Here is a 56869-nt window from a genome sequence, read left to right as displayed (position 1 = left end):
TGTCCGATGACTCGGTGATCGACGCCGATGCGGTGGTGCTGGGGGTGCCGGCCTAAAACCTTCGGTCGTTGTTGGTCGACGTGCCGAGTTCGCAAGACATTCGGCTGGCGGCCAAGAAGCTCGAGCCGATCCCGATCATGAACGCCTACGTGTTGCTCGAACGTCCGCTCGGCACCGTGGCGCCGTGGAAATTGTTGCTGGACAACGATATCGACTGGGTGTTCGACCGCGACCGCATGCACGGTCCGTGCGAAGACGGTAACCACCTCTACGCGCTCACCAGCTGCGCTGTCTACGACCTGATGACGTTGAAGAACACCGACGTCGCCGACCGCCTCGTCGCGGCGCTGCGCGACAGTTACCCGGCTGCCCGCGACGCTGAGGTACTCGACGTCACCGTGGTGCCGTGGCCGAAAGCCACCTTCTCGTCCAGGGTGGGGATGTCCACGATCCGTCCGGGCAATCGGACCTCGCTGCCCAACCTCGCGCTGGCCGGTGACCGGACCCACAACGACTGGCCGACGACGATGGAGGGGGCGCGCAAAGTGCCGCCCGCGCGGTCGATCTCATCCACGGGCACTCGCCGCAGGCGACGGGCCGATATCCGTCGACGGCGCGACGAGCGGGTGAGAGGACAACAGAGCCGGTGACCCGTTGGGGCACCGGCTCTGGAAACGAGATCGTCGCGTCAGCGCTGGGCGTCCTCGTGGCGCCGCGCGATGGCGATGAGTTCAGTGCGGACCGTTGAGTCCGGCAGTGCATTGATCCGCGCATTCATGCGTCGCCGATTCACGGCGCGCTTCACGTCTGTACGAAACTGCGTGAACGACATTCCTCTTCAACTCCTTTATGGGTGCCCCGGATTGCGGGACACGTTGCTGTGACGTCCACTTCGTCGAGGATCGCCCGGTGAGTGGAACGCTCTGATGGTCCTTGTTAATTCTGGGTAAATCAAATTTGCGGGTGTGAGTTTGGCGACAGTCGGTGCCGATGCAGGTCAGTGGTTCACAGCCGACCTTGGCCGCTGGTGAGCGCCGTCTCCTCGGTGCCTAGGGGGTGGGTCAGGTCACACCGGCCACGGCATCCCGGTCGTTTGCTGAGGCTCGCCGGCGGCCGGGTGCCGCGTCCCGTGCGAGGGGGCGGTGTCCACCAGGTCCGTGGGTCACGCCGTAGCGCAGACGTTGCTCGGCCAGCACCCGGGCGTGATTGTCAAGGGCCCGGTACGTGCGCAGGGTGTTGAGGCCGGGGAGCGCGGCGATGATCCGGTTGGCCCCGCCCACCACCGGGCTCATCAACCCGGGCAGGTGCTTGAAGGCGTTATCCGGCACACCGAGTTTCGTTGCCGCCTCATCGCCCCCCGAGGTCAGCGATGCCGCGCCGAGCAGTGCGTGTGTGCGCATTCGGGACCGGCGGGACGAACTGCTATCGGGTGCCCCCGGGCACCCCCCGTATCTGAGCGCGCAATTCGGTACGGAGTGCACCCAGGGTGTTGTAACCTCACGCCATGGAGGTACTACGCTCTGTAGTTGTTCTGCTGCACATCGTCGGCTTCGCGGTCACCTTCGGGGCATGGGTGGCCGAGGCGGCCGCCGGCCGGTTCCGCACCACCCGGGTGATGGACTACGGCCTGCTGGTGGCGCTGCTCACCGGGCTTGCCCTCGCCGCGCCGTGGCCGGCCGGAATCGAGTTGAACTATCCCAAGATCGGCATCAAGCTCGTCATCCTGGTGATCCTCGGCGCACTTCTGGGCATGGGCAGCGCCCGGCAGAAGCGCACCGGGGAGGCGGTGCCACGCCCACTGTTCGTCGGGGTCGGGGTGCTCGCATTCTCAGCGGCCGCCATCGCCGTCGTGTGGTGAGCTGTCGAGGCTATTGCTCGCCGAGGCCGATCAACTCGGTGACGTGATGGTCGCGTCCGGCGGTGTAGCCGCCGTCGACCGCGATGGCCTGGCCGCTCACGAAGCTGGCGTCACCCGAGAGCAGGAAGGTCGCCACCGCGGCGACCTCGTCGGGCCGGCCGAACCGCCGCAGCTTGTGCTCATGGCGTAGGACCTCGCGGGGGGTGTCCATGCCGGGAAGGCCCATGACCGATTCGAACAACGGGGTCTCGATGAAGCCCGGGCAGATCGCGTTGACACGGATTCCGCTGGGCCCGTAGTCGATCGCGGCGTTCTTGCTGAGCAGCACCACCCCGCCCTTGGAGGCGTTGTACGCGCTGCCGCCCGCGGTCCCCTCGAGACCCTCAACGCTCGACAACGTGACGATCGACCCGCGCTCACCGTCGATCCGGTCCTGGACCATCATCTGGGCCAGCGCTGCGCGCATCACCACGAAGGTGCCCTTGAGGTTGATGTCGACGACGCGGTCCCATTCCTCGTCGGGCAGCATGTGGATCGGGCCCCCGCCACCCACGCCCGCCGAGTGGACCACGCCATCGAGCCGACCGGCCTTCTGCACGACGGCCGCGACCGCGCGGCCGACGGCGGCGGTGTCGAGCACGTCGGCGCAGTGGTACTCGAAGCGGGCCGCAAGGCCAGGCGGTGCCTCGACGGCGAGGTCGACACCGACCACCGAGGCACCCTCCTCGAGCACCCTCCTGACAGTGGCCGCCCCGATGCCCGACGCCGCACCGGTCACCAGAACGCCCTTGCCCGCGAGACTGCTCATCGGCACAGTATTGCCGACCTCGCCCTCGGCGAGGGCGCGCTGTTGTCCGCGACTCGCCGCGCGTAGGCGCGAAACCCGGGCGCTCGCGGGGCACGCCACGACCTAACATCCGATGATGACGTCAGCACCACAACAGTTCCTCACGGCGGGGCACGGTGGTGTCCGCATCGCCGCCGACCGCCACGGCGACCCCGACGCGCGGGCGGTGGTGTTCCTCCACGGCGGCGGTCAGACCCGTCGGTCCTGGGGCAGGGCGGCCGCGGCGGTGGCGCACCGCGGCTGGCAGGCCGTCACCGTCGACATGCGGGGGCACGGGGAATCGGACTGGTCGCCCGACGGCGACTACCGGGTGTCGAGCTTCGCCGCCGACGTCCGCGAGATCCTCGACCAGCTGCCGCCGCGACCGGTGCTGGTCGGCGCCTCACTGGGCGGCCTGACGTCGATGCTGCTGGCCGGCGAGCTCGCCCGCGGCATCGCCGCCGCCGTCGTGCTCGTCGACATCGTGCCCGACATGGACCCGTCGGGTGCGGAGCGGATCCACGCCTTCATGGCCGACAGGATGGTGGAGGGTTTCGGTTCGCTCGACGAGGTCGCCGACATGATCGCCGAGTTCAACCCACACCGGCCGCGCCCCGCCGATCTCGACGGCCTGCGAAACAACCTGCGCCGCAGGGGAGATCGCTGGTACTGGCACTGGGACCCGCAGTTCATCGACGGCACCGCCGCGCGGCCACCGCTCGAGGTGGCTGACACCGATCGATTGCATGCGGCCGTGGCCACGATTCTCGCCGACGGGGTACCCGTGCTGCTGGTGCGTGGGCAGGTCAGCGACCTGGTGAGCCGCGACCGGGCCACGGAGTTTCTCGCCCGCTTCCCGCAGATCGAGTTCGTCGACGTCGAGGGCGCCGGGCACATGGTGGCCGGCGACCGCAACGATGTGTTCGCCGATGCGGTGCTCGACTTCCTGGTCCGCCACGGCGACCGCGAATCCTGATCATCCACAGAATGCCAAATGTATGGTGTGGTGCATGCCACATGTCACCGGCGCTGCGGTGTGCGATCTGGAACTCGCGCGGCTGACGGGCCTGCCATTCGACGACTCCGACGACGTGATCCGCGCGGCCATCGACGAGGCCAGCGTGCCCGCGCTGCTGATGTCGATGGTGCACATGACCGGCGATCTCGGCATCCTCGACGAACTGCCCGGTCCGTTCATGCTCATCGCGATGGACCTGCAGGGCGGGATGAGCGAACCGGACAAGCAGGCAGTCCGTGAGCGGGCGTTCGACGTCGTCCGCGACTACCGCGACTGGGGCTGCCCGGCACCGTTCGTTCCCGACGAGCACCAGCTGCGGGTCATGCTCGACGTGATGTCCGCCGGGCAGGTGACCGACGAATTCGTCGACTACATCGCCGCGGACCTGCGGTTCACCGACGCCGATCAGGCCGGGCCGGTGCTCGCCTCGACCGCCGACCAACGCGCCGGTTTCCCGGTGGTGGTCATCGGCTGCGGCGAGTCCGGGCTGCTGGCGGGCATCAAACTCAAACAAGCAGGCATCCCGTTCACGATCGTCGACAAGCAGTCCGGGGTGGGCGGCACCTGGCTGGCCAACCGCTACCCGGGTTGCCGGGTCGACATCGCCAGCCAGTACTACACCTATTCATTCGAGCCCACCGACCACTGGGAGCACCACTACGCCACCCAGCCCGAGATCCTGCAGCACCTCAACGACGTGATGGCGCGCTACGACATCGCCGAGCACGTCCGGTTCGACACCGAGGTGACCGGTGCGGCGTGGGACGAGGCGAGCGCCACCTGGCGGGTGCAGATCCGAGACTCCTCCGGTGTTTCCGAGACGCTGACCGCCCGCGGGCTGATCTGTGCGGTCGGCCAGTTCAGCAACCCGGTGATCCCCGACATCAAGGGCGCCGGGGACTTCGCGGGCCCGGCGTTCCATACCGCCGACTGGGACGACACCGTCGATCTGGCCGGGAAGCGCGTCGCCGTCATCGGGGCAGGCGCCAGCGGGTTCCAGCTCGTCCCGGCGATCGCCGACACCGCCGCGCATGTCGATGTCTATCAGCGCACCGCGCAGTGGATGGCGCCCAACGTCAACTACCACGCACCGGTGGGGGAGGGTGCCCGGTGGGCCACCCGGCACCTGCCGTACTACGGGCGGTGGCTGAGGTTCGTGACGTGGTGGCCCATCGCCGACGCGCTCAACGAGCAGATCACGATCGACCCGGACTGGGACACCGGCGGATTATCGGTCAGCGCAGGCAATCACGCGATCCGTGAGATGTTCGTCGCGTGGATGCAGGCGTTCACCTCCGATGACGAACTGCTGGCCAAGGTCACACCGAGGTACCCACCGATGGGCAAGCGCACCTTGCAGGACAACGGAACCTGGCTGACCACCTTGCAGCGCGACGACGTCGACCTGATCACCGACGGCATCGCCGAGATCACCGCGGACGGTGTCACCGATGCCCACGGCGTGCACCGGCAGGCCGATGTGTTGTTGTGGGCCACCGGTTTCGACGTCAACCATCAGCTCGGGCCCATCGACATCCGTGGTGTGGGCGGCATCGGGCTGAACGACGCCTGGAGTGACGCCGCCTACGCCTACCTGGGGGTGACCGTCACAGATTTTCCGAACTTCTACTGCATGTTCGGACCGGGCACCAACGCCGTCAACGGCGCCAGCCTCATCTACAACTCCGAATGCCAGATGCGCTACGTCCTTGGATGTATCGACATGGTGCTCACGTCCGGTGCCGCCTCGGCGACACCGAAGGCCGCCGTGTGCGCCGACTACGACAGGCGCAGCCAGGAACGGCTGAAGACCATGGTCTACTCCCACCCGGCGGTCACGAGCAGTTACTACAAGAACTCCAAGGGTGAGCTGCCCACGCTGTTCGCGTGGCGCATCGTCGACTACTGGAAGTGGACCCATCGTCCGAACCGGGACGACTACGAGCTCAAAGCGCAATGACAACAGGAGGATTGATGACAGGACGGTTGGCCGGCAAGGTCGCCCTCGTCAGCGGAGGTGCCCGCGGCATGGGTGCGTCACACGCGCGCGAGATGGTCGCCCACGGCGCGAAGGTGGTGTGCGGCGACATCCTGGACGCCGAAGGCGAGACGGTGGCCGAGGAACTCGGTGATGACGTCCGCTACGTCCATCTCGACGTCACCCGCGCCGAAAACTGGGACACCGCGGTGGCCACCGCCGTCGCCGAGTTCGGCGGGGTCGACGTCCTGGTGAACAACGCCGGGATCCTCAACATCGGCACCGTCGAGGATTTCGACATGGCCGAATGGCACCGCATCCTCGACATCAATCTCACCGGGGTATTCCTCGGCATCCGTGCGGTGGTGCCGACGATGAAGCAGGCGGGCCGCGGGTCGATCATCAACATCTCCTCGATCGAAGGCATGGCGGGCACAGTCGCCTGCCACGGCTACACGGCGACGAAGTTCGCGGTCCGCGGGCTCACGAAGTCCACTGCTCTGGAGTTGGGGCAGTTCGGGATTCGGGTGAACTCGATCCATCCCGGCCTGGTGAAGACGCCGATGGCGGACTGGGTTCCCGAGGACATCTTCCAGAGCGCTCTCGGCCGCATCGCCCAGCCGAAGGAGGTCAGCAACCTGGTGGTCTACCTGGCCGGCGATGAGTCGAGTTACTCGACCGGTTCGGAGTTCGTGGTGGACGGGGGCACATTGGCCGGCCTGGCGCACAAGGACTTCTCCGCGGTGAATGTGGAGCAGCAGCCTGAGTGGATCAGCTAAATTTCTGTGCGGCCCTGGTCCATCCGGCGGCCCAACTCCGCTCGAGAGCCGATACCCAGCTTGCGGTAGATCTTCGTCAGGTTGTGCTCGACGGTCTTGGCGCTGATGAACATCGCCGCCGCGATGTCCTTGTTGGTGGCTCCCGATGCCGCCATCTCGGCGACGCGCTGTTCTGAGGGTGTCAGGCGGCTGAGGTCGTCGTTGGGCGTCACCACGGTGCGGGACAACTCGGACTGTGCGCGCCGCGCCCACAGCGGCGTTCCCAGCCGCTCGAACACCTGCAGCGCTTCGGTCAGATTGGCTGCCGCCGTGTTCTTCTGACGCAGCCGCCGCTGGAGCTGACCGAGAATGAGCTGAGTTCGCGCGCGCTCGAACGGCATCGGCAGCGCGTCGTGCTCGGCCATCGCCAGGTGCGCTGTCTGCTCGGCTGAGGTGACGTCGCCGCGTGCGGCCAGCAGCATCGCCCGGCAGCGCGCTCCCACCGCCTTCATCCAGACCCGACCGTGCTCGACGCCGTTGTGCTCGAGCGTGGCGGTGAGTGTCTCGGCCTCGTCGAGGCGCCCGACGCCGACCATCGCTTCGATCACGTCGGGCAGGTGCCAGGCATACATCAGCTCGGTGGCCGGTGCCCGCCCGGGCGCCAGAAACGCGGAGTCCAGCGCCTCCAGGGCCTCCCGGTGATTGCCGAGTGACTCCTCGAGGAAGCACAGCGTCATCCCCGGCCAGTCCGCGATGTGCGACGCGGTGCGGTTCTTCGTCGCGGCCAGGACCCACTGCGCATCGGTACGAGCGTCGGCCTCCCGGCCGGCGTACGCGGCGACCGCGGCGCGCACCGTCATCGGGATGATGAGGACGTCGTCGCCGCCGAGTTGCTGGGCGCGCTCCACGGCTTCGGCGGCCTCGGCGGCGGCCTCGGTGAGCTGTCCGCGCCAGACGTGGTTGATCGCCAGAAACCCGGCGATGGCCATCATGTCGCTCTCGGCGCCCCGTTCGACGCAGATGTCGCGCACCGCGATCAGCTCCCGGTGCGCCTGTTCCAGCCGGCCGGTCCACGACAGCGCGAGTGCGTGCACGAACGGCGCACGGAAGATGATCGGCACATCGAGGGTGCTGTCGTAGAGGTCGAGCGCCCGTTGCAGCGCGGCCTCGTCGAGGCCGCGGCCACACTGGAAATTCACGTGCACCGCCCAGGACAGCGCGGCGCTGGTGAGCCCTGGAACTCCCAGCTCCTCGGCGAGCTTGACGGCGTCGCGGACGTGCCTGCGGGCATCGTCGAGCTCACCGATGCTGTTCAGCGCGAAGGACAGTCGCAGCAGCACCGTCACCGTGATGGGCACGTTGCCGGCGGCGTCGTCGAGCGCCCCACGCAGCAGTTCGACGGCCTCGCTGTGCTCGTTCTGGTACCCGCGTACCGTCGCGAGCTGGCTCGCGGCCAGTGCGCGCAGGATGCCCGGCTCCATCTCGTCGGTCGCACCGAGCACCGTGCCCGCCTGTGCGGTGTCGCCGGCCAGGAAGTGGTTCTCCGCCGATTTGATCCGTCGCCACGGGGTGTCGCCGCCGAGATCGATCGCCAGGTCGACCAGTTCGGCGGCGGCGGCCGGGGCGCCCCGCGCCCGCGCGGTTTCGGCGGCCTGGTCGAGCGCGGTGAGAATCTCGTCGTCCGCGCTGACCGAGGCCAAGGCCAAATGCCTTGCTTTGAGCTCGGGTTGGGTTTCCAAGGCGCCCAACGTCCGGTGCATCGCGCGGCGCACGGTCGGCCCGGCGTCGGTGTAGACGCCGCTGGCCAGCAGGGGATGGCTGAAACGCACCCGGTTTCCCTCGAGCGTGACGATGCCCTCCGACTCGACCTGCTCGAGCCGCCGAAGCACCTCCTCGGTGTCGACATCGTTTGCGGCGGAAAGTAGTTCGACGGTAGGGTCGGCCACACACGCCGCCGTCAACAGCAGGGTGCGGACATGATCGTCGAGCCGACCGACGCGCCTGCGGACGAGTTCGGCGAGACCGGCGGGCAATGGCTGGTCGGCGCTGGACGGGCCGTCGCCGGTCGCCCGGGCCAGCTCGAGAGCGAAGAACGGGTTGCCGCCGGAGATCTCGGCGATGCGTAGCAGTGCCGGTCGCGACAGCGTCCGTCCGAGGCGCTGGGAGATCACCGCGTGCAGCTGCCGGGTTCCCAGCGGGCGCACCGCCGTCCGGTCCACCCCGTCGGGGCGGTCCAGATGCAGCCAGCCGGCTGTTTTTCCCTCCCCGGGTTCGCAGGTCTCGGTGATCAGGACGCCGAACGGGCCCTTCAGGCGGCGTGCGGCGAATTCGACGGCGGCGCGGCTCGAGTTGTCCAGCCACTGGGCGGCGTCGATGGCGATGATCACCGGCGAGTCCTCGGCCAGCGCGTGCAGGGCTGTCACGAAACCGGCGGCGACGACTCGCTGGTCGGTCGCGGGTCCGTCCGTGCCCGCGCGCAGCAGGACGCGGTCCAACGCGAGCCGCTGGAGGTCCGGGAGCTTCGCGAAGAGGTCGGGTTCGAGGCCACCCAGCAGGTCGGCCAGCGCCGCGAAAGCCATCACCGACTCCGTCTGCCCGACGCGCGCGGACAGCACCCGGTACCCGCGGTCGCGCGCCTGGCGCACCAGGTCCGACCACAGCGTCGACTTGCCGATCCCGGCCTGCCCCTCGATGATCAGTCCGGTCGGTCGCAGCGCCGCAGAAGCCAGGAAGCCAGCAACCTGCGGGTCTTCGGCCGATGACCTGTCAGCGGTGGACATATGGCCCATCATCGCAGTGGGCAAAGATCACCGCACTACTTCCGCACGTTCGACACGGTGGATTCGGCAAAGTTCGGTCGGAGTCAACTACCTGAGCCCGTCAGCGCAGCGCGACGACGATCTTGCCCTTGGCGGTCCGATCCTCCAGTGAGGCGATCGCCTCTGCTGCCTGCTCGAGGGGATACACCACCGGCTCGGGTGGCGGCACCGCGCCGGACGCCAGCATCGGGCCCAGTTCGGCCCACTGTTCCTGCAGGTAGCCGGGGTGGCTCAGGGTCCAGGCCCCCCAGCCGACACCGACGGCGTCGACGTTGTTGAGCAGCAGCCGATTCACCTTGATCGTCGGGATCTCGCCGCCGGTGAACCCGACGACGAGCAGCCGGCCGCCGGGTGCCAGCGAACGCAGCGAATCGGTGAACCGGTCGCCACCGACCGGGTCGACGACGATGTCCACGCCGCGGCCGTCGGTGAGCGTCTTCACCGCGTCCTTGAATCCGTAGGCGAGCACCACGTCGGTGGCCCCGGCCCTGCGCGCGATGTCGGCCTTGTCCTCGCTGCTGACGACGGCGATCACCCGGGAAGCCCCGAACGGGCCGGCCAACCGCAGCGTGGAGGTGCCGATCCCACCGGCGGCCCCGTGCACCAGCACCGTCTCCCCGTCACGCAGCCTGCCGCGGGTGCGCAGTGCGAAGTGCACCGTCAGGTCGTTGAACAGCAGCCCGGCCCCCGCCTCGAACGACACCGAATCCGGCAGCTTGAAGAGCCGTTCCGGTTGCAGCGCAACGACTTCGGCCATGGCGCCGCACAGCATCGTCAGTCCGGCCACCCGGTCACCGGGCTGCACGTGCGCGTCGTCGGGTGCGCTGCGGACCACGCCGGCGATCTCCGCCCCCGGGGTGTAGGGCATGGCCGGTTTGTACTGATACAGGCCGCGGGACTGCAGCGCGTCGGGGAAGGCCACCCCGGCGGCGTGGACGTCGACGACGACCTCGCCGTCACCGGCGGTGGGTTCGTCGATCTCGACGACCTTCGCGGCCTGCGGACCCTCGAGCTCGGCAATCTGTATCGCACGCATCCGACCATTTAACTGCACCGATTTCCGTGCTGTCCGGCGGTACAGTCAGGTACCCGGCAAAGCCGCCGGGACCAGGGCAGTGAGCAGGAGCGCGGATGGCACGAGGTGGGACGCGGCTGCGGGGCGCAGGATTCGCACCGGCACAGACACTGCCCCGGGGACAGATCGTGGACGTGCGATCCAAGGATGGCGTGCGATTGCACGCCGAGGTGTTCGGTCCGGAAGACGGATATCCGATCGTGCTCGCGCACGGCATCACGTGTGCGATTCCGGTCTGGGCGTATCAGATCGCCGATCTCGCCGAGCACTACCGGGTGATCGCCTACGACCACCGCGGCCACGGCCGCAGCTCGGTGCCGCCGCGCCGGGGCGGCTACAGCCTGGACTATCTGGCCGCAGACCTCGACGCGGTGCTCGACGCGACGCTGGCACCGGGTGAACGCGCCGTCATCGCCGGACACTCCATGGGTGGGATCGCGATCACGTCGTGGGCGGAGCGGCACCCGCACCGGGTCGCGCAGCGCGCCGACGCCGTCGCGCTGATCAACACCACCACCGGTGACCTGTTGCGCAACATCAACCTGCTGCCGGTGCCTGCGACGTTCGCCGAGGCGCGGGTGCGGGCGGGCGGCACCCTGGTGAAGACGTTCGGAGGAGCGCCGCTGGTGCGTGCCGTCGACCTTCCCGGTCGCCGCCTCATCTCCATGATCGCGGTGGGTCGAGGCGCCGACCCCGCGATCGCGAGGTTCGTGCACGAGCTGTTCACCGGCACTCCGCCTGCCGGTCGCGCAGGGTGGTCGCGGGTTCTGGTCAATCATCTCGGCCCGCAGCACATCGGGATGAAGAACCTCACCGTGCCGACGTTGGTGATCGGCAGCCGCCACGATCGCCTGCTGCCCATGGCCAGTGCACGCCGCATCGCGGCGACCGCGCCGAACCTGGCCCGTTTCGTGGAGCTCTCCGGTGGGCACTGCGCGATCCTGGAGTGTCCCACCGACGTCAACGAACACCTGAGGTGGTTGGTCGACACGGTTCACGCCGGGGCGAGCGAAGCGACGGGAGAAGATCAGGAGCGGCGCGTCAGCTCCTGATGCGCCTCGCCCGCGGCCCGCACACCGGAGCGCACCGCTCCGTCGAGGAAGCCGGTCCACTGGTCGGCGGTCTCCGTGCCCGCCCAGAAGATGGCCTCCACCGGGGTGCGCAACCACCGTCCGTGCGTCGTCCACGAACCGGGCGGTACCGCCGCGGTCGGTCCGCCGGGGGCGAATTGTTCCGCACCCCAACAATGATCGAGGTAGTCGATCGGGCGTGCCGCGGCTTCGCCGAACAGCGCGGCGAAACCGGCCAGGGCGACCTCCCGGCGCTTGTCGCTCGGGAGCGGGTCGAACATGCGCGAATCGGTGAACCCCAACAGGATCCCCGGTCCGGTGTCGCCGGGGCTGACGTCGAACGTGATGAACACCGGGCCCTCGTCGGAGAGGGCTTCACCCGAGCACCCGTTGTCCCGCCAGAACGGCTTGTCGTAGGCCGCGTACGCCTTGCTCAGGTGGCCCTGGGGCCAGTGCCGCGTCAGCTCCTGATGCTCGGGCGGCAACGGCGGGTCGAACTCGATGCCGGCGCGGTGCGCGGGCGGGATCGCGACGACGACCGCGCGGGCGGTGAACTCCCCGCGTGGCCAGGCGACGGTCATCGTGCCGTCCCGGTGTCTGCGGATGCCCGTCACCGCAGCGCCGAGGACCACCCGGTCGCCGAGTTCGTCGGCCATCCGCACCGCGATCTGCTGGGTGCCCGCGGGGAAGCGGTCCTGCTGGGCGCCGCCCTCGACGTCGAGCATGCGCCCGAGGCCGCCCGCGGCCTTGACGTAGCGGACCGCGTGCAGCATCGAGACGGCGTCGGGTTCACACCCCCATGTCACGCGCGCCATGATCGCCATCAGATCGCGCGTCGACGCGCCGGCGTGCACTGAGCGCAGCCACTGATCCAGCGAGATTGCGTCCAGGTCCGCGGCGATCGGCGAGGTCCACGGTTCGGCCACCGGGACCTTCCTGCTGATGCGGTCGAACCGCCACTGGATGCGCGACACGTCGACCAACTCCAGAATCGACAACCGCGGGATCGTGCTGCGGTACGAGCGCACGCGCCCACGCCAGCGGATCAGGTTCTTGCCGCGTCCGTAGGTGGGTACCCTCTCGCACCCCAGTTCGGCGGCCAACGCCAGCACCGCGTCCTGGGTCGGCCCGACGAAGGTGGCGCCCAGATCCACCGGAGTTCCGGCCAGTTCCCCGGTGTAGGACCTGCCGCCCACCCGGTCGCGACCTTCGACGACGACGACGTCGTGCCCGAGTCGGACCAGTTCGCGTGCCGCGGCCAGCCCCGCGAAACCGGCTCCCACGACAACGACGTCGACCATGGCCCCCATCCTCGCCGATTCTGGCGTGAAAACCTGCGCGTAGCGACTATTGGCCAGCCGAACCGACCCTGAGCAGGGCCGATCGGCGACGACGTGCCGCGTGAACGGGGTGTCGGACCGGTCTGTCGGAACCAGCCGGGTCCGACCGCGGGGGATTCACTGAGCGAGATCGTCGACGCGCTGAGGGGTTGACCCATATCGTGGTACGTGACCGGACCAAAGGAGGTTGCGGATGCACGAGCACTATTCAGATGATGCCGAGTTCTCCGACGTCTTGATCATCGGCGCGGGGATCTCCGGGATCGGGGCCGCCTACCGCATCAAGGAACGCAATCCGCAGCTGAGCTACCGGATCCTCGAGCGCCGTTCCCGCATCGGCGGCACCTGGGACCTGTTCCGGTATCCGGGCATCCGGTCGGACAGCGACATCTTCACGCTGTCGTTCCCGTGGGAGCCGTGGACACGCCCCGAGAACGTCGCCGACGGCGAGTACATTCGCGAGTACCTGACGACGACGGCGCACAAGCACGGCATCGACGAGCACATGCGGTTCGACACCTACGTGAAGACCGCAGAGTGGGACTCCGCGACGGACACGTGGACGGTGCGCGCCGAGCATGACGGGCAGGAGCGGCTTCACCGCGCCCGCTTCCTGTTCTTCGGCACCGGCTACTACAGCTACGACGATCCCTACACGCCCGAGTTCCCCGGCATCGAACGGTTCCGCGGTGAGGTGGTGCATCCCCAGTTCTGGCCCGAGGACCTGGACTACACGGGCAAGCGCGTCGTGGTGATCGGCAGCGGTGCCACCGCGATCAGCCTGATCCCGGCATTGACCGAGAAGGCCGCCCACGTCACGATGCTCCAGCGGTCGCCGACGTACATGATGTCGATGGCACGCGTCGACCCGATGGTGGACTTCATCCGTAGGGTCCTGCCGCGCAAGCTGTCTCACTCGGTGGTGCGGGTCCGCAACGCGGCGTTCCACATACTGACCTATTTCATGTTCCGCAAGGCGCCGAAATTCGGGCGCAAGCTCATCCGCAACCGCACCAAAGCCGCGCTGCCCGTGGGTTATGACGTCGACCTGCATTTCAGACCGAAGTACGACCCGTGGGACCAGCGGATGTGCCTGATCCTCGATCACGATCTGTTCGAGCGGATCAAGCAGGGCCGTGCCGAGGTGGTCACCGACACCATCGACCACGTCGACGAGACGGGCATCGTGCTGGCCTCGGGCGCCCGCCTGGACGCCGATGTGATCGTCACCGCGACGGGGCTGCAACTGCAGGCCCTCGGCGGCATCCGACTGTTCATCGACGACACCGAGGTCGATCCCACCGACCGCTTCGTCTACAAGGAGTATCTCCTCGAGGATGTGCCGAACATGGCGTGGTGCATCGGCTACACCAACGCGTCGTGGACGTTGCGCGCGGACATGACGGCCAAGGCCGTCGCGAAGTTGTTGGCCTACATGGATGCTCGCGGCTACACGCACGCCTACCCGCATCGTGGCGACGGGCCGATCACCGAGAAGCCGGCGTTCGATCTGCAGGCCGGTTACATCAAGCGGTCGCCGCACGCGCTGCCGAAGTCAGGGACGCACCGGCCGTGGAACGTGCGGCACAATTACGTGCTCGACGTCATCGATCACCGGTTCGACCGGATCGAGGAGTCGATGGTGTTCGGCCGCGCCGCGGTCCGCGAACCCCGCCCCGCCTGATCTGCGCCGGAATTGCATTCCGGCAGCGAAAGTTCGAGAGAAGGCCTGCTGGAATGCAATTCCGGCGAGGGGTTTACGGGGCGACGGTGAGCCAGTCGGCGAATCCCGACGGGTCGTGGCGGCCGAGCGCACCATGCTCGAACAGACCCCAGCCCTCACGTTCGGTTCCGTCGGCGTCACGGCACACCGCTCGGCCGACATGGTCGATGACGCCGAAGCCGGCACGCCCGACGATGGCCGGGTCGTTCATGTCGTAGGTGAGCCGCTCGGTGAAGTTCTCGCCCTTCCACATACCGTGGATCCAGTCGGAGTCGCCGCCGTAGCCGCCGCCGACGTGGATCGGTGCCGCCAGCTTGGACTCGACATCGAAATGGACCGGGCTGCCGTCGGATGCGGTGGCGTCGATCGTCGCCCCGGTGGGGATGCGGGTGCCGGACCGGTAGTTGATCTTGACGCGCGGCCACCCCAGTTGCTCGACGCGGCCGTCCTTCCAGATGCGCGTGCAGTCGTTGAGCGACCGGAACCCGCTGGGTTCCTCCTGGATGATCACGACGATGCCGAAGTCGTCGAACGCCATCGGCACGTACAGCCACCACATGCCCTCGAACGGCGGGTCCGCCGGCCGCCCTGCCGGTTCGGCCTCGCCGATGGGCCTGATGCCCCACGACCGGTCGCGGGTGCCGATCCAGCGGGACGGGTCGACGTCGATCGTCTGGCCGTCGACCTGCAGTTGGCCGCTCCACGTGCCTACCTGCGCGAACCGCTGGGCATCGAGGGTGACGCGGTTGCCCGCCCGCAGCACGTGTCGCTGCTCCTGCACGACGTCGAACAGTCCCTCCCAGGTGAGATCGGCTGCGACTCCCTCGGTTTCGTCGAGCACGATGCGCAGCTTGCGCAGCGGCTCGACGACCTCGACGCGGTAGGCGCCGACATGCTGGTTGAGCCGATCCTGGTCCATGGCGTCGGACAGGTGGACCGCGGTCTGGGTGTCGCCGCTCCCGCCGAATCTGCCGCCTCCGCGGCGGGACACGAGCAGGAACGCGTCCTTGACCCCCAGGTTCGGGTAGTAGCCGATCCCGGTGATGACGAATATGTCGCCGGTGCGGTCGTGGGCGTTGTAGTAGGCCCGGTCGTAGAAGTTGCGGTCGGAGGATCCGGGCCACGCGATCGGCTGGGGTACCTGGTGTACCGGGAATTCGTCCATCGGCCCGAGCATCAGTTGGCCTCTCCGATCAGTCTTTTCAGCAGTGACGCGTGGTAGAACAGCGTCTCGACGTCGTCGGGCTTCTCGATCTCCCCGAAGTGCACCCGGCGGGCCCCGGTACGCATGAACACGCAGCACCAGATGACGCCCGAGAACACGTAGAACCATTGGAGGTCGCCGACCTCGACGCCGGTCAGGTCGTGATAGGTCGCGCGGACATCCTCTTCGCGCAGGAAGTCCGGCATGCCGGGAAGCCCGGCGAGGTTGGTCAGCTCCTGGAAGACCATGTGCGCGAAGCTGATCCACGCGACGTCGAATTCGCGTGGGCCGACGGTGGCCATCTCCCAATCCAGGACCGCGACGGGCGTGAAGTCCCGGTAGATGACATTGCCGATGCGCGCGTCACCCCACACCAACACCGGTTCGGCCGCGGCGACGTCGGCGGGGAAGCGGTCCTCCAGCCAGGTCAGCGCCCGATCCACCAGCGGGGAGCGGCCGATGTCGGGCACGCTGAACTCATACCAGCTCTTCAGCCATCCGAAGTGCCGGTGCAGCGCGGTCTCGCCCGGCGGATCGGCGTCCTGGAGGAAGCCGAATGTCTGCTGCGCGTTGGGTATCGAGTGCAACCTGGCCAGCACCTCGATCGTGCTATCCTGCAGGTGCCGCTGCTGGTCGGCGGTGGCGTCGAAGAGCCAGTTGTCGCCGAAGGTGTAGGGCATGACGTCGGGCGGGACCATCCCGTCGACACGATCCATCAGGAAGAACGGCCGTCCCAGCACGTCGCCACTGGTCTCGAGCCAGCGCACCCGCGGCACCGCGATGTCGGTCAGCTCGGCGACCAGTCTAATCACCTCGTGTTGGTGGTCGAGGCGGTAGTGCTCGAAGACCGGAACGTCGGTCTCGGTGGGCGCGACCCGAGCCACCCATTTCTGTTCGACGACGTTGTGGGCCTGCAGCCAGCGCCCGGACAGCAGGATCGTCTCCGACGACATGCCGTTGGAATCGACGCCACTCTCCACGGTGATCTCGGGGGTGGTGTCTCCCAGGATGGTGGAAAGCCACCGGGACAGGGCCGCAGGGACGTTCGTCATGTCACGGCTGGACCGCTGAAGCCGTCCCACGTCCTCGACGGCTGGTTCATTTGTCACGAACTGGTCCTTCCCGCCACAGTTACGCTACCGTTGGTAGCGTTATGAAAGCAGAGCCGTCGCCGGTTGACAAGGGCCCGGGTGCTGGACGCCCACGGGACCCGCGTATCGACGCTGCCATACTGCGGGCCACCGCGGATCTGCTTGTCGAAATCGGCTATTCGAACCTGACGATGGCGGTGGTTGCCCAGCGTGCCGGGACCACCAAGACCGCGCTGTACCGTCGGTGGTCGAGCAAGGCCGAACTCGTCCACGAGGCTGCTTTCCCGGCCACACCCGCGTCGCCGCTGACCTCGCCGGCGGACATCGACACCGATCTGCGTGCCATGATCGAGGCGGCACGCGACATCTTCCTGAGCCCCGTGGTGCGCGCCGCGCTGCCCGGCGTCATCGCCGACATGTCCGCCGACACCGAGCTCAGGGAGCGGGTCGCCGCCCGGTTCACCGACCTGTTCGGCGCGGTGCGCACCTGGCTGCACGGCGCGATCGAGCGGGGGGAGGTGCGCGGCGGCGTCGACCCCGACCGGCTCGTCGACCTCATCGGCGGCGCCACGCTGCTGACGCTCCTGCAGGCGCCGGAGGACCTCGCCGGCTCGGCCTGGGTCGACAATATCGCCGCGATCCTGCAGCACGGGGTGGTGCCGTAGCGAGTTGTCCAGTGCCGCCTTCAGTCGGGCCGGATCTGTTCCTTGTTCCGCTGCGTCACCGCTTGGAACTGGACATCGAGGGTGTCGAAGTCCCGGAGCTGGGTGAGGGCGATCTTCTCCTCAGCGGCCAGCGCAGGCCCGGTCACCGCAGCCGCACCCGTCGTGTAGATCTCCTTGAGGCTGCGCATCGTCGGCCGCGGCACGTCGGCGATCTGCGCGGCGAGTTCGACGGCACGATCGAGCAGCCGCTCGTGGGCCACCACCTCGGTCACCAGCCCGATCCGCTCGGCCCGCGCGGCGTCGACGACCTCTCCGGTCATGGACAGCCGCCGGGCCATCGCCGCGCCGACGAGCTGGGGGAGCCGCGCGGTCATGCCACCGCCGGGCAGGATGCCCACCCGGGCATGGGTGTCGGCGAACACGGCGCGCTCGGAGGCCACGAGGAAGTCGCAGCCCAGCGCCATCTCCAGGCCGCCGGTGAAGGTGGCGCCGTTGATCGCGCCGACGATCGGGGTGCGCATCTTCGCCACGGCGGCGATGCAGCTCTGCGAGCGGAACTCCTCGAAGTACGACAGCCCGTCGCGCGGCCTCTTTGAGGTCGACTCCGGCGCAGAACGCGGGATCGGTGCCGGTCAGCACCACAGCCGACACCGACTCGTCGTCGTCGGCGACGGTCAGCGCCGCATAGGCGGCGCGGATCAGGTCCCGGCTCAGCGCGTTGCGGGCCGCGGGACGGTTCAACGTCACGACGCGCACGGCGCCGTGGTCGTCGGTCAGCACGAGCTGCTCTGTCATCACACCTGTGTTCGTATCAGAGGAACCGGTCCGCCGAGTTGACCAGGTCCAGCACGGGCTGCGGAAGTGCGCCGAGGGCGAAGGTGACGGCTGCGGTGACGGTGACGACCGCTGTCGTCAGCGCGCTGGGCACCACCACCACGGGCGCGTCCTCGGGACGGTCGGTGAAGAACATCAACACGATCACCCGGACGTAGAAGTACGCCGCGATGGCGCTGGCGATCACGCCCACCACGACCAGTGGGATGGCCCCGCCTTCGCCCGCCGCCTTGAAGACCGCGAACTTGCTGACGAAGCCGCTCGTGAGCGGGATGCCGGCGAATGCGAGCAGGAACAGCGAGAAGACAATGCCGACAACGGGATATCGTCTGCCGAGCCCGGCCCACCGCGACATCGCGGTGTCCTCCTCGCCGTCGGCGTCGCGGACCAGGCCCACGACGGCGAACGCGCCGACGGTGGAGAAGCCGTAGGCGAACAGATAGAACAGCGTCGAGGACAGGCCGGCCTCGTTGCCCGCGATCACGCCGGTCAGGATGAAACCGCTGTGCGCCACCGCCGAGTAGCCGAGCATCCGCTTCACGTCGGTCTGGGTGACCGCGGTGATCGTCCCGACCACCATCGTCAGGATCGCGATCGCCCACAACACCGGCCGCCAGTCGGCCCGCAGTTCGGGCAGCGCCACGTAGAAGATCCGCAGCATCGCACCGAACGCAGCGATCTTGGTGGCCGCTGCCATGAACGCCGTGATCGGCGTCGGTGCGCCCTGGTACACGTCGGGAATCCACGAATGGAACGGCACCGCACCGACTTTGAAGAGTACGCCGACGAGAAGCAGTCCGGTCCCGACCAGCGCCAGCGACGGCTTGCCGGTGTCCGTCGACACCGCCTCGGCGATGCCCTCGAGCGACAGGGTGCCCGCGTAGCCGTACAGCATGGCCGCGCCGTAGAGGAAGAACGCCGACGAGAACGCCCCGAGCAGAAAGTATTTCAGTGCCGATTCCTGCGAGAGCAACCGTCGCCGTCGCGCCAGCCCGCACAGCAGGTACAGGGGAAGCGACAGCACTTCCAGCGCGATGAACATCGTCAGCAGGTCATTGGCCGCGGGGAACAGCAGCATGCCGCCGATAGCGAACATCGTCAGCGGGAACACCTCGGTCTGGATCACACCCGCCCTGGTCGCCACCTGCTCGGCGACACTTCCCGCGATCGCCGACGCCTGCGGGGTGAACGCGTCCAGACCTTGGGATTCCGCGCGATCCGCTGCATCTGCCTGGCCAACTGGACTTTCGGCGGGCAGCCCGATCCGGCGCTCCCCGATGAGCAGGATCCCCAGCACCCCCATCAACAGGATGGTGCCCTGCAGGAACAGCGCGGGCATGTCGACCGCGACCGCCCCCATCACCGCGCTGAAACCGGTGCCCCCGTGCAGGTCCCGGGCCACCAGGATGACGGCGACGAACGCCGCGACCAGGGCGGTGAGGCTGAGCGCGACCTGCGCCGGGTAGCGGACGCGGCGCGGCAGGAAGGCCTCGACGACGACGCCGAGCACTGCCGCGCCGAGCACGATCAGCATGGGGGAGATCAGGCCGTACTCGACAGATGGTGTGGGGAGGTTCATCGTGCCGGGCCTTCCGCCATCCGGGGTGCCGGGTCGGGCTGGTTGATCGTCGTCAGCGTGTGCGTGACCGCGGGGTTGATGACGTCGAGAGCGGGCTTGGGATAGACGCCGAGCACCACCAGCAGCGCGATCAGCGGTGCGACGACGACGAGCTCACGGGGCCGCAGGTCGTGCAGTCTGCCGTCCCCGGCAGCGAGTTCGGCCGGCACCGGGCCGGTCATCATCCGTTGATACATCCACAGGACGTAGATCGCCGAGAGCACCAGTGCGCTGGCGGCGAGCACGGCGAATGCCGGGTAACGGGTGAAGGTGCCGATGAGGACGAGGAACTCGCTGATGAACGGTGCCAGCCCGGGCAGTGACAGGGTGGCCAGCCCGGACACCAGGAAGGTCCCGGCCAGCACCGGCGCCACCTTCTGCACGCCGCCGTAAGCGCTGATGAGCCGAGACCCTCGCCGGGACACCAGGAAACCGGCGATCAGGAACAGCGCGGCCGTCGAGATGCCGTGGTTGATCATGTACAGCGTCGATCCGGACTGGCCCTGGCTGGTCATCACGAAGATGCCGAGGATGATGAACCCGAAGTGCGAGATCGACGTGTAGGCGATCAACCGCATCACATCGGTCTGACCGATCGCCACGACGGCGCCGTACACGATCCCGATCACCGCGAGCGTGATGATCAGCGGGCTGAAGTAGACGGCGGACTCGGGAAACAGTTGCAGGCAGTAGCGGAGCATCCCGAAGGTGCCGACCTTGTCCATGATCGCCATCATCAGCACCGCGCTGGCGGGCGTGGCCTCGACCGCCGAGTCGGGCAGCCAGCGGTGCAGCGGCCACAGCGGCGCCTTGACGGCGAACGCGAACATGAACCCGCCGAACAGCAGGTGCATCATCATCGGGTTCAGCACGAACTCACCGCCGGCGACCGCGGCGACGATCTCGCGGAAGTCGAAGGTGCCCGCGGCGAAGGCGTCGCTGGTGGACGTCACGACGTACAGGCCGACGACCGCGGCGAGCATGATCAGGCCGCCGAACAGGTTGTACAGCAGGAACTTCACCGCCGCGGCACTGCGGTTCGCTCCGCCGAACCCGCCGATGAGGAAGTACATCGGGATGAGCATGGCCTCGAAGAACACGTAGAACAGCAGGATGTCGAGCGACACCAGCGAGATGAGCACCATGCCCTCGACGGCCAGCGTCAGCGCGAAGTAGATGTTCACCGAACGGCCGCCCCAGCTGAGCCGGTCGCGGGCGTCGTTCCAGCCGGCGACGATCAGCAGCGGCACCAGCACCGCGGTGAGCACCACGAGGGCCAGCGCGATGCCGTCGATGCCGAGGATGTAGCCGGTGCCGAAAGACGGTATCCACGTGTGGGATTCGACGAACTGGAACTGCTCGCCACCCGGGTCGAACCCGACAGTCACCACAGCGGTGACGGCTAGGACCGCCAGCGACACTCCCAGCGCCACCCACTTCGCCAGTGCGCGCTGCGCGGCGGGCAGCAGCATCACCAGGCCCGCCCCGACCATGGGGATGGCCCACAGCACCGTCAGCCACGGAAACGATGTCACCACAGGTTCACCGCCAGGATCGCCGCGACGACCAGCGCCGTGCCGGTCAGCATCGCCAGGGCGTAGGACCGTGCGAAACCGGTCTGCAACTGTCGCAGCCGATCAGAACCGCGTCCGACGAGCGCGGCCAACCCGCTCCCGGCGCCGTCCACCGCCTCGTCGTCGATCTCCACCAGCCCGCGCGTGATCAGCATGCCGGGACGCATCAGTACCTTCTCGTTGAACGCGTCACCGTAGAGGTCCCGGCGCGCCGCGACCGTCAGCACCGACCCGGCGGGTACCTCCTCGGGGACCGACCGCGACCCGTACATGCGGTAGGCGACGGCGATGCCGACGGCGACGACGGACAGGACGATCACCGTCACGACCCACACCGGCAGCACATGGTGGATCTCGTGCGCGCCGACCACCGGTTCCAGCCAGTGCTCGAGGGTGCCGCCGATCGCCAGCGCCCCGCCAGCCGTCACCGATCCGACCGCCAGCAGGATCATCGGCCACGTCATCACCGCCGGAGACTCGTGGGGATGAGCTTGTGAAGCCCAGCGCTTCTCACCGAAGAACGTCATCAGCATCACCCGGGTCATGTAGAACGCGGTGATCCCGGCGCCGAGAATCGTGGCCCCACCGAGGATGACGCCCTTGACTCCGCCCGCGCCGAGGGCCGCCTCGATGATCCCGTCCTTGGAGAAGAACCCGGCCAACGGCGGCACGCCGATGATGGCCAGATAGCCGAGCCCGAACGTCGCGAAGGTGATCGGCAGCGCTTTGCGCAGCCCGCCGTAGCGACGCATGTCCACCTCGTCGTCCATCGCGTGCATCACCGAACCCGCGCCGAGGAACAGGCCTGCCTTGAAGAACCCGTGCGTCAACAGGTGCATGATCGCGAACGCGTACCCGGCCGGACCCAGCCCCGCGGCCAGCACCATGTAGCCGATCTGGCTCATCGTCGACGCGGCCAGCGCCTTCTTGATGTCGTCCTTCGCGCAACCGACGACAGCACCGAACAGCAGTGTCACCGCGCCGACGACCACGACGGCGGTCTGGGCATGCGGCGCCAGGTCGAACACCGGACCCGAGCGCACGATCAGATACACACCCGCGGTCACCATGGTCGCCGCGTGGATCAGCGCCGACACCGGCGTCGGGCCCTCCATCGCGTCCCCGAGCCAGGACTGCAGCGGAACCTGGGCCGACTTGCCGCACGCCGCAAGCAGCAGCATCAGCCCGATCGCGGTCAACGTGCCCTCGGAGAGCTGCGGTGCGGCGCCGAACACCGAGGCGAACGACACGGAGCCGACGGCAGCGAACATCACCATCAGCGCGAGCGCCAGTCCGACGTCACCGACCCTGTTGACGACGAACGCCTTCTTGGCCGCCGTCGCCGCCGACGGCTTGTGCGACCAGAAACCGATCAACAGATACGACGCCAGGCCCACACCCTCCCAACCCATGTACAGGCCGAGGTAGTTGTCGGCGAGCACCAGCAGCAGCATCGCCGCGAGAAACAGGTTGAGATATCCGAAGAAAAGACGACGACTCGGACCTGGGTTATCGGGTCGCTCCGCAAGCTCCGCTCCCGGAGCCATGTAGCCGATCGAGTAGATGTGGATCAGCGAGCCGACGCCGGTGATCAGCAGCACGAAGCACATCGACAGCTGATCGAGTTGCAGACCGAAGTCGACCTGCAACCCGCCGACCGGGACCCAGGTGAACAGCGACTCATGGGTCGACCTGCTCTCGGAGTCGCGGCCGACCATGTCGACGAACAGCGCCGCCGCACAGGCGAACGACGCGAGCGCGGCGAGCGTGCCCAGCAGGTGGCCCCAGCGATCGGAGCGCCTGCCGCTCAGCAGCAGGATCGTCGCACCCGCCAGGGGGAGCGCGATCACCAGCCACACAGGTAATGTCATTTGCTCATCAGTTCTTCAACAGGCTTGCGTCGTCGACGCTTGCCGAGCGCCGCGTCCGGAAGATGGTCATGATGATGGCCAGTCCGATCACCACTTCGCACGCGGCGACCACCATCGTGAAGAACGCCACCACCTGACCGTTGAGGTGACCGTGCATGCGGGAGAACGCGACGAAGGCCAGGTTCGCGGCGTTGAGCATCAACTCGACGCACATGAACATGACGATCGCGTTGCGGCGCAACAGCACTCCTGCCGCACCGATAGTGAACAGCAGCGCGGACAGGTAGAGGTAGTTGTCCGGGTTCACTGGCCCTCCCCGTTTTCCGGAACCGCACGGACCTGCAGGATTCCGCTGACCGACAGTTCGGAGCCCGTTCCGTCGGGCAACATCGCAGGCACGTCGACGGCGTTGTGCCGGGCGTACACACCGGGATTGGGCAGCGTGGTCGGGTGCCCGCCAGGGGCGAAGCGCTCGGCGGCCAGTTCGCGTTGGGTCCTGCGGCGCTCGAAACGTTCGCGGTGCGCCAGCACCATCGCCCCGAGCGTGGCGGTGATGAGCAGCGCTCCCGTCAGTTCGAAGGCCCACAGGTACTGCGTGAAGATCAGCGCCGCCAGCCCTTCGACGTTGCCGTTCTGGTTGGCCTGCGTCAGGCCGGCGAACCCGGTCACCGAGACGTTGCCGATGCCGGCGATCAACAGGACGCCGAAACCGACGCCGACGCCGATCGCGGCGAGGCGTTGACCGCGAATGGTTTCCACCAACGACTCCGAGGAGTCGACGCCGATCAGCATGAGCACGAACAGGAACAACATCATCACCGCGCCGGTGTACACCACCACCTGCACGACCCCGAGAAACGGTGCCTCCTGGGCGATGTAGAGCACCGCCAGCGACAACATCGTGAGCGCGAGCCCGATCGCCGAGTACACCGCTTTCGGCGCGGTGACCACACCGACGGCGCCGATCACCGATATCGCCGCGAGCACCCAGAACAGGACTGCCTCGCTGGTGGTGGTCTGGCCGGCGTCGGTGATCGCGGCGACGAACTCAATTCTCACGGCGCCTCCTTCACCGCGGCGATGTTGCCCAGGTAGTAGTCGTCGTCGGTGCTGCCCGCCGCCATCGGGTGTGGCGGTTGCTCCATGCCCGGCTGCAGCGGGGCCAGCAACTTGTCCTTGCCCAGGATGAGGTCGGCACGGTTGTCGTCGGCCATCTCGTAGTCGTTGGTCATCGTCAGTGCCCGGGTCGGGCACGCCTCGATGCACAGGCCGCAGCCGATGCAGCGCAGGTAGTTGATCTGGTACACGCGGCCGTAGCGTTCGCCGGGCGAATACCGTTCGGACTCGGTGTTGTCGGCGCCTTCGACGTAGATCGCGTCGGCCGGGCAGGCCCAGGCGCACAGCTCGCAGCCGATGCACTTCTCCAGACCGTCGGGATACCGGTTGAGTTGATGACGGCCGTGATAACGCGGGGCGACCGGCCCGGGCGACTCGGGGTACTGCTCGGTGACCGGCTTCTTGAACATGGACCCGAAGGTGACGCCGAAACCGGCGAGGGCATCGAGGAACTTAGGCATCGGCTGACTCCTTGGCCGGCATCGGCGGCACCGGGTAGGCGCCGGCGTCTGCCGATTGGATGGGATCTGCAGGGGTTCGGCGAAGGTTCCTGGCGCGCAGTGTCCGCCACCCGAGCAGCAGCAGCGCGCTCGCTGCCACGATGCCCGTGCTGATCAGCCCGGTGGCCCACGCCTGGTAGCCGTAGTCGCGAAGGATGTGGGTGGTCGCGACGATGATGATCCAGCCCAGCGACACCGGGATCAGGATCTTCCAGCCCAGCGCCATGAACTGGTCGTAGCGCATTCTGGGGAGGGTGGCGCGCAGCCACATGAAGACGAACAGGAACAGCCAGACCTTCGCGGTGAACCACAGCAGCGGCCACCAACCGGTGTTCGCGCCCTCCCAGATGCTGATCGGCCACGGCGCCTGCCAGCCGCCGAGGAACAGCGTGGTGGCCAGTGCCGACACCGTGGTCATGTTGACGTATTCCGCCAGCATGAACATCGCGAACTTCAACGACGAGTACTCGGTGTGGAAGCCGCCGACCAGCTCACCCTCGGCCTCGGGCAGATCAAAAGGAGCACGGTTGGTTTCGCCGACCATGGAGATCAGGTAGACCAGGAACGACGGCAACAGCAGAAACACGAACCAGGTGTCTCGCTGGGCGGCAACGATTCCCGATGTCGACATCGTTCCCGCGTAGATGAACACCGCCACGAACGACAATCCCATCGCGATCTCATAGGAGACCACCTGCGCCGTCGATCTCAGGCCGCCCAGCAGCGGATAGACCGACCCTGACGCCCAGCCCGCCAGCACGAGTCCGTACACGCCGATCGACGTGACCGCAAGGATGTAGAGCACCGCCACGGGAAGGTCGGTCAGTTGCAGCGCGGTCCGGTGCCCGAACACCGACACCTCGCCACCCATCGGGATCACGGCGAACGCCATGAACGCCGGTATCACCGAGATGACCGGCGCGGCGAGATAGATCCACTTGTCCGCCCCGGCGGGGATCAAGCCCTCCTTGAGGGCGAGCTTGATCCCGTCGGCCAGCGATTGCAGCAGACCACCTGGCCCGACCCGGTTGGGTCCGAGTCGCAACTGCATGCGGCCCAGAATCTTTCGCTCGATCAGGATCGCCGAAAGCACCGTCAGCAGCAGGAAGACGAAGATGCCCAGGGCCTTGGCCAGCATCAGCCACCACGGGTCGTGGCCGAACAGCGTCGGATCGGGATAGGTCACCGTGAACCCCGCCCGATCGATACCACGGCGCCGACGCCCACGCCGAGCGTCTCGTGCACCGTGCTGCCCATGGAATTCAACGGGAGCCACACCACGCGGTCGTCCATGTCGGTCACCTCCGCGGGCAGCGTGATCGCGCCGCGATCAGTGCTGACGGTCACCAGTTCGCCGTCGGTGACCCCCATCTCGGCGGCGGTGGTCGCCGACAGCCGTGCCAGCGGCGCTCGTGCGGTCCCGGCGAGGTGCGGTTCACCGTCCTGGAGTCGTCCGGCGTCGAGCAGCATGCGCCAGCCGGCCAAGACGGCCTGCCCGGCGGCCGGGTGCGGTGGCGACGGCTCGGTGCGTGGCGGTTCCGGACGGGCACCCGCCCACAGTCCGATCCGGTCTCGTTCCTCGGCTGCTTCGGCGGCCGTCCGTAGACCGAGATCGGCGCCGATCTCGTCGGCCAGGAAGTTCAGCACCCGCAGATCCGGGACCGCGCTGGTGTGTAGCGACGGTTCGAACGGCCGGATCCGGCCCTCCCAGTTGACGAACGAACCCGCCTTCTCGACCACGGGTGCCACCGGGAACACCACGTCGGCACGTTCGGTGACCGCGCTCTCGAGCAGTTCCAGGCTCACGACGAACGGCGCTGCGTCCACTGCGGCGAGCGCGGCGTCGGGGTCGGGCAGGTCGGCGAGCTCGACACCGCCGATCAGCAGGGCACCCAGCTCACCATCGCGTGCCGCCCGCAGGATCGCGGCGGTGTCGCGGCCGGTGTCGCCGGGAAGCTCGTCGACGCTCCACGCCGCGGCCATCTGCTCGCGCGCCGAGGCATCGGCCACCGGCCGTCCACCGGGCAGCAGGTTGGGCAGCGCCCCCGCCTCCACCGCGCCGCGTTCCCCGGCACGCCGCGGGACCCAGGCCAGCCGGGCTCCGGTGGCTTCGGCCAGACGGGTTGCGGCCGAAAGTGCGCCCGGCGAGCCGGCCAGCCGCTCACCCACCAGGATCAGCGAACCCGGCATGGTCAGCAGCTCGTCGTCGGCCAGGCCGTCCAGTGCTGTCGCCTCGGTGCCCGGCGCCGACCGGACCAACCGGCCCGCCAGCTTGGTGAGACCGCGGGTGGCGAATGGTGCGACCGCCACCACCTGCAGGCCGCGCCGTCGGACCGCCTTGCGCATGCGGAGGAAGACGATCGGCGACTCCTCCTCGGGTTCGAACCCCGCCAGCAGTACGGCAGGAGCGTTCTCCAGGTCGGTGTAGGTCACGGTCATCGGCTGTCCCGCGACGACGGCGGCGAGGAAATCAGCCTCCTCCGTGCTGTGCTGCCTGGCGCGGTAGTCGACGTCGTTGGTGCCCAACACGATTCGGGCGAACTTGGCGTAGGCGTAGGCATCCTCCACGGTCACCCGGCCGCCGACGAGAACGCCGGCGTTGCCGTTGGCCGCCGCCAGTCCGGCGCCGGCCACACCGAGTGCTTCCGACCAGGACGCGGGGCGCATCGTGCCGTCAGGGTCACGTACCAGCGGGGTGGTGATCCGGTCGCCGACCGTCGTGTAGGTGAATGCCCACCGGCCCTTGTCGCAGTTCCATTCCTCGTTGACGGCGGGGTCGTCGCCGGCGAGGCGGCGCATCACCTTGCCGCGCCGGTGATCGGTGCGCTGGGCGCACCCCGAGGCACAGTGCTCGCAGACGCTGGGACTCGACACCAGGTCGAACGGCCGGGCCCGGAATCGGTACGCCGCACCGGTCAACGCACCCACCGGGCAGATCTGCACGGTGTTGCCTGAGAAGTACGACTGGAACGGTTCACCCGGGGCGATACCGACCTGTTGGAGCGCACCGCGTTCCAGCAACTCGATGAACGGGTCACCGGCGATCTGGTCGGAGAAGCGGGTACACCGGGCGCACAGCACGCAGCGTTCGCGGTCCAGCAGAACCTGTGACGAGATGTTGATCGGCTTCGGGAAGGTCCGCTTGACGTCCTCGAAGCGGGTCTCCACGCGACCGTTGGACATCGCCTGGTTCTGCAGCGGACACTCGCCGCCCTTGTCGCAGACGGGGCAGTCGAGCGGATGGTTGATGAGCAGCAGTTCCATCACCCCGTGCTGCGCCTTGTCGGCGGCCTCGGAGGTGATCTGGGTGCGCACCACCATGTCCGGGGTACAGGTGATCGTGCAGGACGCCATCGGCTTGCGCTGTCCCTCGACCTCGACCAGGCACTGACGGCACGCGCCGACCGGGTCCAGCAGCGGGTGATCGCAGAAGCGGGGGATCTGCACGCCCATCAGTTCGGCGGCGCGGATCACCAACGTGCCCTTGGGAACGCTGACCTGGGCGCCGTCGATGGTCAGCGTCACCATCTCGACCGGTGGCGCGTCGTGGCCGTGCTCAGCGAGTGTCATGCGCCCACACTTTCGGGTGCGGCGAGCATCGACGCGTAGGGGTCGAACGGGCAGCCCCCGTCGAGGTGCGCCTCGTACTCGTCACGGAAGTACTTGATCGACGACATGATCGGGGTGGCCGCGCCATCACCCAGCGCGCAGAACGACTTGCCGAAGACGGTGTCCGAGATGTCGAGCAGCTTGTCGATGTCCGCCGGTGTGCCGGCTCCGGTCTCCAGCCGCTCATAGATCTGCGCCAGCCAGTAGGTGCCCTCACGGCACGGGGTGCACTTGCCGCAGGATTCGTGCGCGTAGAACTGTGTCCAGCGCCGCACCGCCCGCACCACGCAGGTGGTCTCGTCGAAGATCTGCAGCGCCTTGGTACCCAGCATCGATCCGACGCCGGCCACACCCTCGTAATCCAGTGGCACATCGAGGTGTTCGGCGGTCAACAGGGGTGTCGACGATCCGCCCGGTGTCCAGAACTTCAGCGAATGCCCGGCCCGGACACCGCCGGCGTAGGTGAGCAGTTCGCGCAGCGTGATCCCCAGCGGCGCCTCGTACTGACCGGGCGTGGTGACGTGCCCGGACAGCGAGTACAGCGTGAAGCCGGGCGATTTCTCGGAGCCCATCGAGCGGAACCAGTCCACGCCGTTGAGCAGGATCGGTGGCACGCTGGCGATCGACTCGACGTTGTTGACCACCGTCGGACACGCGTACAGCCCCGCCACCGCGGGGAACGGCGGCCGCAGCCGCGGCTGGCCCCGCCTACCTTCCAGCGAGTCCAGCAGCGCGGTCTCCTCACCGCAGATGTACGCGCCCGCACCGGCGTGCACGATGAGCTCCAGATCGAATCCGGAGCCGTGGATGTCGGTGCCGAGGTGGCCCGCCGCGTAGGCTTCGGCGACCGCAGCCTGCAGTCGCCGCAGCACCGGCACCACCTCACCCCGTAGGTAGATGAACGCGTGGTGAGCGCGGATCGCGTAGGCGGCGATGATCGCCCCTTCCACCAGGAAGTGAGGCGTGGTGAGCATCAACGGAATGTCTTTGCAGGTACCGGGTTCCGACTCGTCGGCGTTGATCACCAGGTAGTGCGGCTTGGCGGCCGCACCCTGGTCTCCCTGCGGGATGAACGACCACTTCGTCCCGGTCGGGAATCCCGCGCCGCCACGGCCGCGCAGGCCGGAGTCCTTGACTGTGGTGATGACGTCGTCGGGGCTCATGGCCAGCGCACGGTCCAGCGCCTGGTAGCCACCGTGCCTGCGGTAGGTGTCCAGCGACCATGGCTCGGGGTCGTCCCAGAACCGGGTCAACACGGGAGTCAGTGCGGTCATTGCGAGTCCGCCGCCTTCGGGTCGGTCTCGGGCGTCCCGGACTGGACCGGGACGTTCGCCGACGGACCCGGTGCGGGTTCGTCCCTGACGGCTTCGGCGGCTTCGGCCTGCTCGTGTCCGGGCTGCGGGTCGGTCGTGTCGGAGGGCTGCGGATCCGGCGACGGTGCGGTCATATCGTGTTCGCGGGCGAACCGCAGACCGGCCAGCGTCGCCGCACCGGTCGGCGCGCCGTCGGCCGCGACTTCGGTGATCGGCAGGCCCGCAAGGATTCTCGCGGTGTCCCGGAACGTGCACAGCGACGCGCCCCGCGACGGCTTCGGTGACTCACCCGCGCGCAGCGCGTCGACGAGGTCGCGCGCCGACGATGGTGTCTGATTGTCGTAGAACTCCCAGTTGACCATCACGACCGGCGCGTAGTCGCAGGCGGCGTTGCACTCGATGTGCTCGAGGGTGATTCGGCTGTCGGCGGTGGTCTGACCGGCCGCCACCCCCAGGTGCTCCTCGAGCGTGTCGAGGATCGCATCGCCGCCCATGACGGCGCACAACGTGTTGGTGCACACCCCGACGAGATAGTCACCGGTCGGGGTGCGGCGGTACATGGAGTAGAAGGTTGCGACCGCCGTGACCTCGGCATGGGACAGGTTCAATTGGCTTGCGCAGAAAGCGATCCCGGCCGGAGTCAGACACCCGTCCTCGGACTGCACCAGGTGTAGCAGCGGAAGCAGGGCCGAGCGTGCCTGCGGGTAGCGCGCCACGATCACCGCGGCGTCGGCCTCGAGCCGGGACACGACGTCCGCGGGGTAGCTCGCCGGGCCGTTGATCGGGGGACCGGGCTCGTCGGGACGTTGCCCGAGCTCCAGGAAGATCGTCATCGGCGCCTTCTTCTCTTCGCGCAAGCGCTCATCGATTGTCTGTTCTTCGCGCAAGCGCTCATCACCGATCCACCCCGCCCATCACCGGGTCGATCGACGCCACCGCCGCGATCGCGTCGGCGACCATGCCCCCCTCGCACATCGCCGCCACCGCTTGCAGATTCGTGAATGACGGATCCCGGTAGTGCACCCGGTAGGGCCGGGTTCCGCCGTCGGAGACCATGTGCACGCCCAGTTCCCCCCGCGGGGATTCGACCGCGACGTAGACCTGGCCGGCAGGCACCCGGATCCCTTCGGTCACCAACTTGAAATGGTGGATCAGACCCTCCATCGACTGGCCCATGATCTTGGCGATGTGCTCGGGCGAATTGCCCAGCCCGTCGGGTCCGAGCTTCAGATCGGCGGGCCACGCGATCTTCTTGTCCTCGATCATCACGGGCGCACCGGAGAGCCGCTCCAGCCGCTCGACACACTGCTCGACGATCTTGAGCGACTCACGCATCTCCTTCACCCGGATCAGGTAACGACCGTAGGAGTCGCAGCCGTCGTCGGTGATGACGTCGAAATCGTATGTCTCGTAACCGCAGTAGGGCTGGGTCTTGCGCAGGTCGTGCGGGAGCCCGGTGGAGCGCAGAATCGGGCCGGTGATGCCCAGCGCCATGCAGCCGGTGAGGTCCAGATAGCCGATGCCCTGGGTGCGGGCCTTCCAGATGTAGTTCTCGTTGAGCAGATCCTCCAGATCGCAGAACCGCTCGGGCAGCAGTTCCAGCAGATCCCTGACCTGGCTGAGGCCGTCGTCGGGCAGGTCGACCGCGACACCCCCGGGCCGGATGTAGGCGTGGTTCATCCGCAGCCCGGTGATCGACTCGAACACCGACAGGATCAGTTCGCGTTCCCGGAAGCCGAGGAACATCGCCGTCATCGCGCCGAGTTCCATGCCGCCGGTGGCCAACGCGACCAGGTGGCTGGAGATCCGGTTGAGCTCCATCAGCATCACCCGGATCACCGATGCCCGCTCGGGGATCGCCTCGGTGACATCCAGGAGTTTCTCGACCCCGATGCAGTACGCCGTCTCGTTGAAAAACGGTGACAGGTAATCCATCCGGGTCACGAACGTCACGCCCTGGGTCCAGTTGCGGAACTCCAGGTTCTTCTCGATACCGGTGTGCAGGTATCCGATGCCGCACCGGGCTTCGACGATCGTTTCGCCCTCGATCTCCAGGATGAGTCGCAGCACGCCGTGCGTCGACGGGTGCTGCGGGCCCATGTTGACGACGATGCGTTCCCCGGCGTGCTCGCCGGCGTTTCGGCGTGCCGCGGTGACGACCTCGTCCCAGTCCTGGCCGCCAACGACCACCACACGTTCAGCCGGGCCGGGAACACTCTGTGATGTGGCCATCAGCTGTAAGCCCTCCGCTCGTCGGGCGGCGGTATCTCGGCGCCGTGGTACTCCACCGGGATTCCGCCGAGTGGGTAGTCCTTGCGCTGAGGGTGCCCGACCCAGTCGTCCGGCATCTCGATGCGGGTCAGGGACGGGTGGCCGTCGAAGATGATGCCGAAGAAGTCGTATGTCTCGCGCTCGTGCCAGTCGGTGGTGGGATACACCCGGAACAGCGACGGGATGTGCGGGTCGGCATCGGGGACGGCCACCTCGACGCGGATGCGGCGGTTGTGGGTGATCGACATCAGCGGATAGACCGCGTGCAGTTCGCGTCCGGCGTCGTCCGGGTAGTGCACACCGCTGACCCCGAGACACAGTTCGAACCGCAGGCCCGGCTCATCGCGCAGCGCCTGCGCCACCGCTGGGAGTTGGTCACGGCTGACCTCGAGATTCAGCTCCCCGCGAAAAACGACCACGCGCTCGATGGCCGCGGCGTACGCGTCGTCACCGAGTGCGGCGGCCAGCGCGTCGACGACCTCGTCGAAATAGCCACCGTAGGGCCGCGGTGAACTGCCGGGCAGCGCGACCGGGCGGAGGAGTCGGCCGTACCCGGAGGTGTCGCCGCTGCCCTGGGCGCCGAACATGCCCCTGCGCACCCCGATGACCTCGGGCGCCCCGTCGGCGTCGGTGCTCATGGTCGGCTCGTCCTCGCCCGAGCGGCTCACCGTTGTCCTCTGTTCTTCGCGCGAGCGCTCACCGTTGTCCTCTGTTCTTCGCGCGAGCGCTCATCACCGCAGGAGCCCTTTCAGCTCGATCGTCGGCGGCACCGCCAGCGCGGCCTGTTCAGCTGCCAGGATCGCCTCCTCGCGATTGACGCCGAGTGGCATCTCCTGGATCTTGTCGTGCAGTTTCAGGATTGCGTGCAGCAGCATCTCCGGTCGCGGCGGACAACCGGGTAGGTAGATGTCGACGGGAACCACATGATCGACCCCCTGTACGACCGCGTAGTTGTTGAACATCCCACCCGACGACGCGCAGACCCCCATCGCCAGAACCCACTTCGGTTCGGCCATCTGGTCATAGATCTGGCGAAGCACCGGCGCCATCTTCTGGCTGACCCGTCCCGCGACGATCATCAGGTCGGCCTGCCGCGGCGTGGCCGAAAAGCGCTCCATGCCGAAACGGGAGATGTCGAAACGCGGCCCTGCGGTGGCCATCATCTCGATGGCGCAGCACGCCAGCCCGAATGTCGCCGGCCACAGCGAACCCTTGCGTACGTAACCCGCGACCTTCTCGACCGTGGACAGCAGAATGCCGCCCGGCAACCGCTCCTCTAGTCCCATACCATGCCTCCCCGCCGCCATTCGTATGCGTACGCCACCGAGACGTTGAACAAGAACAGGGCCACCGCGATGACCCCGAAGGCGCCGAGACTGTCGAACGCGACCGCCCACGGATACAGGAAGACGATCTCGATGTCGAACACGATGAACATCATCGCCGTGAGGTAGTACTTGACCGGGAATCGCTGTCCCGTCGCCGCCGCGGCGGGGTCGGAGGCGTCCATGGGTTCGATCCCGCACTCGTAGGCCTCGAGCTTGGAGTGGTTGTAGCGCCTCGGCCCGATCAGCACGGCGATCCCCACCGACCCGACGGCGAACACAGCAGCAATCGCACCAAGCACCAGGATCGGTGTGTACAGATTCATGCTGAGCAGGCGCTCCTCGGGGCTGGTCGCTGTGAGCTAGCCCACAGCCTAGCGGTGTTTTGGATGCAAGCCACACATTTTGGTTAGTATCTCTACTGGCGCTCTTCGGCAATGCCCCGTGCCCCGAAAAGGCAAGTGGGACATGCGCATTAGCAGGTGGCCGTCAGGCCGCGGCGCGCAGGATTGACACGACCGCGTCGCCCAACCGGATCGGGTCGATCGGGTGGGGAATCGCCGCCTCCGCTCGCGACCACCTGGCCAGCCACGCGTCATCGGGCCGCCCGGTCAGCACCAGCACCGGTGGACACGGGTCGATCTCGTCCTTGAGCTGTTTGGCGATGCCCATTCCGCCGACAGGAGTGGCCTCACCGTCGAGGATCGCCAGGTCGAACCCGCCCGCGTCCATCTGCCTGATCACCATCGGGCCGGTGGCGACCTCGACGTAGCTCAGCTCCGGCAGCTCGGGATGCACCCGTTTACCCAACGCGAGCCGCACCTGCTCCCGGGTCCGCGGATTGTCGCTGTAGACCAGGATGCGCAGGGGTCCGGGCGGACGCGATGGGCTCGGCGAGGGGGCAGCCATGAGCGCGATGGTAGCCGCGTGTGGATGCAGCGTCCTCGCAACTCGAGAACTGCGCGAATACCGTTCCGTTCGCTGTGATCTGGTGATCACGCAGAAAGCAGTGGAGCGATGTCCGCCGGGTCGAAGTACTCGTCGACGCGGTTGATCAGGCCGTCTGCTCCCACTTTGATGACGATGCAGACCCGCATCGCGATCGTGGCGCCCGCACGGCCGGTGGCGTGCAGTACATGCTGCTGGACGAAGCCGCCGTCGAAGACCTGGCGGTCGAGGATCTCGTAGCGGCGGTCGACGGTCGCGTCGACGAACCAGGCGATGATGCGCACCGACCGCACATGGTCGTTGTCGCGGACGTCGCCGCTCTTCCAGACGGCCACTTCGGGGCTGAACAGCCGCTCCACCACGGCGATGTCGCTGTTCTCGATGGCGTCGAACAAGCGATCGGCGACGTCGGTGACGGCCCGCGTATCGGTTTCGGACATCTGTTGACCTCAACTCCGGTTCAGGTTGAACACTGGGGTGCATGGACCAGACGCCAACGATCTCCCGATTCGACGACTTCTACAAGAACCAGACCCCGCCGTGGGTGATCGGCGAGCCACAGCCGGCCATCGTCGCCCTGGTGGATGCGGGCGCCATCGGCGGGAAGGTGCTCGACGTCGGGTGCGGTACCGGCGAGCACACGATCCTGCTGGCCAGGGCGGGATACGACGTGTTCGGCGTCGACGGCGCGCCCACCGCCGTCGAGCAGGCCAGGCGCAACGCCGTCGACCACGGGGTCGATGCGCGCTTCGAGGTCGCCGACGCACTGCACCTCGGCGAGTCGCCCGGTTACGACACGGTCATCGACAGCGCGCTGTTCCACATCTTCGATGACGCCGATCGCGCGACGTATGTCCGAAGCCTGCACACGGCCACCCGGCCGGGGGCGGTCGTCTACGTCCTCGCGCTGTCCGACGCCGGTCGCGGATTCGGGCCCGAGGTCAGCGAGACGACGATCCGCGACGCGTTCGGCGCGGGCTGGGAGATCGAGGAGTTGACCTCGACCACCTACCGCGGTGTCGTCACCGAGATCCACGCCGAGGAGTTGGGGCTGGCGGTCGGGACGCGTGTCGACGAGCCCGCCTTCCTGGCTCGGGTGCGCAGAACGTGACATCGCGCGTCAACCTGGGCTGATCCGCACCACTGCACCGCTCTCCATCGCCACCCACGCCGCGCCGTCGGGCCCGACGGCGATTCCGTGGGGCTCCGACGTCGACGCCGGCAGCTCGATCTCGTCGATGGCACCCGACCAGCCGATGTGCCCGACCCGGTTGGCCGCCCACTCGGTGAACCAGCAACCGTTCGTGCCCGCGGCGATGGCGTGCGGGCGAGCGGCCGCGTCCGGCAGCGCGAACTCGGTCACGCTCCCGCCTGGGTCGATGCGGCCGATCTGCCCGGCCCCGATTTCGGTGCACCACAACGCCCCGTCGCCGCAGGTGATGCCGACGGGCGCGGCGGCCGGCGTGGCCAGCTGATGGACGGCGACGGCACCGTCGGCGGTGACGCGCGCGACGGCGTCGGTGCGGTTGAGCGTCACCCACACCGCTGCGTCGGGGCCGGCGGTGATGAACGACGGGAACGACTGCTCGGGCAGCGGAAACGACGTCGAGGTGCCGTCGGACGCGATCCGCGCGACGCGGTCGGCGGTCGACTCGGCGACCCACACCGCCCCGTCCGGCCCGACGCAGACGCCGAACGGGCCGCTACCCGAGTCGAGGCCGACAGTCGTCATCGAGCCGTCCGGCGCCACCGACGTCACCCGGTCGTCCTTCGTGCGGGTGAACCACGCCGAACCACCACGGCCCGCGGTCATGGCCGACGGTTGTGACCGCGGACCCACCTGATAACGGGTGTGCGTGCCGTCGGGTGTCAAGCGCACCACTGCGCCGCTGTGCACCATCGTCACCCACACCGCGCCGTCATCGGCGACCGCGATTCCGTACGGATCACTGTCGCCGGTGAGGTCGAACTGAGTGATCTGTGTCTTCATGCCTCTTGGTCGTACCCGGGATGATCGATGGACAACCGGTGCTGCACCAGGATTCTCAGGCACGCCATGACGTCGTCGCCGCGGTCGTCCAACTCGCCTCGACGGATGGTGGTCGACAGCGCAGCCTCGTCGGCGAAGCCGAGTCCCCCCAAGGCCTCACGCACCGCACCCGCCGTCTCGTCGAGCAGTTCGCGCTCGACGATCCGCAGCACGTTGGCGGCGACGCGGGCGTGGAAACCCACCTGCCCGTCGCACGCGGCGCGGACCTCGTTGTCGAGGAAGTCGGCGGCGGCCGCGACGAGTTCGGCCGCGGTGGGGCGTCCGGACAGTTCACTCATCTGGCTCCTCGGCTCTTCGCGCGAGCGCTCATCGCGGCCCCTGGCCGGACAGCAGATCCAATATGTCCCATTCGGTTTCGCTGACACGGCGCCCGATCGCCGCGAGCTCGACCGAGCGCTGCTCACCGGACAGGTGCCGCTCGGCCTGGTGCCGGCAGATGACGCCCCACCGCAGCGTCGCCACCGTCAGCCACCATCGGAACGCGTCGCGGTCGACGGTCACCGCCGCCGCCTCCTCATAGGCGCGCAGGAACGACTCGACGCTGCCGAGCCCACCCGCACCGAGCGCCTCCGCGGCGCCGAACCGCCACGCCCTGATGCAGAACCATGCGAGGTCCTCGTAGACCTCGCCGATGTGGGTCAGCTCCCAGTCCAGCACCGCCGCCAGGCCGGAGTCGTCGACGATCAGGTTTCCCATCCGGAAGTCGCCGTGCACCAGCCCCATCGGTGACGGTGGGGGGCGCCGGTCCTCCAGTCGGCGAAAAGCCCACTCGAAAGTGGCTGTGGTGTCGGCCATCTCGTCGAGGCGGCCACGCCATTCCGCGAGGTCGTCGGGTGCGGTCAGACCGATCCCTTCGGGGTCGGCCCGGTGGATCGCCGCGAGCGCTGCGGCACACTGCTCGAGCAGCCTGGTCCTGCCCGCATCGTCCAGCCCGCGAAGGATCCGCCGCACGATCGTCTCCCCGGCGACGGCGTCACAGATCAGGTACGGGTTGCCCAGCGAAGCGGGGGAGTCGTCGGCGGTGAGGATGTGCGGGACCGGCGCGCCTGCCGCTGCCGCGCGTTGCTGCACCGCGGCTTCCAGCTCCATGCCCGCGTGAATGTCGTCACCGGCGCCGGTGCGCAGGATCAACGCGCGCCGACCGTCGGCCACCGCGTCGAACGCCCACGTGATCCGGCTCGCCCCGCCGGTGAGCGGCTGCAGGTTCTCGACGCTCACCTCGCCGAGGACTGGCCGAAGCACCTCTTCCAACGCGCGGGCCAGCGTGTCGCTCATCGTGTCCCTCTGCTCTTCGCGCAAGCGCTCATCGTGTCCCTCTGCTCTTCGCGCAAGCGCTCATCGTGTCCCTCTGCTCTTCGCGCAAGCGCTCATCGCCGCCCGAACCCGAACAGCCGCTGCGCAACCCGCCGGATCTGGATCTCCTCGGCGCCCTCGGTGATCCGGTAACGACGGTGGTGCCGGTAGATGTGCTCGAACGGTTCGTGACGGCTGTAGCCCACCCCGCCGAACACCTGCATCGCGCGGTCGGCGGCCTCGCACACCAGGCGGTTTGCGCGGTAGTTGGCCATCGACACCTTGTCGGAGACCTCCATGTGGTGGTTGCGATCCAGTTCGGACGCGGCGTACCGCACCAGCAGCCGAACCATCTGAGCCTCGGTCTGCAACTCCACCAGCGGCCACTGCACCGCCTGATTGACCGCGAGCGGCTTGCCGAAGACCGAGCGCTGACCGGCATAGGCGACCGCGCGGTCGATGCAGTACTGAGCTGCTCCCAGGCTGCTCGCCGCCTGACGAATCCTGTTCTCGTGCAGGAAGGTCTGCCCGACCTCGAGGCCCCGGTCCACCTCGCCGAGCACCGCGTCGGCAGGCACCCGGACATTCTCCAGCAGCACCTCCCCGTGATCGGTGGGCATGTTGAACGTCCACCAGTAGAACGGAACCGAGAAGCCCGGGGAATCAGTCGGCACCAGGAACGCGCTGATACCCCGGGCCTGACCGGGTTCCCCCGAGGTCCGCGCGAACACCAGGTCGTGGGTGGCGCGGTGAACCCCGGTGTTGAACCGCTTCGCGCCGTTGATGATCCACTCGTCACCGTCCTGCACTGCTCGGGTCTCCAGCCAGGTGGCGTCCGACCCGTGATCGGGCTCGGTCAGTCCGAACGCCATCGACCGCTCGCCGGTGATCAGGGCGTCGGTCCATTCCTTCTTCTGCGAATCGGTGCCGAACCGGTCCATCATGATGACCTGCGGGAAGTTTCCCACGATCGACGACTCGTCCTGCAGATCGTTGTGCAGGCCGAGTCCCTTGTGCGCCAGGTGCTCCCGGATCACGGCCATGTCGACGTTGCTGCCGTCGCGACCGCCGAACTGCGAGGGCAGGCCGTACCGCAACCAGCCCGCCCGGTCGGCGCGCCTGCGCATCTCGCCGAGCAGATCCTCCCACTCCCGCCGCGGGACACCGCCGTTGTCCCAGTCGGTGCGGGCATGTTCGCGCCGATGGTCGAAGTACTGGATGTGTTCGGTCTCCAGCGGTTTGATCTCCGCCTCGATGAACGCGTCCATCTCGGCGAGTAGCCCGGGAAGGTGGTCGGGAAGGCTGAAATCCACTGTGTCTCCTTTGGACGGTCTCCATTGACAGTCGAGCTAAAACCCGTACAGCGTCTTCTTCCAGATCCGTGACAGCGTGGCGATGGCGTTCTCATCATCGATGTCGATACCGAGGCCGGGAGTCCCCACGAAGACGGTGGTGAAGTTCTCGAAGAGCAACGCGATCGCGGCCGCGGTGTACTCGGGCTCGAGCTCGGCGGCGTAGCCCTGCTCCTGCGCGCGCCGCACCGATGCGGCGACGATGTCCACGCCGAAGCGGCGGAACTCGTTCTGCAGCGCCGCGAACCGTGGCTGGGTCGTCGCAAGCTGGGCCACCGCGATCATGATTCCGATGTTCTGCTTGAACATCGTCCAGTACCCGGTCACCACCGCGGTGAAAAACGCATCGTCGTCGGGCGACTCCGGCAACTGCAGGCTCAGCCCCGACGGTGTCACCACCTCGCGCAGGAACGACTGGGCCAACGCCGCGAGCAGATCCTCCTTGTCGGCGAAATACCGGTAGAACACCGCAGGCGACCTGCCCGCCCCCGAGGTGATGTCGCCGAGGGTGGTCCCGTGAAAACCGCGTTCGGCGAACAGCTTCCGCGCGGCCTGCTCGATTGCCAACCGGGTCTGTTGGCCTTTGGCGCTCAGCGTTCCTGACGGGAGGGCGGGCACGTTCGCTGCTAGCCCAGGATCCGGTCGCCTGCGCGCAGCAGTGCGCTGGGAAGTCCGTGCCCCACCGCGTCCTGCGCGACGCGGGCGGCGTCGATGGCCGCCTGCAGGTCCACGTCGACATGAACTCCGCTGTCCCGCAACAGGTACACCAGATCCTCGACGGCGATGTTGCCGCTCGCGCCTGGCGCGAACGGACATCCGCCGAGTCCGCCGACGGACGCGTCCAGCCGGGTGACACCGGAGGCGACGGCTGCGTAGGCGCTCGCCAGACCCGTCCCGCGGGTGTTGTGGAAGTGCGCGCCCAGCGGAATGTCGCCGATCCTGGGCCGAACGAGGGCGATCAGCTCGCTGACCCGCCTCGGTGTGGCGGTGCCGATGGTGTCGGCGATCGCGAGCCGGTCGACCCCGGCATCGGTGGCGGCGGTGACGATGTCCGAGACCCGCTGCGGGTCGGTCGGTCCGTCGAACGGGCAGTCCCAGGCGGTGGCGACGATGACCTCGACCGTGGCGTCGCAGTCGTGGACGATCGCGACGATCTCGGGGATCTGCGCGGTTGCCTCCGCCGACGTACGGCCGACGTTGGCGCGGCTGTGCCCGTCGGCGGCCGACACCACGTATTCGATCGAGCGCAGGCCCGAGGCGATCGCGCGCTTGGCTCCGTTCGGGCTGGCCACCAGTGCGGAGAACTCGATGTCGCTGAAGTTGTGCAGTTCGGCGGCGAGCTCGGCCGCATCGGCCAGCGCAGGGACCTTCGACGGGGAGACGAAGGCCGTCGCCTCCATCTCCCGCACACCGGTGGCCGCGATGGCCGCGAGCAGTTCAAGCTTGGCGGACAACGGGATCGGGTCTTCGATCTGCAGGCCGTCGCGCAGCGACACGTCGCGGATGTCGACGTGGCCGGGCAGGTCGCTCATAACACCCCCTCCGTCCGTAGCTCCTCGAGTTCGGCATCGCTCTTGCCGAGCAAGCCGCGGTAGACCTCGTCGTTGTGCTGGCCTGGCCGTGCCGAGCCGGCGTAGCGGATGGTTCCTGGCGTCTCGGAGAGCACCGGGACCACTCCCGGGCCCTTCACGTTGCGTCCGATGCGTTCATCCCAGTGGTCGGCGATCATCCCGCGAGCCTGCAGCTGAGGATCCTCGACCACCTCGGCGACGGTGTTGATCGGACCGCTGATCACGCCGGCCTGCGAGAGTGTCGCGATGATGTCGGCGGGTTGCCGTTCGGCGGCCCAGGATCCGATGATCTTGTCGAGCTCGTCCTGGTTACGGCCCCGTGCGACATGGTTGGAGAACCGCTCGTCGGAAGCGAGTTCGGGCTGGCCCATCGCCTCGCACAACCTGCGGAAAACGGTGTCCTGGTTGGCCGCGATCACCACCCAGCTGCCGTCGGCGGTCGGGTAGATGTTCGACGGTGCGATGCCCTCGAGGCGAGTGCCCGACGGGCCTCGCACCACGCCGCCGACGTCGTAATCCGGGATGGCGGATTCCTGCACCGCCAGACATGATTCGGTCAGCGCCGCGTCGACCACCTGGCCCTCGCCGGTCACCGAACGGCGGTACAGTGCGGCCAACGCGCCCTGGGCGGCGAACATCCCGGCGAGGCTGTCGCCGAGCGACAACGCCAGCCGCGGGGGAGGCCCGCCGGGAAACCCGTTCATGTGCCGAAGGCCGCTGGCGGCCTCGGCGACCGACGCGTATCCGGCTTTGTGCGCGTCCGGGCCGGTCTGCCCGTATCCGGACACCCGCACCAGGATGATCCCGCGATTACGTTCGCGCAGAACGTCGTAACCCAGACCCCACTTCTCGAGCGTGCCCGGCCGGAAGTTCTCGACGATGACATCGCTGCGCTCGACGAGGTCGAGGAACAGGTCGCGTCCCTTGGCCTCCCGCAGGTTCAGGGTCACGGCCTTCTTGTTGCGGGCGTGGACGGTCCAGAAGAAGTGGTGCCCGTCGAGTTCCGCCTGACCCCAGGTGCGCAGGGGATCCGGCGCACCGGGAGGCTCGATCTTGATGACCTCGGCGCCCATGTCACCGAGCAGTCGACCGGCGAACGGCCCGGAGATCAGCGTCCCGACCTCAATGACCCTGATGCCGTCGAGCGGTCCCGTCGCGACGGTCATGGGGTGGCCGCGAAGCCGTGGCGCACCAGCCAGTCGGTGGCGATGCCGACCGCCTCGCGCAGTTTGTCGCGCTGGTCTGCCCCGGCGTAGTAGTGGTTCGCGCCGGCGATCTCGTGCATCTCCTTGTCGGGGTGCCCGATCGCCTCGAAGATTCGCCGGGTGTGGCTCGGAGTGCAGGCATCGTCGGCGAGGTTTCCGATCACCAACGCCGGTACCGCGATGTCGGGTCCGCACTTCACGGCGTCGCCGTTGGCGTCGTCATAGCTCCACTGTGACAGCCAACTGCGCAGCGTGCAGAACCGCGCCAGACCCACCGGGCTCATGTTCACCACCTGAGGATCGCCCAGATAGCAGGTTCCCGGGGTGCGTTCGTTGGGATCGACGGCCGGGTCGAGCCAACGGGGGTCGGCCATGGTGCCGTGTACGACGAACGCGAACTCGTCATCGGGTCGGCCCGCGGCCTTGAGTTCGGCCAGCTTTGCCTTGACCCACTTGGTGATGCGCCGGTTCCGGGCGATCTGCGCCTGGTGGTAGCGGTCCAGGAACTCCGGCGTGTACGGCGGCTGGTTCGGATTGTCGGCGTTGTAGAGATCGAGTTCGGGATCCCGCTTGCTGGGATCGCTCTCGTCGAGGATGGAGGCGTCCATCCACTCGGTCATGGTGCCGTGTCTGCTGATGTGGGCGGCGAGCAGCATGATGCCGTCGGCCGGGATCAGTCCGAGCTTGGTGAGGTCGGGGCCGTCACCGGATGGGCTCGCGGTCACGGTCGGGTTCTGCGCCTGCTGTTGGTAGAACACCGACAGCGACCCGCCGCCGCTCCAGCCTGCGAGCACGACCTTGGAGTAGCCGAGCCGGTTCTTGGCGTCCTTGATGCACTCGCCCAGGTCCTCGACGACCTTCTCCATCAGCAGCGCGGAATCGGTGCCGCGAAAGCGGCTGTTGCAGTAGATGACGTGGTGACCGGCGCGGGCCAGCGCGTTGATCATCGGCAGGTACGCACCCCCGCCGATCGGATGCATGAACACCAGCACGGTGTCCGACGGCACGGCCGGTTTGAGAAGGTAGCTCTCCAGCACCACCAACTCGGCGACGGCGCCGTAGACGTCGCGCACGCCCGAGTTGTTCTGGTAGGCAACCAGATAGGGGATGCGCTGGTATTCATGCTTGATGGGCGCCGGCCGTTGCTCCGTGCTCGTCATCAGTCCTGCCTCTTCTTCGCGCAAACGCTCATCAGTGCCGTCTCTTCTTCGCGCAAACGCTCATCAGTGCCGTCTCTTCTTCGCGCAAACGCTCATCAGTGCTGCCCGAGGTCGTTCGCCAGGATTTCCGCCGACGGAACCAGTCGCCGGCGGGTGTCGACGGCGATCACCTGCCAGTCGACGGACCTGTAATCGTCGAACTTCCGACGAGCTCTTTCCCGCGCCTTCTCCGGCGCGCCATGGTGAACACCCTGGGGCGCATGCGAAATCAGCCCCGGCGGCATCGGGATGCCGTAGAGGGAACCGCCGTGAAAGAACGCGATCTCGTCGAAGTCGACGTTGCGGTGGTACCACGGCGTGCGCTCGGTGCCGGGCACTCCTTCGGCGGGCTTGGGCAGGAAGTTCATGATGTACACGCCGGTGGCCTGCATGAACAAGTGCACCGTGGGAGGGAGGTGCACGCTGTCGGAGGTCACGACGTTGTAGTCGGCGATGTTGAAGGTGAAGGCGAAGTTGTCGCCCTGCCAGCCCTCTACGTCCAACGGATGATGTTGGTAGTACAGCGTGGTGGGCCCGCCGGAGTGCATCAGCCGGACCTCGTACTCACCGTCGGCGCTGGGTCCGTCGCCGTCCTCGTGCGCGACCGGGTCGGGTATCACCGTCTGCGACGGATCGAACGGAAAGTGACGCCCGAGCTGCCCGGGTGGCGGCACCCGGAACTCGTCGGTGGCCTGGATCATCAACCAGGTGCACTGCTCGTCGGGGACGTGCCGCCAGGTGCACGCCTTCGGCAGGTACACCCAATCGCCCTTGCGGTAGCGCAACGGTCCGAACTCCGTCTCGATGAGGCCTTCACCCTCGTGCACGAAACACAGCAGATCGCCGTCGATGTGCCGCACGAAGAACGGCATCGGCGCCGCACGGCGCGACAGGAGCACCTCACAGTCGACATTCGAGAACATCAACAGGGGACTGCCGTGCGGGTCGGAGAGGTCCTCGGGCTTGAGCTCGCTCGACAGCACGTCGACGGGCCGCAGCGGGCCCACCGAGCGATACGCCGTCGGGTCGTGACGGCGATACAGGCTGGCCGTGCGACCGGTGAAGCCACCGCGACCGAGTTCGTCGTCTTTGAGGCCTTCGAGGTCGGCGTGCAGCCGCCGTGGCGTCTTGCCCTTGCGAAGGTGGACGAACGATTCCATGGGTGCCCTTCTGCCGATCCAAAAGTAAAACTGACATTAGTTTTATCTGGGCCGACCAGTCAACGGTCGGCCACGCATCTGTCCTGCCGACTCAAACCTCTTCTGTCACTTTGGTTTCTCCGCTTTCTGTGCGGGATACTTGTCGGTGGGTCGAACTAGTGTTCGATTTATGAGTGAGGTGTCCAGCGCGATCGAGGCGATCAAGTCGCAGCTCGCCGTGCTGGGCGAGATGTGTGACGAGCTGACCCATCGCGAGCTGGTCGGTCTGCTCGCGGAGTTGACCGCGGCGGTGTGGTCGGTGCCGACGCTCGAGCATCGGATTCTGAATCGGCTGGCGGCCGAGACCGAACCCAGCGCGCTGGGTGAGTCGTCGTGGAAGGAGGTGCTCGCCACGGCGTTGCGGATCTCGACGAAAGACGCCGGCGCTCGCCTGGAGCAGGCCGCGAATCTGGGGCCGCGCCGCGCGATGACCGGGCAGGTGTTGGCGCCGCGGTGGGAAGCCGCCGCCGCTGCCCAGGCCGCCGGGTTGATCGGGCCCGAACACGTCGAGATCATCGCCAAGTTCCACAAGGACCTGCCGTCGTGGGTCGATGTCGGGACCCGTGAGGTCGCCGACACCCAACTGGCGCAGTTGGCCGCCGGAGTAGGGCCTGCGGAGTTGGACGCGGCCGCTGGGCAGTTGTTGATGATGATCGACCAGGACGGCCCCGAACCCTCGGAGAAGGAGCAGGCGCGTAAGCGGGGCTTGACGTTGGGTCCGCAGCGACGCGACGGGACGTGCGGGGTCAGGGGAACCCTGACCGCCCAAGCGCGGGCGGTGGTCGAGGCGGTGCTGGCGAAGCTGGCCGCACCGGGCATGAGCCTGCCCGAGGACGAGACTGCAGGCCCGGATCTGCGCACCCAGGCTCAGCGCAACCACGACGCGCTCGTCGCGATGGGACAGATGGCGTTGATGTCTGGAGATCTCGGAAAACACAACGGGCTACCCGTCACCGTGATCGCCACCGCGACGGTGCAAGACCTCGAGAAGGGTGCGGGGCTGGCGGTCACCGGCGGCGGCACCCGGTTGCCGATCCGGACGCTGATCCGGATGGCCGCCCGTGCCTACCACTATCTCTACATCTACGACAAGCACACCAGCGAGTCGCTGTATCTGGGCCGCACGAAGCGGTTGGCGTCAGCCGCGCAGCGGATCGTGCTCCATGCCCGGGACCGGGGCTGTATCTGGGCCGCACGAAGCGGTTGGCGTCAGCCGCGCAGCGGATCGTGCTCCATGCCCGGGACCGGGGTTGCACGCGACCAGGCTGCACCGCGCCGGGCTACTGGTGCCAGGCTCATCATGCGGTCACCGATTGGAAGAACGACGGCCACACCAATATCGACGAGCTGACCTTCGCCTGCGGACCCGACAACCGGCTCATCGAGAAAACCGGCTGGACCACCCGCAAACGCCCCGACGGCCGCACCGAATGGCTCCCACCACCAACGCTCGACACAGGCCAGCGACGAGTCAACAACTACCACCATCCCGACCGCTACCTACTCCCCGAAGACGACCAAGGACCGTGAATAGCGTTGTCGCTCAGTCGATCAGGTCGACGCGCACCGTCAGCAGGTTCGTCCCGAACGTGCGGACGCCGAGGTTGTTGTACCCAGGCAGGATCTTCATCCGCGCCCGGGGGTCGTCATCGGGCAGCAGATGCGCCGTGCCTCGATGCCAGCGACCGTTCAACCTCACCCGCACATCGGGATTCGCCTTGATATTGCGCACATACTGCGAATTCTCGCCGAACTCCGAGACGAACCAGAACTCGTCACCGATCCGGCGGCCGCCCAGCGGGGTGCGTCGGGGTTCGCCGGATTTTCGTCCGGTCGTCTCGAGCAGCGTCTGGAACGGCATGCGCCGCATCACCTGGTTGGCGAAGTTCTTCTGGAAGAACTTGGTGACGCGGTCGCGGATGGTCTCGGCCATGCGGTTCCTTCCTGAGATTCCGGGCTCACACCATCGCGGTGCGTGGGATCGGTATCCCCATTGTCAGGGCTCCGGCGAGTTCACGGCCGGTGTCGTAGTCGAACACGACATGGCCGGCGATGACGTCGACGTCGCGTTTGATGCGCTGCAGCGGGTTGTCCAGGAAATGTGCGCTGGCCCCCGATGCCCCGAGCAGATCGCCGATCACCACGCGCGACTCGTGCACGATGTGTGCGGCCGCCAGTCGCGCCTGGCCGCGCACCGGGCGGTCGACCGGGTCGCCTGCGGCGACGATCGACCCGATCTCGCCCACGGTGTCGGCCAGCAGCCCGCGCAGCGCGCGTAGCCGTACCAGCGCCTGCCCGAGATGCACGGAGGCCACCGGCTTGTCCTTCTGCATGACACCCTCGTACGCCAGGAACCGCTGCGAGAGCCGCTCCGCATAGATGTCCGCGGCGCGCTCGGCACTACCGAGAGCGGGCATCGCGGCCAGCAGCGCCAGCGCGGGAACCATCGGCCAGCGATAGGTCTCGGCATCGTGCAGCGCCGCGCCCGGTGCGGTGCCCATATAGATGTCGGACACGGCTACGAGGCGATGGGCCGGCACGAAGGCGTCGTCGATCACGACGTCGTTGGAGCCGGTCGCGCGCATGCCGTCGGTGTGCCACACATCCTCGATGCGGACGTTTTCGATCGGCAGCAGCGCCAGCACCGGATGGATCGTGCCGGGGTCTCCCGCCTCGCGTTCGCACAGCGCGCCCACGATGATCCAGTTTCCGTCCATCACGCCCGTCGCCAAGGACCACCGGCCCGACAGCCGGATGCCCCCCTCGCAGCCGACGCCCCGTCCGGTCGGTGCCAGCGGTGCGGGGGCCAGGAACGGGCGCGTGGCGAACGCCTCGCTCTGCGCCTGCTCGCCGAAGAGGGCGAGCATCCAGTTGTGCAAGGCGTAGAAGCCGAGCGTCCAGGCGCTGGAAGCGCAGCCGTGGGCCATCCGCCGCACCGGGTCGAGGATGGCCGGAAACGGTGCCTGTGTACCCCCGTAGCGGGCCGGAACCAGCACCTCGACGAACTCGGAAGTGACGGGGTCGGCGAGCGTCGCCGCCGGGAGTCGGCGCAGCCGCTCGGCCTCGGCCGCGCGCTCGGCCAATCCGGCGACAAAATCCGAGGTGACGATGGGGGCGTCGGCCGAGACCAGAGGCATGAGCCCGACGGTACCATACCTTTAGGTATGGAAAGTAGGTCAATGGGCGAGCATGAGGTCGAGAAATCGCTGCCGTTGCGCGGCCATCCGGGCCGGTGGTGGCGCATCGGAGAGGTGCAGGAAGCCGATGCCCGCGGCGAAGGTGGCATTCGCCCGCATGTCGGCGTCCTCGGCGTCGAAACCGGCATCCAGGAACGCCTCACGGACGGCCTTGAGGACGAGCCGGTCAGCGGCGTGCACGCTCTCGGCGACGCCCGGGTCGGTCCTCGCCCATTCGCGCATCGCGCGCTCGAGGGTCCACTGTCGCTCGCCGAGCAGTGACGTCATCATCTGGGCAAGGCGCTCCCGCGGCGGCAGATGGCCCAGGTCGCCGAAGTGGCTGCGGTCCGCGTCGCGCAACTCGGCCCACGCTCCTGCGACGGCGCTGCGGTAGCCGGCCATGTCCTTGAAGTGCCAGTAGAAACTGCCCTTGGTGACGCCGAGTCGGGCGCACAGCCGGTCGATCTTGAGACCCTCGATCCCGTCGTCGGCGAGAATCGCGTAGCCGGCCTGGATCCAGTCGTCGACGGAGAGCCTGCCCGAGCCCGTCTCGCCGTTCGCCATGCGCCGGAGCCTACTGAACGGCACCGAGTGTGACCGCCGTCACTACTTTGCGGCACGCGAGGTGGCCGTAGCGGCGAATTCGCACGCAACCCGGGTGGTATACCAGTGTTTTCTGCCGAATCGACCCCATTACTTCCCGCACCGTCAAATTCCCTTTTCCTGACGGGTCTGTGCTGTTCGGCGTGGCCGGACTTCAACAAATCCTGGTCACATGTTTTACTGCAACCGCTACAACTGAAGCTTTCTCGGACCACTCCATCGCGAATTTGCGGATTCGGAGTGGAGTGACAGCGCGGTGAAGACAATGCTGTGGTGTCCCACCACCCGAGATGCGCAGGACAATCCGCACCTCGCGGTAATCGAAAGATGGATGGATTGACGGTATGAGACTTCTTGACAGGATTCGTGGGCCCTGGGCGCGTCGCCTCGGCGTCGCGGCCATCGCAACGGCGATGCTGCCCGCGCTGGTGGGCGTCACCGGAGGGTCGGCGACCGCCGGAGCCTTCTCCCGGCCGGGTCTCCCGGTCGAGTACCTGATGGTGCCGTCCGCCGGAATGGGGCGCGACATCAAGGTGCAGTTCCAGAGCGGCGGGCCGAACTCGCCCGCCGTGTACCTGCTCGACGGCCTGCGCGCGCAGGAGGACTTCAACGGCTGGGACATCAATACCCAGGCGTTCGAGTGGTACCTCGATTCCGGCCTGTCGATCGTGATGCCCGTCGGTGGCCAGTCGAGCTTCTACTCCGACTGGTATGCGCCGGCCCGCAACAAGGGCCCGACGGTCACCTACAAGTGGGAGACCTTCCTGACCCAGGAGCTGCCGAACTTCCTGGCCTCCCAGCGTGAGGTCAAGCCGACCGGCAGCGCGGCGATCGGCCTGTCGATGGCCGGGTCCGCCTCGCTGATCCTGTCGGTGTACCACCCGCAGCAGTTCATCTACGCGGGCTCGATGTCCGGCTTCCTGAACCCCTCCGAGGGCTGGTGGCCGTTCCTGATCAACATCTCGATGGGTGACGCCGGCGGCTTCAAGGCCGACGACATGTGGGGCAAGACCGAGGACCCGAACAGCGCCTGGAAGCGCAACGACCCGATGGTGCAGATCCCGCAGATCGTCGCCAACGGCACCCGCATCTGGATCTACTGCGGTAACGGCCAGCCCAACGAACTCGGCGGCGGCGACCTGCCCGCCACCTTCCTCGAGGGGCTGACCATCAAGACCAACCGGACGTTCCAGGAGAACTACATCGCCGCGGGCGGCAACAACGGTGTGTTCAACTTCCCGAACAACGGCACGCACAACTGGGCGTACTGGGGCCGGGAGCTGCAGGCCATGAAGCCCGACCTGCAGGCACACCTGATCGGTTAACAGGTACCTGACGAAAAGAAGCCCCGGCCGCCACGGCCGGGGCTTCTTCGTCTGCGCCTCGGGTGGTTAGTGTGGCCGTCATGACGGAACTCAACGCGATGGTGGCTCACGAGGACGCCGAGGGCGGTGTCGTGCTGCGCCACGAGGTGGTCGACGACTCATTCCTGCCCGAGGGCGACGTGGAGATCCGTGTCGAATACTCGAGCGTGAACTACAAGGACGCCTTGGCTGTCACCCCGAAAGGTGGCGTGGCACGGGGTTATCCGTTGATCCCCGGGATCGACGTCGCCGGCACCGTCACGGCGAGCACGTCGTCGGAGTTCGCCGCCGGCGACACGGTGATCGCGCACGGCCAGGACATCGGCACCGGCCGACACGGAGGTTACGCGCAGATGGCGCGGTATCCCGCCGATTTCCTGGTCAAGCTGACCACCGTGAGCACGGCGGAGGCGGCGGCGATCGGCACCGCCGGCTTCACCGCGGCCATGAGCGTCGACGCCCTGCGTGCGCACGGCATCACCCCGTCCGACGGGCCGGTGTTGGTGACGGGCGCCACGGGTGGCGTCGGCAGCGTCAGCGTCGACCTGCTGGCGGGTCTGGGCTACGAGGTGGTGGCGTCAACCGGAAAGAAGGACGCGCACGATCTGCTGCGGGATCTCGGCGCCTCCGAGGTCATCGACCGGGTGCCGGGCCCCGACGACAAAGTGCGTCCGCTCGGCAAGGCGCATTGGGCCGCGGTCGTCGACTGCGTCGGCGGAACCACGTTGGCCTACGCCCTCAGCACGTTGAAATACGCGGGTGTAGCGGCGATTTCGGGACTCGCCGGATCTTCGGACCTGCCGGCCACCGTCCTACCCTTCATCCTGCGCGGTGTGACGCTGGCCGGTATCGACTCGGTGCTGCTGCCCATAGGGCCGCGCCGGGAGCTCTGGGCTCGGATCGAATCGGACCTGCGACCGCGGCATCTCGAGCGCATCACCCGGGATGTCCCGGTGCTCGACGTCGCCGACGTCCTCGGCGCCATCATCGGTGGCGGCGTCACCGGCCGCACCCGCGTGGTCGTGCACGACGGATTCTGACGCTCCCGGTCCGTCAACCCGCGAAGGGTACGGCAGAGACCCTGCAGGGAACCCCGTTGACGACCTGGGTATTGCTCGGAACATCCACCAGCGCGGCGGGATTGAGCAGATTCGTGTTGACACCTGGGTGCGCGTTGGCGACCTCCAGGGCGGTGCCGTCGACGCCGTGGCCCCAGCCGTGGGGCAGCGACACCACCCCCGCCATCATGTCGTCGGTGACTTCTGCGGTCGCGCGGATGGTGCCCTCGGTCGTGGTGATGTCGACCTGCTGGCCGTCCGCGACACCGAACCGGGAGGCATCGGCGGGATTGATCAGCAGCGTGCAGCGGTCCTTGCCGCGCATCAGGCTCGCGACGTTGTGCAGCCAGGAGTTGTTCGATCGCAGGTGACGTCGGCTGGTCAGCAGCAGTTCGTCGTCGGCGCGGTCGACTCGGTCGGCCAGCCTCGGGAGGTCGGCGGCGAGGAGCGGGTGCAGCAGCTCGATCCTGCCCGACGGCGTGGTGAGCACCTCGGCAAGCCTGCCGCCCTCCAGCTCGCCCAATCTCAGTCCGTCGCGATGCAGGCGCACCTCGTCGAGCGTCAGCCCTCCGGGCAGTTGGCCGAGCTGGTCACCCCAGGGCCCTACCCGGATGCCGAGATCGATCATGCGCTCGGGCCCTTGGCCTTTCAGGGCGGCGAACACCTCTGACGGTTCGCGGCCGAACAGAGGAGTGTCGGCCGCTTGGCACGCGGTGTGGATGATGCCCTGGGTGTACAGGTCGTCCATCGCGCTCACATCGACATCGGGAATCGGCGTGCCCACCAGTGCTCCGGCCAGTCGGAGCATGATCTCCCATTCCTCAGGACGCCCGTCCGGCGGGAACACCGCGTCGGACCATTTCACGCACGAGGCAATGGAATACATCCAGTAGAGGTCGTCGCAGTGTGCGCGCTCCAGCGGGGACAGACCGGGCAGGATGACGTGTGCGTGGCGGGTGGTCTCGTTGAGCCAGCTGTCCACGGAGATCATTGCGTCGAGGCCACCGAGTGCCGCGTCGAGGCGGCGCGCCCCCGGGGCGGAGATGACCGGGTTGCCTGCCACCGTGATGAGTGCGCGAATCTGACCCTCACCCGGGGTGTCGATCTCCTCGGCCAGGCAACTGACCGGAAACTGGCCGAGGACTTCGGGTGCGCCGCGCACCCGGCTGCGGAAGCGTCCGAACTGCCAGCCGGGCCGGTCCTGATCGGGCGGCTTCATGAACATCGGCGACCAGACGGCAGCCTTTGGGAACACCGCCCCACCGGGACGGTCGACCGCGCCGAGCGCCACATTCAACACGAACACAAGCCAGGTCGCCAAGGTGCCGAATTCCTGTGTGCACGCACCGATTCGGCTGTATAGCACGGGGTGCTGGGCGGTGGCCAGCCCTTCTGCCAGCCTCCGGATCGTCGCGGCGGGGACGCCGGTGGGCGCCTCGACCCGCTCGGGAGAGAAGCGGGCCGACAGCGCGACGACGTCGCCGAGACCCGCGACCAATCCGTCCAGATGGGGTGGGCGACGGATCCAGTCCCGGTCCGCGAGGGTGTGCAGGATGGCGAACAGCAGCAATGCGTCGGTGCCGGGGCGCACCGGCACCCACTCTGAAGCCCGCCGTGCCGTCTGGGTCCGGCGAGGATCGACGACCACGACGTCGCCACCCCGTTGCCGGATCGCGGCCAGCCGACCCATGATGTCCGGCGCCGAGAGCATCGACCCCTGCGAGGCAGAGGGATTCGCCCCCAGCATCACCAGGTGGTCGGTGCGGTCGAGGTCGGGGATGGGGCCGTTCCACATCCCGCCGAACAGCAGCGCGCTGACGACGTTGAGCGGCCACTGATCGACGGTGCCCGGTGTGTAGTACGCGCGCATCCCCGCCGCCCCGGCCAACCCGACCAGTGCGCCGACGTAGGTCTCCAACCCGAGGTTGTGGGCCACCGGATTGCCGATGTACACCGTCGCCGCCGCCGCGCCGTACCGGTCCAGCACGGGCCGCAGCACTTTCTCCGCCTCGCCCAGCGCGTCGTCCCAGGACACGGGGACATGGTCACCGGAGCGGTTGCGCACCATCGGGCGCCGCAGCCGGTCAGGATCGTCGTGGATGTGGTGCAGCGACGCGCCCTTGGGACACAGGTGCCCCCGCGACCACACGTCGTCGGGATTGCCGCGCACGGCACCCACCCTGCCTGCGTCGGTGGTCACCCTCAGACCACACATCGCCTCGCACAGCGGACAGGTGATTCGGTGCTCCACGAGCGCACCGTAGCAGCGGGGCCCCCGGGGCTTACTTCAGTTCGGCGGAGGACAGGCCGAGCAGGCGGCGGGCGACGACCAGCTGCTGGATCTGCTGGGTGCCCTCGAAGATGTCGAGGATCTTCGAGTCGCGGGCCCACTTCTCCAACAGGGCCTCCTCGGAATAGCCGGTGGTTCCGGCAAGCTCCACGGTCTTCAGCGTGATGTCGCTGGCGACGCGCGCTGACTTGGCCTTGCCCATCGAGGCTTCCTTGGAGTTGGGGATCCGGTTGTCCGCCTGCCACGCCGACCGCAGTGTCAGCAGGTAGCCGGACTCCCAGTCGGCCTCCATGCGCAGGAACTCCGCGGCCGCAGCACTCTGAGCGTGCGCCGGCTTGTCGTAGGAGATCTCGACGCCCGCGTCGGTGAGTATCTTGCGGAGTTCCTCGAGCGCGGCCCGAGCGACACCGACGGCCATCGCCGCGACGACGGGCCTGGTGTTGTCGAAGGTCTCCATGACCCCCGCAAAACCCTTCTCCACGTTGATATCCGGGCTGCCCAGCAGGTTCTCCTTGGGAATGCGGACATTCTCGAACCGGATCGCCGCCGTGTCGGAGGCCTTGATGCCGAGCTTGTTCTCGAGCCTCTCGACGGTGACGCCGGGGTGCTCGCGGGGCACGATGAACGACTTGATCGCCGCCCGGCCCTTGGTCTTGTCCAGGGTCGCCCACACCACGATGTGGGTGGCGCGGGATCCGGCGGTGACGTAGATCTTCTCCCCGTTGATCACGTACTCGTCGCCGTCGAGCTTGGCGGTCGTCGACACCGCCGCCGAGTCGGAGCCGAATCCGGGTTCGGTGATGGCCATCGCGGCCCACACCTTGCCGAGGCGCTCGAGTTGCTCGTCGGTGGCGACGCCGGAGATCGCCGCGTTGCCCAATCCCTGGTACGGGATCGACAACACCAACCCGACATCGCCCCAGCTGACCTCGAGGATGTTGAGCACGGCGGACATGTTGCCCCCGTTGATGTTTCCGGCCGGCCCGCCATCCTCGTCACGGAACGCCTCGGCGCCGGCGAACGAGTGGGTCTTGGCCTCGGAGATGCCCTCGAACAGCGTCGCGACGGTGTCCAGTTCGACGGGGTAGGCGTGTTCCTTCAGGTCGTATTTGCGGGAGATCGGTCGCAGTATCTCCGCCGCGCCCTGATGTCCCTTCTCGATGACCGCCTGCAGCTTCTTGGGTAGTTCCAGATTGATCGCCATATCAGTGTCTTTCGTCAGGTCGGTCAGAATCAGAGGACGACAACGCCTTCGGCGACGCCGATGGCCCGCAGATCCCGGTACCAGCGCTCCACCGGATGCTCCTTGGTGTAGCCGTGCCCGCCGAGCAGCTGGACACCGTCGAGGCCGATCTGCATGCCCTTGTCGGTGCCGAGCTTCTTGGCCAGCGCCGCCTCGCGGGCGAATGACATACCCTGCTCCGCCCGTGCCGCGCCACGCCATGTGATCAGACGCAATCCGTCGAGTTCGATCGCGATGTTGGCGCACATGAACGCGACCGACTGCCTGCGGGCGATCGGTTCGCCGAAGGCTTCGCGCTCCTTGACGTAGGGGATGACGTAGTCGAGCACCGCGTGCGAGGTGCCGACGGCCAGCGCCGCCCACCCCAGCCGGGACAGCGCGATCGCTTCCGAGTAATCCTGGTCGTTCGCGCCGTCCTCGCCCAGCCGCGCGCTGAGCGGCACGGTGACCTTGTCGAGTTCGACGCGGCCGAGCGCGGCGGCGCGGATGCCCATGCTCGGATCGGCCTTGACGGTCAGCCCCTTGGTGGCGGCCTCGACGATGAACAACGCCGGCTTGCCGTTGAGCTGTGCCGCCACGATGAACAGCTCGGCGTCCGCTGCGGCGGGCACCAGCGACTTGACCCCGTCGAGTCGGTATCCGCTCGGGGTGCGGACCGCGGTGGTCCTCAGCGCAGTGGGGTCGAACAGCGGGTGCGGCTCGGCGATCGCCACGCACGCCTGGGGAACGCTGTCGCCGGCGAACTCCTTGAGGTAGGTGGCCTGCTGGTCGGCGCTGCCCCAGTGGGTGAGCGCGGATGCCACGCCGCCGGGCGCCAGGATCGGCAGGGCCAGACCCATGTCGCCGTACGCGAGTGCCTCGGCGACGAGCGTGTTGGTGACGGTGCTGCGGTGCTCGGCGATGCCGTCGAAGTCCTCGGGGATGTTGATGGCGGTGACGCCGAGTTCGGCGGCCTTGGCGATCAGGTCCGGCGGGTAGGTGGCGCTGTCGTCGGCGTCATGCGCCGCGGGCCGCAGGATCTCTGCGGCGAACTCCTCGACTGTCTCGACGATCATCTTCTGGTCGTCGTCGGGGGTGAGGTCGAAGTAGTCGGCACCGCTGGCCTTGAGCCGGGTCGGCGACTTGCCGATGCCCTGGATTCGTTTGAACTGCCGCGTCGAGGCGCCGGCGGCGGAGAAGCCGTGCTTCACGCCGTACTTGATGGCGCGATTGAGCGGGTCGCGCAGGTTGTGCCTGTCCAGGAACTCCTGGCCCATGATCGGGGTGAGCAGCGCCATCCCGACATCGATCGCCGTGCGCTTGTGCTTCTGGAGGCCGACGGCGCTCTCGTGGCCGCCCCGCTTGGAGGGGAGGGTGTTGGTCATGTCGACTTCCTCACTAGGGCTCGGGCGTGCAGATCCGCCGCAACTGACTCCAGAGTAAGGTATCCCAACTGACTCGTCGGTAAGTTGTCAGCCATTGTTATTCAATTCACAAGGCGGCCGGATCTGACCAGTTTAGCTGCGCGAGCCGCCCTGTCGTGACGACGTCGGACAAAACTGCTGTGCAATAAGAAATTTCATCGCCGATGGATACACAGAATCCAGTTTGCAGGGGGCTAGGACGGTGAACCCGCCGACAGGTGGGCCAGGACGGCGTCGTGTAGCAATCCGTTGGTGGCCACGGCGCTCCCGCCGTGGGGTCCCGGCTCGGCGGCAAGGTTCGTGAATCGGCCACCGGCCTCGCGGACCAGGATGTCCAACGGGGCCAGATCCCACAGCTTGGCCTCCGGCTCCACGGCGATGTCGACCGCGCCCTCGGCCACCAGGCAGTACGACCAGAAGTCGCCGTAGCCGCGCACTCGCCACACGGTGTCGGTGAGATCGACGAACCGGGACCGCCCCGCCTCCCAGCCGGTGGTGAGATCGGAGAACGACAGGCTCGCCGACTGGAGGTCGGAGATCCCGGACACCGAGATCTCCCGGGTCGCGCCGGCGAATGATGCGAACGCGCCCTGCCCCCGGGCTGCCCACCAGCGGCGCCCCAGCGCCGGTGCGCTCACCACCCCGAGGACCGGCACGCCGTCGATGAGCAGGGCGATCAGTGTCGCCCAGACCGGAACCCCCCGGACGAAGTTCTTGGTCCCGTCGATCGGGTCGATCACCCACTGTCGGCCGGTGAATTCCTTTGTGCCACCGAACTCTTCGCCGAACACCGAATCCTGGGGCCGGTGTTCGCCCAGCCGGTCCCGCAGCATCGTCTCGGCGTCGAGGTCCGCGTCGGTCGCCGGAGTCATGTCGGGTTTGGTCTCGACGCGCAGGTCCACCGCGCCGAACCGCCGCATCGTCAGCGCGTCTGCTTCCTCGGCCAGCCCGAGGGCCAGGTTCACGTCATCCACCAGGGTGCTCATAGCTGCCGTCCTACCATGTCGGAGTGGTCGAATTCGGAATCCTCCTCCTGCTCGTCGGTGCGCTTGTGGTTGTCGCGGCGCCCTGGATCAGGAGGAGGCGTGGCATCGGCAACGACTGGTTGGCCGGAACCATGCTGGTCACCGGCGTCAGCCCGCGGCCCGACGGTGTCGAGGGTGAGCAGTTCGTCACCATCACCGGGGTGATCAGCGGTCCGACCGTGAACGAATACACGGTGTACGCGCGCATCGCCGTAGACGTGAACGACTGGCCGACGATGGGCCAGCTGCACCCGGTGATGTACTCGCCCAAGAACGCGGACAACTGGCGGTTTGCGCCGCAGGAAGTCCCGCCGCCGCCACCACCGCCTGCCCAGGGCTACTGACTCCTCACGGGCTCGTCCCTCGCCCGATCGTCGTCAGCCGTGTCTGATGGGCTGACTCCTCACGGGCTCGTCCCTCGCCCGATCGTCGTC

52 protein-coding genes and 2 pseudogenes are annotated in these 56869 nt (G+C 67.7%); 13 read left to right on the top strand and 41 right to left on the bottom strand.

Translation table 11 applies throughout. The annotated features are described in order from the left end of the window. Positions 1–80 precede the first annotated feature (80 nt). A complete protein-coding gene (locus H7I57_RS33415; protein WP_264021913.1) occupies positions 81–650 on the top strand; it encodes an FAD-dependent oxidoreductase in 570 nt (189 codons plus the stop codon). A 38-nt stretch (positions 651–688) separates the two neighbouring features. Here H7I57_RS33415 and H7I57_RS03540 read toward each other — a convergent pair whose 3' ends face one another. Then, positions 689–832 (bottom strand): hypothetical protein, encoded by a 144-nt coding sequence (locus H7I57_RS03540; RefSeq protein WP_264021912.1) that lies wholly within the window; start codon positions 830–832, stop codon positions 689–691. Between the two features lie 229 nt (positions 833–1061). Continuing rightward, positions 1062–1400 (bottom strand): hypothetical protein, encoded by a 339-nt coding sequence (locus tag H7I57_RS03535; RefSeq protein WP_264021911.1) that lies wholly within the window; start codon positions 1398–1400, stop codon positions 1062–1064. Positions 1401–1504: 104 nt separating this feature from the next. Between H7I57_RS03535 and H7I57_RS03530 the strand changes: the two genes are divergently transcribed. Next, a complete protein-coding gene (locus H7I57_RS03530) occupies positions 1505–1858 on the top strand; it encodes a Fe-S protein (protein ID WP_264021910.1) in 354 nt (117 codons plus the stop codon). A 10-nt stretch (positions 1859–1868) separates the two neighbouring features. Here H7I57_RS03530 and H7I57_RS03525 read toward each other — a convergent pair whose 3' ends face one another. Continuing rightward, the gene (locus H7I57_RS03525) at positions 1869–2666 is read right to left on the bottom strand and encodes an SDR family NAD(P)-dependent oxidoreductase (RefSeq protein WP_264021909.1); all 798 of its coding nucleotides are present in this window, start codon (positions 2664–2666) and stop codon (positions 1869–1871) included. A 115-nt stretch (positions 2667–2781) separates the two neighbouring features. Between H7I57_RS03525 and H7I57_RS03520 the strand changes: the two genes are divergently transcribed. The 3 genes from H7I57_RS03520 to H7I57_RS03510 are packed head-to-tail and all read left to right on the top strand — an operon-like array spanning position 2782 to position 6459. Beyond that, a complete protein-coding gene (locus tag H7I57_RS03520; RefSeq protein ID WP_264021908.1) occupies positions 2782–3660 on the top strand; it encodes an alpha/beta fold hydrolase in 879 nt (292 codons plus the stop codon). A 34-nt stretch (positions 3661–3694) separates the two neighbouring features. Next, a complete protein-coding gene (locus H7I57_RS03515) occupies positions 3695–5662 on the top strand; it encodes a flavin-containing monooxygenase (protein ID WP_264021907.1) in 1968 nt (655 codons plus the stop codon). A 14-nt stretch (positions 5663–5676) separates the two neighbouring features. Continuing rightward, on the top strand, positions 5677–6459 hold the full coding sequence (locus tag H7I57_RS03510) for a glucose 1-dehydrogenase (protein WP_264021906.1): 783 nt from the start codon (positions 5677–5679) through the stop codon (positions 6457–6459). Here H7I57_RS03510 and H7I57_RS03505 read toward each other — a convergent pair. Beyond that, positions 6456–9218: a helix-turn-helix transcriptional regulator gene (locus H7I57_RS03505; RefSeq protein ID WP_264021904.1), complete on the bottom strand. Its 2763-nt coding sequence runs from the start codon at positions 9216–9218 to the stop codon at positions 6456–6458. The genes H7I57_RS03510 and H7I57_RS03505 overlap by 4 nt on opposite strands. A gap of 100 nt (positions 9219–9318) precedes the next feature. Then, positions 9319–10293, bottom strand: coding sequence for an NADPH:quinone oxidoreductase family protein (locus H7I57_RS03500; RefSeq protein ID WP_264021903.1), 975 nt, complete (start codon positions 10291–10293; stop codon positions 9319–9321). 95 nt (positions 10294–10388) lie between these two features. On the opposite strand from H7I57_RS03500, the gene H7I57_RS03495 reads away from it, so the two are divergent. Then, positions 10389–11384: an alpha/beta fold hydrolase gene (locus H7I57_RS03495; protein WP_264021901.1), complete on the top strand. Its 996-nt coding sequence runs from the start codon at positions 10389–10391 to the stop codon at positions 11382–11384. Here H7I57_RS03495 and H7I57_RS03490 read toward each other — a convergent pair. Further along, on the bottom strand, positions 11360–12703 hold the full coding sequence (locus H7I57_RS03490; protein WP_264021900.1) for a flavin monoamine oxidase family protein: 1344 nt from the start codon (positions 12701–12703) through the stop codon (positions 11360–11362). The two genes, H7I57_RS03495 and H7I57_RS03490, sit on opposite strands and share 25 nt — an antisense overlap. A gap of 232 nt (positions 12704–12935) precedes the next feature. Between H7I57_RS03490 and H7I57_RS03485 the strand changes: the two genes are divergently transcribed. Then, positions 12936–14426 (top strand): flavin-containing monooxygenase, encoded by a 1491-nt coding sequence (locus H7I57_RS03485; RefSeq protein ID WP_264021898.1) that lies wholly within the window; start codon positions 12936–12938, stop codon positions 14424–14426. A gap of 73 nt (positions 14427–14499) precedes the next feature. Here H7I57_RS03485 and H7I57_RS03480 read toward each other — a convergent pair whose 3' ends face one another. Continuing rightward, a complete protein-coding gene (locus H7I57_RS03480; RefSeq protein ID WP_264021897.1) occupies positions 14500–15642 on the bottom strand; it encodes an Rv3169 family protein in 1143 nt (380 codons plus the stop codon). Next, entirely contained in the window at positions 15642–16778 is a 1137-nt protein-coding gene (locus H7I57_RS03475) for a phosphotransferase family protein (protein ID WP_264021896.1), read from the bottom strand. The genes H7I57_RS03480 and H7I57_RS03475 overlap by 1 nt, the downstream gene beginning before the upstream one ends. A gap of 44 nt (positions 16779–16822) precedes the next feature. Between H7I57_RS03475 and H7I57_RS03470 the strand changes: the two genes are divergently transcribed. Continuing rightward, complete coding sequence (locus tag H7I57_RS03470) at positions 16823–17425, top strand: TetR/AcrR family transcriptional regulator (protein WP_264021895.1); 603 nt, start codon at positions 16823–16825, stop codon at positions 17423–17425. A 20-nt stretch (positions 17426–17445) separates the two neighbouring features. Here H7I57_RS03470 and H7I57_RS03465 read toward each other — a convergent pair. The 17 genes and pseudogenes from H7I57_RS03465 to H7I57_RS03385 all read right to left on the bottom strand — a co-directional run bounded on the left by H7I57_RS03465 (position 17446) and on the right by H7I57_RS03385 (position 34844). Then, positions 17446–18220: pseudogene (locus H7I57_RS03465) on the bottom strand (enoyl-CoA hydratase). Between the two features lie 16 nt (positions 18221–18236). Continuing rightward, positions 18237–19838: an NADH-quinone oxidoreductase subunit NuoN gene (gene nuoN / locus H7I57_RS03460; protein ID WP_264021894.1), complete on the bottom strand. Its 1602-nt coding sequence runs from the start codon at positions 19836–19838 to the stop codon at positions 18237–18239. Then, positions 19835–21412: an NADH-quinone oxidoreductase subunit M gene (locus H7I57_RS03455; RefSeq protein WP_264021892.1), complete on the bottom strand. Its 1578-nt coding sequence runs from the start codon at positions 21410–21412 to the stop codon at positions 19835–19837. Before H7I57_RS03455 ends, nuoN begins: the two co-directional genes overlap by 4 nt. Next, positions 21409–23322, bottom strand: a complete 1914-nt coding sequence (gene nuoL / locus H7I57_RS03450) for an NADH-quinone oxidoreductase subunit L (protein ID WP_264021891.1) — start codon at positions 23320–23322, stop codon at positions 21409–21411. The genes H7I57_RS03455 and nuoL overlap by 4 nt, the downstream gene beginning before the upstream one ends. Positions 23323–23329: 7 nt before the next feature. Further along, positions 23330–23629, bottom strand: a complete 300-nt coding sequence (gene nuoK / locus H7I57_RS03445; RefSeq protein WP_264021890.1) for an NADH-quinone oxidoreductase subunit NuoK — start codon at positions 23627–23629, stop codon at positions 23330–23332. Continuing rightward, complete coding sequence (locus H7I57_RS03440) at positions 23626–24381, bottom strand: NADH-quinone oxidoreductase subunit J (RefSeq protein WP_308204308.1); 756 nt, start codon at positions 24379–24381, stop codon at positions 23626–23628. The genes nuoK and H7I57_RS03440 overlap by 4 nt, the downstream gene beginning before the upstream one ends. Then, positions 24378–24899 carry an NADH-quinone oxidoreductase subunit NuoI gene (nuoI, locus tag H7I57_RS03435; protein ID WP_264021889.1) on the bottom strand — a complete coding sequence of 174 codons (522 nt, stop codon included), beginning with the start codon at positions 24897–24899 and terminating at the stop codon, positions 24378–24380. The genes H7I57_RS03440 and nuoI overlap by 4 nt, the downstream gene beginning before the upstream one ends. Further along, complete coding sequence (gene nuoH, locus H7I57_RS03430; protein ID WP_264021888.1) at positions 24892–26124, bottom strand: NADH-quinone oxidoreductase subunit NuoH; 1233 nt, start codon at positions 26122–26124, stop codon at positions 24892–24894. The genes nuoI and nuoH overlap by 8 nt, the downstream gene beginning before the upstream one ends. After that, the gene (locus H7I57_RS03425; RefSeq protein ID WP_264021887.1) at positions 26121–28508 is read right to left on the bottom strand and encodes an NADH-quinone oxidoreductase subunit G; all 2388 of its coding nucleotides are present in this window, start codon (positions 28506–28508) and stop codon (positions 26121–26123) included. The genes nuoH and H7I57_RS03425 overlap by 4 nt, the downstream gene beginning before the upstream one ends. Next, complete coding sequence (gene nuoF / locus H7I57_RS03420; protein WP_264021886.1) at positions 28505–29821, bottom strand: NADH-quinone oxidoreductase subunit NuoF; 1317 nt, start codon at positions 29819–29821, stop codon at positions 28505–28507. Before nuoF ends, H7I57_RS03425 begins: the two co-directional genes overlap by 4 nt. Continuing rightward, positions 29818–30693 carry an NADH-quinone oxidoreductase subunit NuoE gene (gene nuoE / locus H7I57_RS03415; protein ID WP_264021885.1) on the bottom strand — a complete coding sequence of 292 codons (876 nt, stop codon included), beginning with the start codon at positions 30691–30693 and terminating at the stop codon, positions 29818–29820. Before nuoE ends, nuoF begins: the two co-directional genes overlap by 4 nt. A 61-nt stretch (positions 30694–30754) precedes the next feature. Next, positions 30755–32092, bottom strand: a complete 1338-nt coding sequence (gene nuoD / locus H7I57_RS03410; protein ID WP_264021884.1) for an NADH dehydrogenase (quinone) subunit D — start codon at positions 32090–32092, stop codon at positions 30755–30757. Further along, positions 32092–32844 (bottom strand): annotated as a pseudogene (locus H7I57_RS03405) (NADH-quinone oxidoreductase subunit C); the annotation flags it as partial. The gene nuoD and the pseudogene H7I57_RS03405, both read right to left, overlap by 1 nt. An 18-nt stretch (positions 32845–32862) precedes the next feature. Then, positions 32863–33417: a NuoB/complex I 20 kDa subunit family protein gene (locus H7I57_RS03400; RefSeq protein WP_264021883.1), complete on the bottom strand. Its 555-nt coding sequence runs from the start codon at positions 33415–33417 to the stop codon at positions 32863–32865. Next, the gene (locus H7I57_RS03395; RefSeq protein ID WP_264021882.1) at positions 33408–33782 is read right to left on the bottom strand and encodes an NADH-quinone oxidoreductase subunit A; all 375 of its coding nucleotides are present in this window, start codon (positions 33780–33782) and stop codon (positions 33408–33410) included. The genes H7I57_RS03400 and H7I57_RS03395 overlap by 10 nt, the downstream gene beginning before the upstream one ends. 163 nt (positions 33783–33945) lie before the next feature. Continuing rightward, on the bottom strand, positions 33946–34365 hold the full coding sequence (locus H7I57_RS03390) for an Rv3143 family two-component system response regulator (RefSeq protein ID WP_264021881.1): 420 nt from the start codon (positions 34363–34365) through the stop codon (positions 33946–33948). Between the two features lie 86 nt (positions 34366–34451). Then, complete coding sequence (locus H7I57_RS03385) at positions 34452–34844, bottom strand: nuclear transport factor 2 family protein (protein ID WP_264021880.1); 393 nt, start codon at positions 34842–34844, stop codon at positions 34452–34454. A 41-nt stretch (positions 34845–34885) separates the two neighbouring features. Between H7I57_RS03385 and H7I57_RS03380 the strand changes: the two genes are divergently transcribed. Then, entirely contained in the window at positions 34886–35515 is a 630-nt protein-coding gene (locus tag H7I57_RS03380) for a class I SAM-dependent methyltransferase (protein ID WP_264021879.1), read from the top strand. Between the two features lie 9 nt (positions 35516–35524). On the opposite strand, the gene H7I57_RS03375 is transcribed toward H7I57_RS03380, so the two are convergent. The 9 genes from H7I57_RS03375 to H7I57_RS03335 form a co-directional block, all read right to left on the bottom strand. Then, a complete protein-coding gene (locus H7I57_RS03375) occupies positions 35525–36394 on the bottom strand; it encodes a Vgb family protein (protein WP_264021878.1) in 870 nt (289 codons plus the stop codon). Then, positions 36391–36732 carry a DUF6285 domain-containing protein gene (locus H7I57_RS03370; protein WP_264021877.1) on the bottom strand — a complete coding sequence of 114 codons (342 nt, stop codon included), beginning with the start codon at positions 36730–36732 and terminating at the stop codon, positions 36391–36393. Before H7I57_RS03370 ends, H7I57_RS03375 begins: the two co-directional genes overlap by 4 nt. 28 nt (positions 36733–36760) lie before the next feature. After that, positions 36761–37729 carry a phosphotransferase family protein gene (locus H7I57_RS03365; protein WP_264021924.1) on the bottom strand — a complete coding sequence of 323 codons (969 nt, stop codon included), beginning with the start codon at positions 37727–37729 and terminating at the stop codon, positions 36761–36763. A 92-nt stretch (positions 37730–37821) separates the two neighbouring features. Next, positions 37822–39060, bottom strand: coding sequence for an acyl-CoA dehydrogenase family protein (locus H7I57_RS03360; protein ID WP_264021875.1), 1239 nt, complete (start codon positions 39058–39060; stop codon positions 37822–37824). 36 nt (positions 39061–39096) lie between these two features. Further along, on the bottom strand, positions 39097–39717 hold the full coding sequence (locus H7I57_RS03355; protein ID WP_264021874.1) for a TetR/AcrR family transcriptional regulator: 621 nt from the start codon (positions 39715–39717) through the stop codon (positions 39097–39099). Positions 39718–39725: 8 nt separating this feature from the next. Continuing rightward, positions 39726–40631, bottom strand: coding sequence for a hydroxymethylglutaryl-CoA lyase (locus H7I57_RS03350; RefSeq protein ID WP_264021872.1), 906 nt, complete (start codon positions 40629–40631; stop codon positions 39726–39728). Beyond that, complete coding sequence (locus tag H7I57_RS03345; RefSeq protein ID WP_264021871.1) at positions 40628–41836, bottom strand: CaiB/BaiF CoA transferase family protein; 1209 nt, start codon at positions 41834–41836, stop codon at positions 40628–40630. The genes H7I57_RS03350 and H7I57_RS03345 overlap by 4 nt, the downstream gene beginning before the upstream one ends. After that, entirely contained in the window at positions 41833–43035 is a 1203-nt protein-coding gene (locus tag H7I57_RS03340; protein ID WP_264021870.1) for an alpha/beta hydrolase, read from the bottom strand. Before H7I57_RS03340 ends, H7I57_RS03345 begins: the two co-directional genes overlap by 4 nt. Positions 43036–43130: 95 nt before the next feature. Beyond that, complete coding sequence (locus H7I57_RS03335; RefSeq protein ID WP_264021869.1) at positions 43131–44234, bottom strand: homogentisate 1,2-dioxygenase; 1104 nt, start codon at positions 44232–44234, stop codon at positions 43131–43133. A gap of 169 nt (positions 44235–44403) precedes the next feature. Between H7I57_RS03335 and H7I57_RS03330 the strand changes: the two genes are divergently transcribed. Next, entirely contained in the window at positions 44404–45624 is a 1221-nt protein-coding gene (locus H7I57_RS03330) for a 13E12 repeat family protein (protein WP_308204307.1), read from the top strand. Positions 45625–45816: 192 nt separating this feature from the next. On the opposite strand, the gene H7I57_RS03325 is transcribed toward H7I57_RS03330, so the two are convergent. The 3 genes from H7I57_RS03325 to H7I57_RS03315 are packed head-to-tail and all read right to left on the bottom strand — an operon-like array spanning position 45817 to position 48013. After that, a complete protein-coding gene (locus H7I57_RS03325) occupies positions 45817–46206 on the bottom strand; it encodes a nitroreductase/quinone reductase family protein (RefSeq protein WP_264021867.1) in 390 nt (129 codons plus the stop codon). A gap of 25 nt (positions 46207–46231) precedes the next feature. Continuing rightward, complete coding sequence (locus H7I57_RS03320) at positions 46232–47410, bottom strand: acyl-CoA dehydrogenase family protein (protein ID WP_264021866.1); 1179 nt, start codon at positions 47408–47410, stop codon at positions 46232–46234. A gap of 39 nt (positions 47411–47449) precedes the next feature. After that, positions 47450–48013 (bottom strand): TetR/AcrR family transcriptional regulator, encoded by a 564-nt coding sequence (locus H7I57_RS03315; RefSeq protein ID WP_264021865.1) that lies wholly within the window; start codon positions 48011–48013, stop codon positions 47450–47452. A gap of 383 nt (positions 48014–48396) precedes the next feature. On the opposite strand from H7I57_RS03315, the gene H7I57_RS03310 reads away from it, so the two are divergent. Both H7I57_RS03310 and H7I57_RS03305 read left to right on the top strand, forming a co-directional pair. After that, the gene (locus H7I57_RS03310; RefSeq protein ID WP_264021864.1) at positions 48397–49377 is read left to right on the top strand and encodes an esterase family protein; all 981 of its coding nucleotides are present in this window, start codon (positions 48397–48399) and stop codon (positions 49375–49377) included. A gap of 80 nt (positions 49378–49457) precedes the next feature. Further along, entirely contained in the window at positions 49458–50456 is a 999-nt protein-coding gene (locus H7I57_RS03305; protein WP_264021863.1) for an MDR family oxidoreductase, read from the top strand. Positions 50457–50469: 13 nt separating this feature from the next. Here H7I57_RS03305 and H7I57_RS03300 read toward each other — a convergent pair whose 3' ends face one another. From H7I57_RS03300 to hisN, 4 genes are all read right to left on the bottom strand, one after another. Beyond that, the gene (locus H7I57_RS03300) at positions 50470–52725 is read right to left on the bottom strand and encodes a molybdopterin-dependent oxidoreductase (RefSeq protein WP_264021862.1); all 2256 of its coding nucleotides are present in this window, start codon (positions 52723–52725) and stop codon (positions 50470–50472) included. Between the two features lie 31 nt (positions 52726–52756). Beyond that, positions 52757–53968: an acyl-CoA dehydrogenase family protein gene (locus H7I57_RS03295; protein ID WP_264021861.1), complete on the bottom strand. Its 1212-nt coding sequence runs from the start codon at positions 53966–53968 to the stop codon at positions 52757–52759. Positions 53969–53997: 29 nt separating this feature from the next. Continuing rightward, positions 53998–55371, bottom strand: a complete 1374-nt coding sequence (locus H7I57_RS03290) for an acyl-CoA dehydrogenase family protein (RefSeq protein ID WP_264021860.1) — start codon at positions 55369–55371, stop codon at positions 53998–54000. A gap of 233 nt (positions 55372–55604) precedes the next feature. Continuing rightward, positions 55605–56396, bottom strand: a complete 792-nt coding sequence (gene hisN, locus H7I57_RS03285) for a histidinol-phosphatase (protein WP_264021859.1) — start codon at positions 56394–56396, stop codon at positions 55605–55607. A 23-nt stretch (positions 56397–56419) separates the two neighbouring features. On the opposite strand from hisN, the gene H7I57_RS03280 reads away from it, so the two are divergent. Next, complete coding sequence (locus H7I57_RS03280; RefSeq protein ID WP_264021858.1) at positions 56420–56779, top strand: hypothetical protein; 360 nt, start codon at positions 56420–56422, stop codon at positions 56777–56779. Positions 56780–56869 lie beyond the last annotated feature (90 nt).

The organism is Mycolicibacterium pyrenivorans, assembly GCF_025821625.1.
GTDB classification, from domain to species: Bacteria; Actinomycetota; Actinomycetes; order Mycobacteriales; family Mycobacteriaceae; genus Mycobacterium; species Mycobacterium pyrenivorans.
The sequence above is the reverse complement of the archived record's forward strand: the minus strand, read 5'-3'. Positions and strand labels throughout refer to the sequence as shown.

Coding starts and splice junctions, on each gene's coding strand:
- H7I57_RS03525 (WP_264021909.1), bottom strand. CDS start 2,666: ATGAGCAGTCTCGCGGGCAAGGGCGTTCTGGTGACCGGTGCGGCGTCG.
- H7I57_RS03485 (WP_264021898.1), top strand. CDS start 12,936: ATGCACGAGCACTATTCAGATGATGCCGAGTTCTCCGACGTCTTGATC.
- H7I57_RS03470 (WP_264021895.1), top strand. CDS start 16,823: ATGAAAGCAGAGCCGTCGCCGGTTGACAAGGGCCCGGGTGCTGGACGC.
- H7I57_RS03395 (WP_264021882.1), bottom strand. CDS start 33,782: ATGAATCTGTACACACCGATCCTGGTGCTTGGTGCGATTGCTGCTGTG.
- nuoI (WP_264021889.1), bottom strand. CDS start 24,899: ATGCCTAAGTTCCTCGATGCCCTCGCCGGTTTCGGCGTCACCTTCGGG.
- H7I57_RS03505 (WP_264021904.1), bottom strand. CDS start 9,218: ATGTCCACCGCTGACAGGTCATCGGCCGAAGACCCGCAGGTTGCTGGC.
- nuoL (WP_264021891.1), bottom strand. CDS start 23,322: ATGACATTACCTGTGTGGCTGGTGATCGCGCTCCCCCTGGCGGGTGCG.
- H7I57_RS03530 (WP_264021910.1), top strand. CDS start 1,505: ATGGAGGTACTACGCTCTGTAGTTGTTCTGCTGCACATCGTCGGCTTC.
- H7I57_RS03380 (WP_264021879.1), top strand. CDS start 34,886: ATGGACCAGACGCCAACGATCTCCCGATTCGACGACTTCTACAAGAAC.
- H7I57_RS03340 (WP_264021870.1), bottom strand. CDS start 43,035: ATGACGAGCACGGAGCAACGGCCGGCGCCCATCAAGCATGAATACCAG.
- H7I57_RS03330 (WP_308204307.1), top strand. CDS start 44,404: ATGAGTGAGGTGTCCAGCGCGATCGAGGCGATCAAGTCGCAGCTCGCC.
- nuoD (WP_264021884.1), bottom strand. CDS start 32,092: ATGGCCACATCACAGAGTGTTCCCGGCCCGGCTGAACGTGTGGTGGTC.
- H7I57_RS03350 (WP_264021872.1), bottom strand. CDS start 40,631: ATGAGCGACCTGCCCGGCCACGTCGACATCCGCGACGTGTCGCTGCGC.
- H7I57_RS03375 (WP_264021878.1), bottom strand. CDS start 36,394: ATGAAGACACAGATCACTCAGTTCGACCTCACCGGCGACAGTGATCCG.
- H7I57_RS03345 (WP_264021871.1), bottom strand. CDS start 41,836: ATGACCGTCGCGACGGGACCGCTCGACGGCATCAGGGTCATTGAGGTC.
- H7I57_RS03370 (WP_264021877.1), bottom strand. CDS start 36,732: ATGAGTGAACTGTCCGGACGCCCCACCGCGGCCGAACTCGTCGCGGCC.
- H7I57_RS03480 (WP_264021897.1), bottom strand. CDS start 15,642: ATGCTCGGGCCGATGGACGAATTCCCGGTACACCAGGTACCCCAGCCG.
- H7I57_RS03365 (WP_264021924.1), bottom strand. CDS start 37,729: ATGAGCGACACGCTGGCCCGCGCGTTGGAAGAGGTGCTTCGGCCAGTC.
- H7I57_RS03495 (WP_264021901.1), top strand. CDS start 10,389: ATGGCACGAGGTGGGACGCGGCTGCGGGGCGCAGGATTCGCACCGGCA.
- H7I57_RS03320 (WP_264021866.1), bottom strand. CDS start 47,410: ATGCCTCTGGTCTCGGCCGACGCCCCCATCGTCACCTCGGATTTTGTC.
- nuoN (WP_264021894.1), bottom strand. CDS start 19,838: ATGAACCTCCCCACACCATCTGTCGAGTACGGCCTGATCTCCCCCATG.
- H7I57_RS03515 (WP_264021907.1), top strand. CDS start 3,695: ATGCCACATGTCACCGGCGCTGCGGTGTGCGATCTGGAACTCGCGCGG.
- H7I57_RS03540 (WP_264021912.1), bottom strand. CDS start 832: ATGTCGTTCACGCAGTTTCGTACAGACGTGAAGCGCGCCGTGAATCGG.
- H7I57_RS03500 (WP_264021903.1), bottom strand. CDS start 10,293: ATGCGTGCGATACAGATTGCCGAGCTCGAGGGTCCGCAGGCCGCGAAG.
- H7I57_RS03315 (WP_264021865.1), bottom strand. CDS start 48,013: ATGGCGAACGGCGAGACGGGCTCGGGCAGGCTCTCCGTCGACGACTGG.
- H7I57_RS03335 (WP_264021869.1), bottom strand. CDS start 44,234: ATGGAATCGTTCGTCCACCTTCGCAAGGGCAAGACGCCACGGCGGCTG.
- H7I57_RS03400 (WP_264021883.1), bottom strand. CDS start 33,417: ATGGGACTAGAGGAGCGGTTGCCGGGCGGCATTCTGCTGTCCACGGTC.
- hisN (WP_264021859.1), bottom strand. CDS start 56,396: ATGAGCACCCTGGTGGATGACGTGAACCTGGCCCTCGGGCTGGCCGAG.
- H7I57_RS03385 (WP_264021880.1), bottom strand. CDS start 34,844: ATGTCCGAAACCGATACGCGGGCCGTCACCGACGTCGCCGATCGCTTG.
- H7I57_RS03325 (WP_264021867.1), bottom strand. CDS start 46,206: ATGGCCGAGACCATCCGCGACCGCGTCACCAAGTTCTTCCAGAAGAAC.
- H7I57_RS03490 (WP_264021900.1), bottom strand. CDS start 12,703: ATGGTCGACGTCGTTGTCGTGGGAGCCGGTTTCGCGGGGCTGGCCGCG.
- H7I57_RS03390 (WP_264021881.1), bottom strand. CDS start 34,365: ATGGCTGCCCCCTCGCCGAGCCCATCGCGTCCGCCCGGACCCCTGCGC.
- nuoF (WP_264021886.1), bottom strand. CDS start 29,821: ATGACCGCACTGACTCCCGTGTTGACCCGGTTCTGGGACGACCCCGAG.
- H7I57_RS03290 (WP_264021860.1), bottom strand. CDS start 55,371: ATGACCAACACCCTCCCCTCCAAGCGGGGCGGCCACGAGAGCGCCGTC.
- H7I57_RS03295 (WP_264021861.1), bottom strand. CDS start 53,968: ATGGCGATCAATCTGGAACTACCCAAGAAGCTGCAGGCGGTCATCGAG.
- H7I57_RS03305 (WP_264021863.1), top strand. CDS start 49,458: ATGACGGAACTCAACGCGATGGTGGCTCACGAGGACGCCGAGGGCGGT.
- H7I57_RS03520 (WP_264021908.1), top strand. CDS start 2,782: ATGACGTCAGCACCACAACAGTTCCTCACGGCGGGGCACGGTGGTGTC.
- H7I57_RS03425 (WP_264021887.1), bottom strand. CDS start 28,508: ATGACACTCGCTGAGCACGGCCACGACGCGCCACCGGTCGAGATGGTG.
- H7I57_RS03310 (WP_264021864.1), top strand. CDS start 48,397: ATGAGACTTCTTGACAGGATTCGTGGGCCCTGGGCGCGTCGCCTCGGC.
- nuoE (WP_264021885.1), bottom strand. CDS start 30,693: ATGACGATCTTCCTGGAGCTCGGGCAACGTCCCGACGAGCCCGGTCCC.
- H7I57_RS03535 (WP_264021911.1), bottom strand. CDS start 1,400: ATGCGCACACACGCACTGCTCGGCGCGGCATCGCTGACCTCGGGGGGC.
- H7I57_RS03510 (WP_264021906.1), top strand. CDS start 5,677: ATGACAGGACGGTTGGCCGGCAAGGTCGCCCTCGTCAGCGGAGGTGCC.